This is a genomic window from Halomonas sp. KHS3 (assembly GCF_000830495.1).
Taxonomy (GTDB): domain Bacteria; phylum Pseudomonadota; class Gammaproteobacteria; order Pseudomonadales; family Halomonadaceae; genus Vreelandella; species Vreelandella titanicae.
The window spans coordinates 55,370-101,997 of sequence record NZ_JWHY01000016.1; the positions used below are offsets into that span (position 1 = coordinate 55,370).

Below are 46,628 nucleotides of genomic sequence, written 5' to 3' on the forward strand. Positions count from 1 at the left end.
ACGGGTGAAGACGCCTACCGTCGAAAAGCAGCAGACATTGGCCTTCAGTGGGTGCACATTCCTGTCACACCCGGTGACTATAGCCAAGCGGATATTTCCGCCTTTGCTGAGGCGTTACAGCAACTTCCCCGGCCTATTTTGGCTTTCTGCCGCACCGGTAAGCGGGCTACCCATCTATGGGCCTACGCTAAGCGTCAAACGGAGCAGTGCGACCTGGCTGAACTATTTGACGCTGCAAAAGCAGCAGGCTTCGATTTGGAAGAGCACCGACAAGGGCTCGAAGATCAACAAACCTAACAGTGCGACGACATTAGTCGTGATTACGCCATATCAGCAGGCGAGTACGTCACATGAGCATTGAGCGTTGGGTGCCACTGTTCGGCTGGCTACGCAGCTATAACCGGAAGCTACTCTCTCGGGATGCTCTGGCTGCGATAATTGTTACGCTAATGCTGGTGCCGCAGGCGCTGGCCTACGCTCTTTTGGCGGGGCTACCGCCGGAAATGGGCCTCTATGCCAGCATGCTGCCACTGGTTCTGTATGCCATTTTTGGTACCAGCGCTAGCTTAGCGGTGGGGCCTGTCGCCGTAGCGGCACTAATGACCGCTTCGGCGCTGAGTAATTTTGCTTCCCCTGGCAGCCCGGAATACATTGGGGCAGCGTTGGTGTTGGCGGCGCTTTCAGGTCTGATATTGATCGCCATGGGTGTGCTGCGGCTGGGTTTTTTAGTTAATTTCTTGAGCCATCCGGTAATTTCGGGATTTATAACGGCTTCGGGCATACTGATTGCGATTAGCCAGCTTAGACATATACTCGGCGTAGAAGCATCTGGCCATAACGTCATTGACCTTATAGGGGCGCTACTGAGCCAGTGGCAGCAGGTCAATATAACGACACTGCTGATCGGACTAGGAGTGTGGAGCTTTCTGCTAATGTGCCGCAAGCGGTTAAATACGTGGCTGACGGCTATCGGCGTTTCTGCCAGCATTGCCGGGCTCATCGTGAAAGCCGCTCCGATCTCGGCGGTGATTGTCACCACATTTCTGGCCTGGGGGCTAAACCTAGAGCAGCGTGGAGTAGCACTAGTTGGTGCGGTACCCAGCGGTCTACCTGCCCTTGCACTGCCCAACCTGGATCAATCGCTGTGGCTTAGCCTATTACCCGCAGCACTGCTGATTAGCCTGGTGGGCTTTGTGGAATCGGTATCGGTGGCGCAAACACTGGCTGCCAAGCGCCGCCAGCGTATAGATCCTAATCAAGAGTTAATGGCACTAGGCATGGCTAATCTGGGCGCTGGTATCAGCGGCGGCTCGCCGGTGTCTGGCGGTTTTTCCCGCTCGGTAGTCAACTTTGAAGCAGGCGCGGCAACACCGCTGGCCGGAGCATTCACGGCGCTGGGCATTATGCTTTCCACACTACTGCTAACCGACCTACTGGCATTCTTACCCACAGCGACCCTGGCAGCTACCATTATTGTGGCGGTCGGCACGCTGATTGACCTACCGGCGGTGAAACGTACTTGGCAATACTCCCGTAGCGATGGCTTGGCCATGGTGGCCACCCTACTGCTCACTCTGCTGCACAGCGTGGAGCTAGGCATTATAAGCGGCGTAGTGCTCTCGCTTGGGCTGCATCTATACCGTACCAGCCAGCCCCACAGCGCGGTGATTGGCCGCGTGCCGGGCACCGAGCACTTTCGTAACGTCAAGCGCCATCAGGTCGAAACCGATGAGAACGTTGCGATGCTGCGCATCGATGAAAGCCTATACTTCGCCAATGCCCGTTATTTGGAAGACACCGTCATGGCCTTGGCCGCCCGCTCACCCTCGCTTAAGCATATTGTGCTGACTTGCCAAGCAGTTAACGTGATTGATGCGTCTGCGCTCGAAAGCCTAGAGGCGATCAACGCGCGACTAAACGATTCAGGTGCCAAGCTGCACCTAGCGGAAGTAAAAGGGCCAGTGATGGATCGGTTACAACACACTGACTTCTGTCGCGAGCTAACCGGGCAGGTGTTTTTTACGACTTTTGATGCTTGGCAGGCACTGGCCCATCCCGCCGAAGCCAACTCACCACTCTTGCCAACACAACGAGAGGAGACAACGTCATGCAACAGCGACACGCCAAGATAGCCATTATTGGTGCAGGTAGCGCTGGCCTTAGCGCGTGGCACGCTGCACGCAAGCATACCGACGAGGTAGTACTAATAGAAGCAGGAACCTATGGCACGACCTGCGCCCGAGTGGGTTGCATGCCCTCTAAGCTACTCATCGCCGCTGCCAATGCAGCACACAATGCGCGCAAAGCGGAGATGTTTGGTGTCACTGCCAATCAGGTAGTGATCGATGGCGAAGCTGTTATGGCAAGAGTCAAACATGAGCGCGATCGCTTCGTCAGTAATGTACTGAAATCGATGAAAACGATTCCTGAATCCAACCTGCTGAGTGGCCACGCGCGTTTTATTGATCCACATACATTGGTCATAGATGAGCATACCCGGCTTACCGCCGAGGCCATCATCATTGCCACGGGTTCGCGGCCCACATGGCCAAAGCTGCTGGAAGGCGCTGGCGATCGGTTAATCATTAATGATGACGTGTTCAACTGGGAAACGTTGCCTGCATCAGTCGCTGTGATCGGTCCTGGCGTTATTGGCATGGAGCTTGGTCAAGCGCTTAGCCGATTAGGTGTGAGAACTCGTACGTTTGGCGTGGGGGGTGCGATTGGGCCTTTTCAATCTGAAAAACTCCGGCAACTGGCGGACGAGACATTCAATCGCGAGCTGTATCTGGATCCTGATGCCAATCTCGACAAGATTAAACATACCGATAACGCCGTTGCCATTACGTTTTTCGAACGTGACCGGGGGCAAAAACTCACCGAAACATTCGAGTATGTCCTGGCCGCAACAGGGCGTCGGCCCAACGTGGATCAGCTAGCCATCGAGCAGGCCGGACTCAAGCTGAATAAACACGGCGTACCTGAATTTAATCGCTTTACTTTGCAATGCCTAAGTACACAAAACACACCAAGCCATATTTTTATCGCAGGTGATGCAAATCAGTCGGTACCGCTACTGCACGAAGCCATCACAGAAGGCAAAATCGCAGGACGAAATGCCGCTCATTTGGATGATGTGCAAGTGGGTCAGCGTAACGTCCCCCTGGCGATTGTATTTACCGAACCCCAGATGGCAATTGTGGGTGAGAGTCGCGCTACGTTAGACACTCGTTATGGCGGCTGCGGCTGCATAGCTGAAGGCGGAGTTTCCTTTGCTGATCAAGGCCGTGCACTGGTCATGGGGGAACATAAAGGTTATTTCGAGCTATATGCGGAGCACGGCAGCGGACAGTTTTTAGGCGCGGAGCTATTCGGGCCCCAGGTTGAGCACATAGCCCATTTGCTTGCCTGGGCACTGGAGCAAAAGCTAACCGTCAGCCAGATGCTCGCTATGCCCTTTTACCATCCGGTACTTGAAGAGGGTTTAAGGTCAGGGTTGCGCGATTTACAGGCAAATCTCCAACAAGGGCCTGCCATTACTGAGCACTGTATGGAGTGTGGCCCAGGCGATTAAGGAAATGACTAAAATAACTAACCTCCCTCCCTAATCAGCCTCATTCATCTTGGCGGCCAAGTCCTGCATCTGCTTGCGGGGCTTTATTACACTAGGATAGCAATTTTAAGCGGCTAACCGCAGCGCAAAGCCAATAAGCAGCGTTCCAAACACCCATCGCTGAAATATTTGCCGTTTCTGCTGGCTGGCAAACCAGCGTTGCATCTGCGCTCCCAGGCAAGCATATAGCACATCATAGAGTAGCCCCACCCCCACTAGCACCGCCCCCAGTAAAGTGAACTGAAGTGCGACGGCACCTTGCTGGGTATGTATAAATTGGGGCAGTAACACCGAACAAAAAAGCAGCGATTTCGGGTTCAGCAAATTAGTTAGAAGCCCTCGACGCCAAGCTAGATAATAGCTGCCTTTGAGTGATGCTTGGTGATGATTACTATCAGAGCTATGCCGACTACGGATAAGTTGCACACCTACCCAAACCAGGTAAGCTGCGCCCAAGTAACGAACCACATCAAATAGCCACGGGGCGGCGGTAAATAGCGCCGCTAGACCCAACCCTGCTAATGCCACATGCAGCCCTCGGGCTATGCCTAGCCCTAGCGCTGTGGCTAGTCCATGACCACGCCCCTGAGAGCTACTGGTATGCAACACAAGCAACATATCGGGACCAGGAATTAGGTAAACAATGGCTAATGCACTAATAAAAAGACCAATTTCCATCGCTGCTTCCTTAAGGTCACAAATAGTGTCTTCGCAAGCGCTATGGTACCTTTAAAGAGATGAGCGTTTTCTTGCCATTTTGACTTTAAAAATGATATTTATTGGTATTTTGTGTCAATTTTTAACAGGAAAATAATCACTCATGCCAATTGGTCAGTTAGACGCTATCGACCGCCGCATTCTTGCATTGCTCCAAGGTGATGCCCGTTTAACGAATGTGGAGCTCGCGGAGAAAGTAAACTTGTCGCCATCTCCCTGTTTACGCCGAGTGCGACGCTTAGAAGCTAGCGGTATTATCCGTGGTTACCATGCTGAGCTTGATCGGCGAGGGGTCGGGCTTGAGCTAACGGTGTTTGTGGGTATCAAGGTTGAACGTCACCATGAAGAGCAGGCTAATGCCTTCCGTGAGGCAGTAGTCAATCTGCCAGAAGTCGTCACTGCGCACTTAGTCTCTGGGGAGTCTGATTTTTTACTGCAGGTGGTGGTACCTAGTTTGGCGGCTTATGAGGCGTTTCTAACGGGGACACTGCTTCGCCTACCTGGGGTGAGTGATATTCGCAGTAACTTTGCTATCCAGCCCGTGAAAGAGTATGGCACCTTACCATTAGCTAACAACAATAAGACCTAGTTGTGAAACTTATTGATAGTGGCGCGCTCGTTTGATGCAATTTAACGCTAAACCCACGAATACCCATATGAAAAGTGCTGAACCGGGTTAGTAGGCTTTGCTCGCAAACCGCTATACGACAGATGCTGTATGTGCTGCTAGTGACCTGTGCGCTAGCAGGCTTGATTGCGATTAGCTGGTTTTTGGATGGCGTGAATGCACACGTAGGCTCAGTTGCCGCCGCATTGGAATCCGTGAGCCATAGCGACTCGTGGCGCAATACCGCCCTATGGGGAGGGATTACTGGCTTAGCGCTATTTGCCGCCGTGTTGTTTTTACTGACTCGCCCTACCCTGCGCCAGAAGCACGCGCGCGTTGTCCTAACCTCTAGCCAGCCAGCACTGTTTGCCTGGGCATGGTTGCTAGGCCTCGTAGCCATACACATGGGCTGGATGTTCCGCTGGGTGGTGCTGATGGATGTTCAGCATGTGGCCCGCAACAGCGCAGGCTTTCATCACTACGGCATTCCCGCGGGCTCTTCCGGTATTTTAGGCATTGTTGGCACCTTCGGCCTCTGGCTCGCCGCTATTCTACTGATTGAACTGTTTATTCCCTGGCGGCAGGCCCAACAGGGCGGCCTTATAGCAACGCCCACTCACGCTACCCAAGATGCTTCTACTCATTCTCTCACCGCGAAAAAAGGAGCGTCTAGTCATGTCTAAGTCTACTCAAGATCCGTCACGCCGCCGTTTTCTAAAAGGCGCTGCCGCCGCTGGTGGTGCAGCCACCTTTGCCGTGGGCTATGCCGACCCATTGGCAAAAATGGCTAAGGGCATTACTGGTAGCGCGGGTGAAAAACCCAGGCACAATATTCATGGCAACTCGCTGACCCCAGAATACCGAGTCGATTTAGACACTGGCGAACTCACTTTGACCCCCGACCAGCGGGTCGCCTTCACTATTTGCTACGGTTGTACGACCCGATGCGGCGTGAGAGTAAGGATCGATGACACCCTTGGCGAAGTACTGCGGGTATCAGGCAATCCCTACCACCCGCTGTCCGCCGACGACCATTTACCCATGCGTACACCGGTGGCGGATGCACTGCGCAGTGTTAGCGCCTATGGCGAACAGGGCCAGATAAACCGCTCCACCGCCTGCGCCCGTGGCAATGCCATGATGAGCCAAATTACCAACCCTTTCCGTGTCGACCACTGTTTAAAACGAGTAGGCAAACGTGGCAGCCGTCAATGGCAGAAAATCTCCTTTGAGAAACTCATTGAAGAAATCTGCGAAGGCGGCGACCTGTTTAGCGAAGGCCACGTTGATGGACTGCGCGATATTCGCGATCACGACACACTGATCGACCCTGACAATCCTGAATATGGCCCCAAGGCCAACCAATTAATGGTGATGGAAGCCACTGACTACGGGCGCTCAGATCTACTCAAGCGCTTTACCCTCAATGCCTTTGCTACCCGCAATTATGGTCACCATGGCGCTTACTGCGGGTTGGCTTTCCGCATGGGATCTGGCGCGGTGATGAACAATATCGTCACCAACGCCCACGTTAAGCCAGATATCCAAAACGCACGTTTCATCATGTATATCGGCTGTGCGCCCAGCCAAGCGGGCAACCCGTTTAAGCGCCAAGGCCGCTTGATTGCCCAAGCCCGTGCAGCCGGTACATTGGATTACGTGGTGGTCGACCCAGCGCTCAATGCTGCCACCTCCCACGCAGCTGACAACAACCGCTGGGTGCCTATTCGTCCTGGGACAGACAGCGCTTTTGCCATGGCAATCATTCAGTGGCTACTTGACAACCAGGGCTATGCTAGCGACTTCCTAGCCCTGCCCGGCAAAGCCGCCGCCGATGCAGCGGGCGAAACCACCCACTCCAACGCCACTCATTTGGTAATTGACACTTATGAACACCCGCGCAGAGGTTATTTTCTTCGCGCCAGCGACCTGGGCCTAGCGGAAGCGGGTAGCGATGCTGACTCGCCGGTGGTAGTGGCCAATGGCGAACTCGCGCTAAGCGAAGAGGTGATGACCGCCGAGCTCTTAGCCGAACGTCCGGTTGAGCTTGCCGATGGCACCACCGTGACCGTCAAAAGCAGTCTGACGTTGCTAAGCGAATCTGCCCACGAGTACGACCTAGATACCTACGCAGAACATTGTGGCATTCCAAAGGCGACGATTATTGAATTGGCCAGCCGCTATGCCAGCCATGGCAGAAAAGCCGCTGTTAACTGTCACGGCGGCATGATGTCGGGTAACGGTTTCTACCGATTATTGAATTGGCCAGCCGCTATGCCAGCCATGGCAGAAAAGCCGCTGTTAACTGTCACGGCGGCATGATGTCGGGTAACGGTTTCTACGCCGCGTTTAGCGTGCAAATGCTGAACCTACTGGCGGGCAACTACAACATGAAGGGTGGCAGCGCCGTGGGCGGCGGCACTTACAGCGGTACCGGCGAGGGCCCACGCTACGATTTAGCCAACTTTCCTGGTAAGCGCGCGCCGCAGGGGGTATTTCTATCCCGCTCGCGCTTCCCCTACGAAAAGTCTTCCGAGTATCAGCGCAAAGTCGCCGCAGGCGAAAACCCTTACCCGGCTAGAGCGCCGTGGCGCTCGTTGGCGCCGCCGACGCTCACAGAGCACCTACCCTCGGCACTAGATGGCTATCCTTACCCCATCAAAGCGGTGATTGGCTGTATGGCTAACCCGATTTATGGTCAGGCTGGCCTAAAAGGCGTCATTGTCGATAAGCTGAAAGACCCCAAACGGCTGGGACTCTTTGTTGCCGTGGATGGCTTTATCAATGAAACCAACCGCTACGCCGACTACATCGTCCCTGATTCTGTGATGTATGAGGTGTGGGGCTTTACGGGCGCGTGGAAAGGCACCCTGGGCAAGCTGACCACCGCCTGCTGGCCCGTGGTGGAGCCGCGCCAGCAAAAAACCGCTGAGGGCGAACCGGTGTCTATGGACAGCTTTTTTATCGCTGTGGCCAAACGGCTTGGCCTGCCCGGCTTTGGCGACAACGCAATTCCCGATGCCCAGGGCAATCTGCACCCGCTCAATCGCGCAGAGGATTATTATCTGCGGGCCGCGGCCAATATCGCTTTTCAAGAAGAACCCTTGCCAGAAGCCGACGATGCTGATGTTGCCCATGGAGGCATTGCCCCACTGGTGCCTAAAATCGCACGAACGCTAAAAACTGATGAACGCGCTCGAGTAGCCTATCTGTATGCCCGGGGTGGACGCTTTGAAGATGCCAGCGAGCACTTCATAGGTGAAAAATTGAAATACCAGTGGAAGCAAACGCTATGTGTTTACAACGAATCAGTCGGCACCAGCATTGATACCACTAATGGCCTGCCCAATAGCGGCGTCCCCTGCCATAAGCTACCTCAGATGGCGAACATGCAACCCATGCGCGAGGTGTTTTCGGAGCAAGAGTGGCCGCTGTTGGCGTTCTCGTTCAAATCCAACCTGATGAACTCTTACGCTATCGGCAGTGAGCGGCTGCGTATGATCAAGCCTTACAACCCGATACAGATGCACCGCCAAGACGCAGAGCGCTTTGGTATCCAGCACGGCGATACCATTCGCATAGAAAGCCCTGGCGGAAGCGTGGTCGGGTTGGCGCTAGTCAGTGAAAGCGTAATACCTGGTGCCTTGGGCATTGAGCACGGCTATGGCCACCGGGATTTAGGCGCAACGCCACATATTATCGACGGTGAATCTCAACCGGATATGCCTTGGATGCGCGCGGGTATCAATATCAACGATCTAGGCTTTAAAGACCCCACGAGGAATGTGGATGGCACTTGGCTTGAGCCCATCAGCGGGGCCAGCGTGCGCCAGGGTTTGCCGGTAAGGGTTAGTCGAGTTTAGCTGATAATCGTTTTTCAGAGCTGATGGATCATTCGGTGGGAATTGCTGCAGAGCTTCCTACCGAATGAGTGATGAAGCTCATTGATACATTTTCAAAATCTACTTCTGACTGTTTATAAAGGGCATTTCTGTTAAGTAAGACAAAATGTTTATGGCTTTCTTACGCAAAAAGCACATAATTGAATAAGTATATTCCCAAAAGAAATATATCAGCACGCGTTGAAGGAGTCTGCCATGCAAAAATCACCGTTTGTGACCCCTCTGAAAACCAGTCTCAAAATGGTGTCATAAAATAGGGTTTGACTTATGAACCTATACTGCTATTATGACACCACGTTTTTGAAACCATCTTGGTAACAACCAGAAAGGGGCACGACATGGCACGCACTTTTTTATACAGCAGGGTCAGCACCAACGACCAAACCACCACAAACCAGATTCAAGAAGTTCAAGCTGCTGGTTTTGACATTCCAGAGTATCGGGTGATGGAAGAGACAGTTAGCGGCTCTACATGTGCCTCAGAGCGCAAGGGGTTCCAGAAGCTATTAGAGCGCATGGAGCAAGGGGATGTTCTGGTTGTCACTAAGCTGGATAGGCTGGGTCGTAATAGTATTGATGTTCAATCAACAGTAAAGATGCTTGAAACCAAGGGGATTAGAGTTCACTGCCTAGCTCTTGGTGGAGCTGACCTTACCTCTCCAGCCGGAAAGATGGTTATGTCTGTTCTATCCTCAGTGGCAGAGTTTGAGCGTGACTTACTGATAGAGCGCACTCAGGCAGGCTTGCAGCGTGCACAGAGTCAAGGCAAGGCCCTAGGGCGTCCTGTTGCCACCTCAGCTAAAGAGGTACAAGCCCTCAAAGCTGAAGGCCAGAGTCAGAGTCAGGTGGCTCAGAGCCTTGGTGTCAGTCTATCCACTGTGAAGCGCCTTTGGAGCAAAGCAGCCTAACCGGCTATTACCGGTTTGACACCAGCCCCTACCAACCCTCCGATACTGGTATTCCAGTAATGGGGGAAAGGCGGGAAATCCCGCTATTACCCAGATATAAGCAATAATAGACTGTAAACTGCGAAGACCGCGCTATTAGCTCTACAGGTTCGCAGAGTTAAAGGGACTGATTAGTCCCTTTTAAATGGACAGATTTGTCCATTTTAATAGCAGGATTTCCTGCTTCTATTTTCCAAACAAGGGCGCAACAGTGCCCCCACGCTGTAATGAAGCTTATACMCCCTGCTGAAAGGCCGTACAAGCCGCTCTAGCCCCTACCCAGTAGGGTAGCCTACCTAACACCCTTATCGTAGCCCCTACACGCTCACAGGAGCTTCTAGGGCTATGCTCGATATTTTAGGCAACTAGGCTGCTAGGTGGGGTGGTATATGGTGGTGGGCTTAGCACCGATGCTCACCCGCCAGATATTCCACTGGGTCAAAGCACCTATCTGTGCTTAGCCCATAGACATGAAGAGTAGTGAAAAAAGTGGTGAAATTGAGTAGTGAAATTGGCAAACAAAAAACCCCGCAATCTATTGATTTACGGGGCTTTTTTAATAGTGGCGGAGGGACAGGGATTCGAACCCTGGATAGGCTATTAACCTATGCCGGTTTTCAAGACCGGTGCATTCAACCGCTCTGCCATCCCTCCGGCTTATGGGTGCGTATACTAACAGCTTTTCCTTGGAAGTCAACGCCTTTTAGTACAAACGTAACCCGACGCGGGTAATCTTTCCGCCTTCCATATCGCTGACCACCCAATGAATGCCGTGCCAATCGACGTCGTCCCCGATAACCGGGTGGCCACCCACGCGCAGGGCGATAAATTCCGCCAGTGTCATGTCCTGCTCACCGGGGCTGAGCGTTAGGCCATAGGCTTGGGCGATATCATGCATTTGCGCGCTGCCATCCAGGGTAAAGGTACCGAAGAAGGCGCGCTCCTGCTTGAGCTTGGCATCGCCATTGAATAGTCGGTTAAGCGCGTACAAGTCCTCTGAGCGGCCGATCACACAAATCACATCACCCAGCTTCAAGCGTGTGCTGCCCTTGGGGTGCAACATGGCGTGGTCGCGGAACAGTGCAGAAATCAAAGCACCTGATGGAAAACGCAGCAGCCGAATAGGCACGTCCTCTAAATCCTGGTTCTCGACTCCGTACACAAACAGCTCAAAGTCGTTTTCCGGCAGGATGCCCAGCGGGCCGCGCCGGTTAGGCACGGTGCCTACCGGCACTTCCACCTTCAACCACTTGGCCATCAGCGTCAGTGAGCCGCCCTGAATCAGTAGCGACATCAATACCACGGCGAAGGCCACATTAAAGTAGAGCGAGGCGTTTTCTACCCCACCGATAACCGGGAAAATAGCCAGCACGATAGGCACCGCCCCTCTCAAGCCCACCCAGGCAATGAAGAAGGTTTCCCGCCAGCGGAATTTAAAGAACGGTTTGATGGTGATCAGCACCGCCAACGGGCGGGCAATAAAGATGAGCGCCAGTGCCACCAAACCCGCGGGCAGTGCCACGTCCCATAACTCACTGGGTGTAACCAGCAGGCCAAGTACCAGGAACAGGCCGATTTGGCTTAGCCACGCCAAGCCGTCGTGCACCGGCAGAATAAAGTTAAGGTGGCGCCCAGGCTGGTTACCAATCATCAAACCAGCAAGGTAGATGGCCAAAAATCCGCTACCGCCCAGCACACTGGTTAAACCGAATACGCTGAACCCCAGCGCCAGCGCCAGCATGGCATAAAGGCCTGGGGCTAAATCGAGCCAGCGAAGCAGCTTGGCACTCAGCCAACCGCCCCCTAGGCCGACAATCAAACCAATACCAAACTGGGAAAGGAAAAACAGCAGGGTTTCAACGGGGCCGCCAATATCACCAACAAGCAGCTCAACCAGCATCAGGGTCAGGAAAATTGCCATCGGGTCGTTGGTACCCGACTCGATCTCCAGCGTCGCCCCTACCCGTTCGTTGAGATTAACGCCGCGACCGCTAAGCATGGAGAAAACCGCAGCGGCATCGGTTGAACCTACGATGGCGCCAACCAGCAGGCCCTGTACTATCGTTAGGTCAAAAATCCACATCGCGATAACGCCAACAATGGCGCTGGTGATAAAGACGCCAAAGGTCGCGAGGGAAAGCGCGGGTTTAAAACCCACTCGGAAGGTTTTGAGGCGAGTACGTAAGCCACCGTCTAACAAAATCATGGCCAGCGCGAGGTGGCCGATGGCAAAGGCCATGGAGTAATCGTCAAACACTACGCCCAGTACGCCCTCTTCACCTGCTAGCATGCCTAGCCCAAGGAAGATCAGCAGCAGCGGCACACCCATCATCGACGATAAGCGGCTGGCCAAAATGCTGAGGGCCATAAGAGAACCGCCTACCAAAAAGAACGTATAAATTGTGTCCATGACTCTCCGTCTCTACATCAATACAGCGCTATTATTGCATGTAACCGTTGAATTTACTGTCTCTTCTCAGCGCCCCCTTATGCTCAAGGGGCTGGTCAGAAGCTTTCCCAGGCGGCTACACTTCGCCGTTACAACCCCTGGAGTTACTGACTATGTTGCGTTGCCTCTTACGCTGTTGGCACCCTATCCTGTTGAGTCTTATCGTCACCTTATTGTTTTCTAATTCAGTTATTTACGCAAATGAAGAGCGCGAAGAAAGCCCTTCAGAAACGGCCCCGCTGACGCTAGATACAGATGTTGAGGTGCCGGAAGCATTTTGGCGAAACATTGACAGCGAAAGCGTCGAGGAAGTGCCCACCACGGCGCAAACCCCGGCACCGCCGCTCGAACCACCGCCGGTTAAACACATCACGCTAATGCTGGATTGGTACTTGAGCCCGCAGCACGCAGCCTTGGTGATTGCTAAAGAGCGAGGGCTGTACGCTGCCCAAGGACTTGAAGTGGAGATTCAGTCACCGGCCGACCCCTCCATCGCTATCAAGCTGCTAACCGCAGGTGAAGTCGATTTGGCGCTGACCCGCCAGCCGCTGCTTCATATGCAGGCTCATAACGGCGCGCCAATCGTCCGCATCGCGACACTGATCGAAACCTCGCTGACGGCGGTCATTGTGGCGGGCGAGGAGCAGGCGGAAACCGAAAATACCTTGGCAGGGTTACACTATGGTTATACCACCGGAGAAGGTCGCGACCTGAGCATCCCGCGTTTACTCCCCCGCTCGGTACAGCAAACCGATGATTTCACCTCGCCCATCAACCTGCACTTCGACCCCATTCGAGCAATGCGGGAGGGTCAGATTGACGCGGTCGCCGATGGCTTTTACCACTACCTTCCTCAGCAGTTGGCGACTGAAGGCATTAACACCCACGTCATTCGCTTCGATGAGTTAGATATCCCCCGTAATGACGGCCTGGTGGTATTGGCCAATAGCGATACGCTTGCGCGCCGCGCTGATACCTGGTCTCGGTTTGTGCTTGCCGTTGAGCAAGCGAGCCACTGGATTATCGACAACCCTGACGCCGCCTGGGAGCTGCTGATTAGCGCGCACCCTGTGCTCGATAATGACATTAACGCCAACGCCTGGGAGGACATCCTGCGCCGCATGGCGCTGAGCCCCGCGGCGTTAGATAGCCGCCGTTACGCTGACTTTGAAACCTTTCTACACAAAATGGGCCTTACTGACGAGACGCTGCCCGTATCGCGTTTAGCAGTAGATCCACACACTTTATAACCAAGTATTAATAGCTCTCCATCCACTACCATGGCGGCCCATGAGCGAAACAGCTTTAATTTTTGCAAAAGGTAAGGGGCGTTGTTTTGCCAATCAGGTGGGCAAGTGCCGTGGCGCGTGCAATGGTCAGGAGTCGATAGCAGCGCATACCCAGGGGGCGCAGGAAGCGCTCACCCAGCTTCAGGTCAATGTTTGGCCGTGGCCGGGCAGCATTGCTATTGAGGGGCAGTCAGCGGGCGCTACAGCAGCGCCCGCAAGCTTTGATGTGGATAGCTACCGAATTTTGAATCGTTCCCTGCATTACCCAGAGCAGCACGGCTTAACGGTCACGCCACTCTGATAAAACAGCGCTTCTTAAGTATTTGAACACGCATCTACTGCGCGTCTAGAAACGCCGTCACTGCCTGCTGGAAGGCTTCCGGCTGGTCGGCGTGTAGCCAGTGGCCGGCATTTTTGAGCGTTACCACACGAGCGCGGGGTAACACTTCACGCAGCGCGGGGATCATATCGTCAGCCACATAGTGAGAATCGCCGCCGCGTAGCACCAACGCCGGGCCTTCAAAAGGCTGCTCGCCATCGGGCACGCCGATAATGTCGCTATAACCGCGCTTGATCTGATCTAAGCCCACCCGTATCGCCATCACGTTATCGTCATTGCGCACCAGATTAGTGGCCAAGAACAGCCGTGTGGGTCGCGACTCAACATGCTCGCCCAGCAGATCATCGGCTTCACGACGACTTTTGGGTTGACCTTCCCGCACATTATCGAGCGCGGCAAACACATCATCGTGGCCATGCTCATAAGCCACCGGGGCAATATCCGCCACAATCAACGACGCCACCCGCTCAGGCGCCAAGCGCGCCAAACTGATCGCCACTTTGCCACCCATGGAGTGGCCCAGCACATGAGCGCGCTCGATCGAGAGCTTGTCCAATAGCGCTATCACGTCATCCGCCATGGTGGCGTAACGCATTCCCTCTGCATGGGGTGAGCGGCCATGGTTACGCAGATCCAGCGCAATCACCCGGCGGCTGCCCTGCCACACTTTTAAGTGCGAACGCCAATTATCGGCACTCCCCAGCAAACCATGAATCACCACCAGCGGAGGTGTATCTGCGGCGGCTTCGTCGGCGGGCATATCGATAAAGTGGAGATCAACGGTGGCAACGTCAGTCATGCTAGCTCCTCAGCCTTGCGGACTCTGTGTGTTTACGCGATTACGCCGTACGGGGCTCGGCATCCACCTGGCCTGTCCAAACCACCAAGCGGCGCGTTAGCCAGGCAAGCAGCAAGCCATACAGCGGAAGGAAAAACAGCAGGCTGATAGCGAGCTTAATGGCATAGTCAACGGCGGCGATTTCTATCCAATTGGCGGCCATAAAGGGGTCTGGGCTGTTATAGAACGCCGCCGAGAAGAATGCAAAGGTGTCAGCCAGGTTACCCAACACCGTTGAGCAAACGGGTGCTACCCACCATGCCCACTGGCGCAAGCGGTCAAACACTTGTACATCCAGCAACTGGCCAATCACATAGGCCAGGAAGCTGGCGAGGGCGATACGGGCGACAAACAGGTTCCACTCCGAAAGTGCCTCAATCCCGGCAAAGCTGCCGCGGGGAAATACCACGGATACCACATAGGAGACCAGCAGTGCGGGAAGCATAACGCGCAGAATAATCGATCGCGCCGGCCCTTTGCCAAACAGACGTACCGTTAGGTCGGTGGCTAGAAAAATAAACGGGAAGCTAAACGCGCCCCAGGTGGTATGAAAGCCAAACAGCGTAAACGGCAACTGAACGAGATAGTTACTGGCGGCAATAATGCCGATATGGAAAGCCACCATCACCATTAGGCAACGGCGGTGTTGAGTCTCACTCAATGCAAACATGCGGGTAGACCTTTTTTTAATAGATAAGAGGGGTTAGGGAACCCTCGGGGTAGTATGCGCATCGCCAAATCAACGTTGATAAAACTGGCGCTGTTCTGGGGAGCGCATTATACGGCTTATACATGATATTAAAAGCCAAGGGATGGAAGCCGCCACCCCTTGGCAATCTGCATGCCCTCGCACTTGGCTAATAAAAAGTAGCCGCATCAATCCAGCGGTGTGGCTTTATCAGCGGCACCTACCGAGCGTTCACGCATGGCGGCGTGAACATCGGTCAGGCTGGTGGGGTCATCAATGGTGGAGGGAATACCAAACTCTTTGCCATCGGCAATCGTGCGCAGTAGCTTGCGCAGAATTTTACCCGAACGGGTTTTGGGTAAGCGGTCGACCACTAACACCTGCTTGAAGCAGGCAATTGGGCCAATATGCTCGCGAACCCGCGCAATGAGCTCGGCCTCCAGTGTCGCTTCATCGCCATTAAAACCATCTTTAGGAATCACCAAGCCAATCGGCAATTGCCCTTTAAGATCGTCATGAATCCCAATCACCGCGCACTCGGCCACCGCGGGATGGGCGCCAACCACCTCTTCCATTTCACCGGTCGAGAGTCTGTGCCCTGCCACGTTAATAACGTCATCGGTACGGCCCATAATGAACAGATAACCCTGCTCATCAAAATAACCGCCATCGCCGGTCAAATAATAACCGGGGAACGCCGCCATATAAGCGCTATGAAAACGCTTCTCGTCGCGCCAAACGCCGGTCAAACAACCTGGCGGCATGGGCTGTTTGATCACTACACTGCCCTGCTCCATGGGTTTGGCCTGTTCACCATCACGGTTGAGCACCTGCACATTGAAGCCAGGAACGGGGAACGTTGCGGATCCCGCTTTGGTGGGCACGGCCTCTATGCCGGGCAAGTTGGCGGCGATGGGCCAGCCGGTTTCAGTTTGCCACCAGTGATCAATCACCGGCACGTCCAAAAGGTCATCCAGCCAGTGAAACGTGGGTGGATCGAGGCGTTCTCCGGCCACATAGAGGTGCTTTAGGCTGCTGATATCGTAGTTCAGTAACAGTTTAGCATCAGGATCCTCTTTCTTAATCGCACGGAAGGCCGTGGGCGCAGTGAAGAAACTCTTCACCCGGTACTCCTCGATCAAGCGCCAGAAGCTGCCCGCATCGGGGGTTTTTACCGGCTTCCCTTCGTATACCACCGTGGTGCAACCAAGTAGCAAGGGGGCGTAAACAATGTAGGAATGCCCAACGACCCAGCCCACATCCGAGGCGGTAAAGAACACTTCACCGGGCTCCATGGCGTAGATCGCCTGCATCGAATAGGCCAGCGCTACCGCGTAGCCACCCGTATCGCGCATAACACCTTTGGGTTTTCCGGTGGTGCCTGAGGTATACAGGATATACAGCGGGTCGGTTCCCTTCACCGGCACGCATTCAGCAAACGGCGCCTTCGCAACCAACTCTTCCCAGTCGTAATCGCCCTCCTCCAGTTCAGCCCGGTGCGCTTCACGCTGATAAACGACGCAGGCATCCGGCTTATGGGCGCTTAATTCAACGGCTTGGTCTACCATTGGCTTATAGGGCAACACCTTGCCCAGCTCGATACCGCAGGAAGCGGCAACCACCACTTTAGGCTCGGCGTCTTCAATCCGCGCCGCCAGCTCATGGGGGGCGAAGCCACCAAATACCACCGAGTGAATAGCGCCAAGCCGCGCGCAGGCGTACATGGCCACCAGCGCTTCGGGGATCATTGGCATATAAATCACCACACGATCCCCCTTAGTGACGCCTAGTTGCGTTAGCGCCCCCGCAAAATACGCCACTTTATCGCGCATTTCTCGGTAGCTAAGGGTGAGTTTGGCTTGTGCGGCAGGTGAATCCCAGAAAATCGCCGCCTGATCACCGCGCCCATTTTCGACATGATAATCCAGTGCAGCGTAGCTAAGATTCATTTCACCGTCGCTGAACCAACGAGCATGCTCTTTCCCAGGGCTCTGCTTATCGTAGCTGAGAATGGTTTTAGGCGGCGTATACCAGGGAATACGTTTGGCCTGCTCGGCCCAGAACGATTCAGGGTGTTCGATGGAGCGTTGGAAGGTGTGTTGGTAGCGGCTCATGGTGTCCCTATCTTTTTTGTAGTAGCGATCAAAAAGGATTGTTGACACTTTATAAAGGAAACCGATATTTCGCCCTCATACTATGGGCTAAATAGCGACCAAAGCGGTAGACAGGCACCAGCATTGTCGACAAGGTGTCGAATGACTACCATTGATTAACCGTTAAACAGAAGTTTGGACAAAACTCGCTAAATTACTGATCATTAAAGAACATGGTCCTCGCGACGCGACGATGCCTCGACAACGTACAGCAATGCCTTTAAAACGACGCCTTTAAAACAATGCTTATAAAACGCTGATGTAACAGTGTAGGCAAGGAGATCATTATGTCTGCTTCTACAAGCGCCGCTACACGCCTGCTTGAACATAACTGTCGCGCTATTGAGGCGGGAACCAACCTGCTAAAAGCGTTGGCCAATGAAAAACGGCTGCAAATCCTCTGCCTTCTTGCCGAGAAAGAGCTGTCAGTGACGCAAATTAATCAACAGCTTGCGTTAAGTCAGTCGGCACTTTCGCAACATCTGGCTATTTTGCGGCGTGATGAGCTCGTCGATACCCGACGGGAGTCACAAACCATCTATTATTCGTTAAGCAGCGAAAGCGCCAAGGCCGTGATTGACACCTTGGCACACCATTACGCTGCATAACGCTTCAGGGTTTAATCTCAGCGCCGCTGCCACCCAGCGGCGTCGATTAGACCAAGCGCTTTCAGCGCTGCTTTTTCAACACCTTCTGAAATGGCCAACCCCAGTTTACGACTGACGGTTTTAGGGGCTTCTAGCTTCACTGTGAATACTTGCGCCTCGGTCATACGTTCTACCAGATAGGCTTCGCTAGTCCCTACGCTGTCGACAAGCTGTAAAGATAGCGCCTCGCTACCGTACCAAATCTCGCCTGTGGCGAGGGTGTCAATATCCATGCTGGGACGCCGTTCTGCCACGTAGCCTTTAAACAAGCGGTGCGTATTCTCTAAATCCTCCAAGAACTTCGCTTTACCCTCTTCGGTATTTTCACCCAGCACGGTTAAGGTACGTTTGTATTTACCGGCGGTAAGCAGTTCGACGTCAACATCATGGCGCTTAAGCAGGCGATGAATATTGGGAACTTGTGCCACCACGCCGATGGAACCAATCACTGCGAAAGGCGCGGCCTTGATGTGCTGTGCAGTACAGGCCATCAGGTAACCACCGCTTGCCGCCACCTTGTCGATACAGACGGTTGTGTTTAACCCCGCCGTACGCAGCCGGTCTAACTGCGCCGCTGCCAACCCATAGGCATGCACCAGGCCACCCGCGGACTCAAGACGCACCACTACCTCGTCTTCCTTAGCGGCGACACCGATGATGGCCGATACCTCTTGAGCAAAATGCTCGGTTTGCGAGGCTTTCAGATCGCCATGGAAGTCGAGCACCCAAACCCTTGGCGCTGAGGCGCCGTCTTGCTCCGTTTTGTGCTCCTTGTGACGCTTTTTATCTTCACTGCGAAATAGTTTCAGCAGTTTTTTGCGCGCACCAGGGAGCGTGGCAGCCAGCCGCAAACGCCGGACACGGCGGCGTCGTTGATCGTTAAGTGGCTCGATCGTGAGTTTCAGCTCGCTCTCTTTGTCCTGCTTGGTTCGTGCAATCAGCAGCAGGCCAAAGCCTATCAGCGCCATCACGATGGTGGTTTGCACAACAAAGGTGCCTATCTCTGCTACCCATTCACTCATTGACGTTCTCCATTAGAGGATTAATTCCTTTATAGCTCGTACGTTGTATATGCGTATGCTGATAGTGACTAGCGCGCTTGATTGGAACGCCCGTATGAAATAACCTCGCTTGCCTTTACGATTGTTTCTTTTGGCTCTGGTCGCTAGCCTTAGCCTGATCTACTTAACCGAGAGATATGTTATGTCAAACAACACCCTTGAGAAGTTAAAAGCGCGTTTTAATCCGGAAGCGGCAAAGGGCATGGATGAAGTTTTCCAGTTTCACTTTACCGATGCGGGCAGCTACTACTTAAATATCCAGGATGGCACGCTGGACGTACAAGAAGGTGAGCACGACGATCCTTCTGTCAGCTTAAGCCTAACCACTGACACGCTAAAAGGCATTATGAGCGGTGAGATCAATGGTATGACGGCCTTTATGACCGGTAAGCTAAAAGCGACTGGTAATGTCATGCTGGCCACTAAGCTGACTAGCTTATTCCCTAGCGAGTAATCGTCATATCGGCACGCGGCGCCGCTTACTCTTCGCGCCAGCGTGCCAAATGGGTTTCGATTAGTTCGCGGGATATCGAGTAAGGCGGCGGCAGAGAGGGCAACTGACGAGGTGAAAACCACGCCGCATCGCTAATTTCCACCCCATCGATGCGAATGCGCCGGGTGGTGGCTTCGGCGAAGTAACCAAACATCAACGAGTGCGGGAATGGCCACGCCTGACTTTGGTGATAACGCAGTTGATCGATATGCACGCCCACTTCCTCAAACACTTCACGATGCACCGCCTCTTCCGCTGACTCCCCAGGCTCGATAAAACCCGCCAAGGTGGAGTAGCGCCCGGGTGGAAAGCGCGGACTGCGGGCAAGCAGCATCGCCTCCCCGCTGGTCACCAGCGTGATAATACACGGTGAGATACGCGGATAGTTGCGGTGCCCACAGGCGTGGCAGTGCATAGCAAATTCCGCAGTTAGCTTGGTGGCCGGTGCACCACAGCGACCGCAGAAACGGTGATTCTCTAACCAAGCACCTACCTGCAGCGCCGTGGAAAGCAGGCTAAACCAAACGGTTGAAAGCTCGCTCATCCATTGACGACCATCAATCCAATCGTTTCCAGCTTGGGATTCCACAAGCAGCGCCACCGGCTCATCATCCCAGTAACACAGCGGCTGCATCTGCTCTGTCCAGGGTTGATAGGGCTGCAGCGGGGTCAACTCTTCACTACCGTTTAACGGTGCGGGCGCCAATAGGCTACGCGACAGCCGAATAACCCGACCAGCTTGTTCGTGATGGGGGATTTCTCGCCTAAGCATCGCTGGCCGCACCCTCAAACCAGTTCAATTGATGCGCCTCGCACTTGGCCTGATGGGCCGCTCGCTCTTCATCGGTTGGCCGCACCACGCGCAACTGGCCCGGCGTTAAAGAAAGCCGCTGAATCGACATCCCCTCATTGGAGGTATCCGCCTGTTCCTGTTCCGCTGCGGAGGCCGCGTCTAAGGTCAGCGCGGTCTGCCCACCGGTCATCGCCAGGTAGACTTCGGCGAGGATTTCAGAGTCTAACAGTGCGCCGTGCAGTACCCGGTGGCCATTGTCGATATCGTAGCGTTTGCACAATGCATCAAGACTGTTGCGCTGACCGGGGTGCATCTTCCGCGCCATGGTCAGCGTATCTAATACGCCGCAATGATCGCTTACCGGCCCCAACACAGGGGATTTACGCTGCCGATTCAACATGCCCAGCTCGTGGTCAATAAAGCCCACATCGAAGGGGGCGTTATGAATCACCAGCTCCGCGCCTTCGATAAATGCCCAAAACTCATCGGCAATTGCCGCGAATACCGGCTCGTTAGCGACTCTGGCATCATCAATCCCGTGAACGGCGACTACTTCAGCATCGATATGCCGCTCAGGATTGATGTATTGGTGATAAGTGCGACCAGTGAAGCGTCGATTGACCATCTCAATAGCACCAATTTCGACTAGGCGATGGCCATCTTTGGGGTCAATACCCGTGGTTTCAGTATCCAAGATCACCTGACGCATCATGCTCTCCTCTTTTGGTGCTCATCAATCGCTTCATTGGCCAGCGCATCGGCGCGCTCGTTGCCAGGGTGGCCGCTATGCCCTTTTACCCAGTGCCACTCGACTTGGTGGCGCTGGGTCTCTTCGTGCAGGGTCTTCCACAGTTCGGCATTTTTGACCGGCTGCTTGGCAGCGGTTTTCCAGCCGCGCTTGATCCAGTTATGAATCCACTGGGTAATCCCCTGGCGTACATATTGGGAGTCAGTCCAAAGCGCCACTTCACAAGGGGTATTGAGGGTGCGTAGCGCCATAATCGCAGCCATTAACTCCATGCGATTATTAGTGGTATCTGCTTCATAGCCTTTCAAGGTTTTCTCATGCTCGCCACTCGCCAGTACAACACCCCATCCGCCGGGCCCTGGGTTACCCCTACAAGCCCCATCGGTATACACCGTTACCCGAGGTAGATCTCCCGCCGCCTCTTTAGTCAATCTCCTGATCCCCCGGTCTATGTAGAACAGATTTATGTAAAACAGGCTTCTGTGGATCAACTTTATTTGAATCAGCTGTGTGCCTATCCGTTTGCCGTGTTTTGGCTTGCGATGTTCTAGCGGGAGGCGTTTGATAGTGGGCGGATGAGCCTGAGCGGGTAACACCCAACGACGCCGGGGACACTGGCGCCTTCAAACCAAATTTCAAACGCTGCACTGGCGCTTGGCGCTGCTGTCGGCGTGCTTGAATCATATAACTTTCGCCCAGCGGCAGGTTATGCCGCCGCCCTAACGACTCCCAATACTCACCGCACTTGGCGTTCATCCGCCCCCTGAAACAGCAATAGTCTACCCGCTCCACCTCAAAGTCGACAAACGCCAACCAGTCCCGCAGGCGGCTAGCCGAGCGCCAGGTACCGCTCAAGGGAAACGTCTGTTGGCGCTTTCGCAACTGCCGGGTAAGACCACTCACACCGACAGGGTTAAAACCAAACAGCACCATAATGCCGTTGTCAGCAGTGACACGCGCAGCCTCCTGAAGCGTAAAGTGGGCATCGGTTAAGTGCTCAAGCCAGTGGTGGATGACCATCACATCTAAACAGCGATCCGGCAGCGCAAGCTGATCCGGTGGGCATACCAAGGTGCTATCGTTTTCGGCTAACTGACGCGTAGGCAACCAGCGTATGGGGTGCGCAATGGCCGACATGGTCATCAGTGCCGGCCCCATGCTCATTTCCAAGCTGTGGCCGCCCACACGCGATTCCACCACGGGCCCTAAGCAGGCACGCTGTGTTTCCCACAGCGAACGCCCCGCCTCTGTTTGCCAATAAGGCTGGCTACTTTGTAAGCGCTTAGCCAGTGTCGTGGCCATCGTCGAATTTGACATGAACAGCGCTTCCCTCCACAGTAACGGCTTTTTAACGCCTTTTACGCACCGATTTAGCGCTAATAAGCGCAATGTTTGATGTGTTTTTTCGTAACTTAAAGGATCTCGCCGATGATGAGCGTGACACCGATCCCCGCCCTTAGCGACAACTATATTTGGCTATTAAGACAAGATACCAGTCAAAGCGTTTGTGTGGTGGATCCCGGTGAAGCTGCCCCGGTGATCGAGTTTCTTGAGCGTGAGTCGCTCACCCTAAGCTGCATTCTGATTACTCACCATCATCATGATCATACCGGTGGTTTAGCAGAATTAATTAAACGCTACTCTCCGCACGTTATCGGCCCCGACAATCCCAAGATTGAAGGCATCGATGAAACCGTGGGTGATGGCGACGAAGTCCGCATTATGGGTCGCTTGTTTGACGTCATGGCGACCCCCGGCCATACGCTGGATCATATCAGCTACTTCACAGCGGGTATCCCTGCACTACTGTTCTGCGGTGATACCCTTTTTTGCGCGGGTTGCGGTCGTTTATTCGAGGGTACCCCGGAGCAAATGTACACCGCGCTGAAAAAATTTGCGGAACTCCCTGAAGATACACTGGTCTTTGCAGCCCATGAGTACACTCAGGCAAACCTAACGTTTGCCCGTGCTGCGGATCCTGAAAACGAAGACGTCAAACACGCCTTGCAGGAGTGTGAAAAGGCGCGGGCATTGGATCGCCCCACCTTACCCAGCACGATAGGACGCGAGCTGAAAATTAATCCCTACCTCCGTGTGGGCACTGATAGCGTGCGCCAAGCGGCAGGCACCCAGGGTGTTAATAATGATGATCTCGCTACGTTCACCACTCTACGCGAGTGGAAGAACCGTTTTTAAGAACGCTATCGAAACCAAACGAATGCAACTATGACCTATCGAACGATTCGCCAGCGCTTGATGCTGAGCGCTGGCAGTACCGTAATAATGGGCCTAATGTTAGCCGCTGCGGCAAGCTCACAAGCCTCTGCGACAGCCTATGAAGGATCTACGGCATCAACCAGTAAATCAGTAGACGCTACAAAACCACGCCCCACGCCGTTCCGAATCCATTTTTGGGAGGCGCTGGAGCTGGAACCTCAGGACGCTTGGACAACGCTGCGTAAAAGCTTTCAGTGGCAAGAGAAGTCACTGCCAGACGAGGCCCAAGCACGGGTAGACGAATGGATTGAGCACTACCGTTCCAGCCCCGAAAACATTGCTACTATCACCGAACGCGCCTCTCCCTGGCTTGCCTGGATTACCCAGCAAGTTAGCGAGCGTGGCCTGCCTGGTGAAGTCGCGTTAATCCCCTTCGTCGAGAGCTCCTTTGACCCAGGCGCGCGAAGTCATCGCGGCGCTGCTGGGCTATGGCAGTTTATGCCCGGCACTGGTGATGCATTGGGTTTGGTACGCAACGGAAACTACGATGGCCGGTTAGACGTTTTAACCTCCACCGAAGCGGCGCTGGACTACTTGGAAATGCAGGCCGATCAGTGGTATGAAGGCGATCTGATGCTTTCATTAGCGGCTTATAACGCCGGCGCAGGCACCGTTAACCGCGCTCGACGCCAGGCCCAAAGCCAAGGCCTAAACGGTGATTACTGGGATCTCTCGCTGCCCTATGAAACCATGCAGTATGTGCCCAAACTGAAAGCCATCGTGACCATCATTAACGACCCTGAGCAGTACGGTGTCAGCTTGCCGGAAATACATGTTGATCCGGCCTTCGCTAAAGTTAAGTTGGCCCAAGCAGTGACGCTTTCAGAAGCCTCTCAACTGCTGGGTGTCAGCCAAACCGCGTTAGCCGAATTAAACCCTGGCTTGCTCAATGGCAGCATTGACCCCCGTAGTGCTCAGACACTGCTGGTACCTGAAGAAGTGGATACCCAGATGCTAGCGCAGCTTTCTCAAGGCGGCAGTCAAACACAAGACAGCAACCAAGCGCTTGCGCAAAACAGCCGTGGCAATACCCACCGCGTTGAAAGAGGCGACAGTCTCTCTGCGATTGCGGCCCGGTATAATATTGACCAGCAAGACCTTATACGCTGGAATGCGATTGACCGCCCCAGCACTCTGCAACCAGGCCAACTGCTGACACTTTCAGGGCGTTAAACCGGGTTAACTAGTTGGCTTTGTTCACATGGGATGTCTCAAATGCCGCGTGGTTTGTTTTTTGCGAAAACGCTTCTACTCATCAGTGGCCTGCTGTCCAACGTTTCAATACTGGCTTCAGACGCCGAAACAATAGCGTCAGAGTCGACGTCTATCACCGCCACCAACACTAATGTGGTGGGTGATTTGAACACCGACGCAAACAACGTGGTTCCTATTGAAACAGTTCATGGGTTATCGCTTTACGATAGCCCCGAGCTGCCAGCCGACTTCCCCTACTTCCCTCACGTAAACCCACAGGCCCCCAAAGGCGGCACCATTACCCATACCGCCGTGGGGAGCAGCTTTGACTCGACCAATCCGTTTATTATTCGCGGCACGCCAGTTACCGGCATTTCACAAATTTATGACACCCTTATGGTCAGCAACCCCAATGAGCCCTTTAGCCTCTACGGCTTGCTGGCCGAAGGCGTGCGCCTTGACCCTGACAGGGAGTGGATTGAGTTCGACCTGCGCCCTGAAGCGCGTTTTCAAGATGGGGAACCTGTCACGGCCTACGATGTGGTGTTCTCGCTTAACCTGCTCCGCGAAGAGGGAAATCCGTTTTACGCCAGTTACTACGCGGGAGTGGAAGAAGCCATCGCCCTCAATGAGCATCAGGTACGGTTCACCTTCAACGACACTCAATCCCGAGAGCTGCCGTTAATAGTCGCCCAGTTACCCATACTCCCCCGCCACTACTGGGAGCCCCGCGAATTCACCTCCCCCACCCTTGCGGCACACCCAGGCTCCGGGCCCTATCGCATTAGCGAAGTAGACCCAGGTAGGCGAATTGTTTATCAGCGCGATGAAGATTATTGGGGTAAAGATTTGCCGGTCAACGTTGGCCGATACAATATTGATCGCATCATTTACGACTACTACCGTGATCGGGATATTGCCTGGGAAGCTTTTAAAGCGGGACTGACGGACTTCCGTACCGATGCACGCGCCGCCACCTGGGCGATTGGCTATAATTTTCCAGCCTATGAAGAGGGCTTGGTTAAGCGGCTAACGGTACCGGACGTTAACCCTTCGATGATGCAGGCGTTTGTTTTCAACCTGCGTAAAGAGAAGTTCCAAGACCCCAGGGTGCGGGAAGCGTTGAGCCTGACCTTCGACTTCCCGTGGCTCAACACCAATATTTTTTACGGTACCTATCAGCGCACCGAGAGCTTTTTCCAAAATTCAGAGATGGAAGCCACCGGCTTACCCTCTGAGGAGGAACTGGCGCTGTTGGAGCCCTTTCGGGAGGAGTTGATTGCCTCTCATGGTTCTGACCGTTTGTTCACTCAGCCCCTGCCTATCGATCAGCCCATCGAGCTGCGTGAGCGGCTTCGTAAAGCGCTCGATCTCCTCCGCGAGGCAGGTTATAGCGTTGAAGACGGCATACTGGTTAACCAACAAACCGGGCGGCCTTTAAGCCTGGAAGTGCTGCTCTACGACTCAGGGCTTGAACGGGTGGTGCAGCCAATGCTCCGCAACATGGCCCGTTTAGGGGTACAGACGTCGCTGCGTATCGTTGATATTAATCAGTATTTAAACCGACAGCGTAATTATGACTATGACATAGTGATCAGTCATTTCCCTCAGTCGAACAACCCGGGCAATGAACAGCGCGACTTCTGGACCAGCGCCGCCGCCGAAGCACCGCAAAGCCGTAACCGGATGGCGCTGGCACATCCGGCGGTCGATGCACTGGTGGAGGAGATCATTAGTGCTGAGGGCCGTGAAGAGTTGGATACCGCCACGCGCGCGTTGGATCGGGTGCTGCGCTGGGGGTTCTATGTGATTCCCCACTACCACTCTGGGGAGACCCGCATCGCCATTTGGGATAAGTTTGGTTACCCCGAACCCTTCCCCAAATACGCCATGGATCTGGATGCGTGGTGGGTAGACACTGACCGTGAAGCAGAACTGCAGCGCCGCCAGCGCGGCCGTTAACTTTGGCCCGATTACAACTTCTTAAGTGCAACGGCTTGTCCTCAACGGTTTCATCGTCATAAACCTCGGAGTGCTCTGTGGCCCGTTATACCCTACGCCGACTGCTGCTAATGATTCCGACCCTTTTCGGGATCATGCTACTCAATTTTATTATTGTTCAGGCGGCGCCGGGTGGGCCAATTGATCAGATGCTGGCGCGTTTTGAAGGCGCCGACGCCATGGCCAGCACTCGCTTGGATATGGGGGGCGCCGATGTCCAGGTCAGCGATGACTCCCGAGGTGCCCGGGGCATTGATCCGCGCTTTATCGAGCAGCTGGAGCAGCAGTTTGGTTTTGACAAACCCGCCCACGAACGCTTTATCGGCATGATGGCGGATTACCTCACCCTCGATTTTGGCACCAGTTTCTTCCGTGACCGCCCGGTCACAGAGCTGATGATTGAGCGGCTGCCGGTTTCCATATCACTGGGGCTCTGGACGACACTGCTGGTCTATTTAATCTCTATCCCGTTAGGCATTAAAAAGGCGCTACGCCACGGCTCCCGGTTTGACGTCTGGTCGTCGGGGTTAGTGATTGTCGGCTATGCCATTCCGGGCTTCCTGTTTGCCATCCTGCTCATTGTCCTGTTTGCCGGGGGCACCTACTGGGACTTATTCCCTTTACGCGGTTTGACCTCACCCGACTTCGACCAGCTTTCAGCCTGGGGCAAGGTCAAAGACTACTTCTGGCATATCACACTGCCGGTTATCGCCGCCTCGATTGGCAGCTTTGCCACGCTGACGATGCTAACCAAAAACAGCTTTCTCGATGAGATTCACAAGCAGTATGTCATTACCGCCCGCGCCAAGGGGGCCGACGAGCGGCGCGTGCTTTACGGCCATGTGTTTCGCAATGCCATGCTGATTATTATCGCGGGTCTACCCGCCGCCATGATCGGTATTTTCTTCACCGGGGCGCTGCTTATCGAAGTGATCTTCTCCCTGGATGGGCTGGGCCTGCTCGGTTTCGAAGCGGTCATGCAGCGGGATTACCCGGTGATTTTCGGCACCCTATTCCTGTATACCGTGATCGGCTTAATCCTCAAGCTGATTTCCGATTTGACCTACGTGTGGGTAGACCCGCGTATCGATTTTTCGACTCGGGAGTCGTGATAATGGCCTCTTTATCATCACGTTTATCGCCTATCACTCGCCGTCGACTGTCCGCTTTTAAAGCCAATCGCCGTGCCCGGGTGTCACTTTGGTTATTTGCCACGCTGTTTATTCTTAGCCTGTTTGCCGAGCTAATTGCCAACGACAAACCGATCATCATGCAGTACGACGGCCAGTGGTACTTTCCCATGCTGGTGGACTACCCAGAAACCGAGTTTGACGGCTTTCTACCGACCCGAACGGACTATCTGGATCCCTTTGTTCAGCAACAAATTGATGATCATGGCTGGGCGCTATGGCCCATTATTCCGTTTTCATATCAGACCCTGGACATGAATATGACCCGCCCTTCTCCGGCCCCGCCGGATAGCCGCCACTGGCTAGGCACCGATGACCAGGGCCGGGATGTGACCGCACGGGTGATTTATGGCTTTCGACTCTCGGTAGCCTTTGCGCTGGTACTCACCGCAGGATCGCTAGTCGTCGGTGTCGTAGTCGGCGGAGTACAGGGCTACTTTGGCGGCAAAATTGATTTGATCGGTCAGCGAGTCACTGAAATTTGGTCCGGCTTACCGGTGCTCTTCCTGCTGATTATTTTAGCCAGCTTTGTTCAGCCGGGATTTTGGTGGCTGCTGGGGATTATGCTGCTCTTTTCGTGGCTGGGCCTGGTCGATATCGTGCGTGCCGAGTTCCTGCGTGCACGCAATTTGGAGTATGTGCGCGCGGCCAAAGCCATGGGCTTGCCGTCACGTTTGATCATGTGGCGTCACGTGCTACCCAATGCCATGGTCGCCACGCTGACGTTTATTCCGTTTCTGTTTACCGGCGCCATTGGCACCTTGACCGCTCTGGATTTTCTCGGCTTCGGCCTGCCGCCGGGTGCTCCCTCGCTGGGTGAGCTTGCTGCCCAAGGAAAAAATAATCTACACGCCCCTTGGCTGGGCATCACGGCGTTTATGACACTGGCCATCATGCTGTCACTGCTGGTATTTATCGGCGAGGGCTTGCGCGACGCCTTTGATCCCCGCCACGTACAACAGCGCCAAGCAGGCCCAGCCCAGGAGTCCCAGCATGCCTAATCCCCTGCTGCGCATTGAACACCTTGATGTCACTTTTGATAACACCCCAGTAGTGCATGCACTCTCGCTAACCCTCCATGCGGGTGAAACCCTGGCCATTGTCGGTGAGTCCGGCTCGGGTAAATCGGTATCGGCGCTGGGCATGGTGAATTTGCTGCCCAGTAATGCCAGCGTTCAAGGCGAACGCTGGCTAGGTGATACCAATCTGGCCACTTTAACGGAAACTGAGTGGAACACGGTGCGTGGCAATCGCGTCGGTTTTATCTTCCAGGAGCCGATGACCTCGCTCAACCCCCTGCATCGGGTGGGCAAGCAGATTGGTGAGGCCTTGCGACTGCATCAAGGACTGCGGGGCCAGGCGGCCCGGGAACGCTGCAAAGAACTGTTGGAACAAGTGAAACTACCGCGCCCGGACGAATTGTTGGATGCCTGGCCCCACCAGCTCTCGGGTGGGCAGCGCCAGCGGGTGATGATTGCCATGGCGATTGCCAACAATCCCTCACTGCTGATTGCCGATGAGCCCACCACCGCGCTGGACGTCACGGTACAGCAGGAGATTCTCGCCCTGCTGCGTGAACTACGCGATCATCATGGCATGGGCATGCTGTTTATCAGCCACGACTTAAACCTGGTGCGCCGCCATGCCGATCGCATTTGCGTGATGTACCAGGGACGTATTCAAGAAATCGGCCCGGTGGAGCAGGTCTTTCAGCACCCTCAAAGCGATTACACTAAAGCGCTACTGGCCGCTGAGCCGGAAGGTAGGCCCCAAGCTATAGAGCATACAGCGCCGCTACTGACCGCTCGTCAATTAAGCGTGAGCTTTAAGCGCCCTAAGACCGGCTTATTTAAGCGCCAGCCCCCTGCTTTTGTGGCGGTGCATCCAATAGATTTCCAAATCGCGCCAGGGGAAACCCTGGGCATTGTCGGTGAATCCGGCTCAGGTAAAACCACGCTGGCGTCAGCGGTCATGCGGCTGGTCACTAGCCAAGGCGATGTTACCCTTGGCAAGGATAAACTAAGCGCCCTAACCGGCGATGCGTTACGCCGCCACCGCCATCGCCTGCAAATGGTGTTTCAAGACCCCTATGGCGCGCTTTCACCGCGTATGCCAGTGTTTGATATCGTCAGCGAGGGGCTGCGCTTTCACTACCCCCATCTCACCACTGAAGAAGTCACCCAGCGGGTTAATCAAACGCTGCACGAGGTAGGTTTGCCCGAGAGCTGTGCCGCGCGCTACCCCCACGAGTTCTCCGGCGGTCAGCGCCAGCGCATTGCCGTGGCAAGAGCGATTATCTTAGAACCGGAACTATTGGTGCTGGATGAGCCAACCTCGGCGTTAGACCGTACCGTGCAGAAGCAGCTAGTCGCCCTGTTGCGCGATTTGCAGGCACGCCGTCAGCTAAGTTATTTATTCATAAGCCATGACTTAGCCGTTGTGCGTGCCATGGCACACCGTATTATGGTGCTCAAGGATGGCGAAGTGGTCGAACAAGGCCCCTGCCTAGAGGTGCTTTCAGCGCCACAGCACGCTTATACTCAAGCGTTGATTGCCGCTGCGCATCTGACTCACTAGTTCTGACTTACTAACTTTATCGAGTCACGATACTTGCTATTGTTGGTGGCAGAACTAAGATAACGGTATAAATATCCAGATAAAATAAAGCCGCTTACCCTTTTGGGAAGCGGCTAATAGAGACCTTAAGCAAGGACTCAGAAAAGCGCGATTTCGTCGGCGGTTAATTCTCGCCACTCGCCGGGCGCCAGGTTGGCATCCAAAGCCAAATCACCGATAGAGCTGCGGTGCAGTGAATTCACGTGATTGCCCAAGGCGGCAAACATACGCTTCACCTGGTGATAGCGCCCTTCGGTAATGGTGAGTTCTGCCTGGGTGGGCGAAAGCAGCCTAAGTGTTGCGGGCTGCGTCGGGGTCTCCTCTCCATCCAGCATCAGGCCATCGGTGACTTGACCAATCGCCCACTCCGCCGTCGCGCCTTCCATCGGTTCCGCTAGCTCGGCGATATACACCTTGGCGCAGCGATGGCGCGGTGACGTGACACGGTGCGACCACTGGCCATCATCGGTTAATAGCAGCAGTCCCGTGGTATCCACATCCAACCGCCCTACCGGCTGTAATCGATCAGCTTTGGGTAGATCAATCAGGTCGATTGCTCTTTGATAGAGCCCGCGACGGGCGTTACACTCAACGTCAACGGGCTTGTGCAGCATAATGTAGCGCAACCCTACCAGCGCCAACCGCTCGCCGTTGAGCACCACCACATCGTTATCGGTATCGATCTGGGTCGCCGACTGCTTGATCGGCTCGCCGTTGAGGGTTACCTCACCATTTTTGAGTGCCCGCTTAGCCAGGCTACGGGTTAATGGCGTGGTTTCACTCAAAAAGCGATCAAGGCGCATCATTAACCCACTCCTGGCAGCAGTTGAAAGTGGTCGGCATCTTGCCAGGCAGGAAATTTTTCACGAAAAGCATCAAGGGCAGTTTTATCCAGCGTGCCCGTCTCTATAAACGGGGTATGGGCAGGTTTATCAATTAACGCTTCACCTTTGAAGTCGACCAACAGGGAGTCGCCGCTGTAGGCAAGCCCTTTGGCATCTTCTCCAACGCGATTAACGCCAATCACATAGCTTAAGTTCTCTACCGCACGGGCTTGTAGCAGCGTACGCCATGGATGACGACGCGGTGCTGGCCAGTTGGCGATACACAGCAGCGCATCATACTCGAAATGCTTCCCTTCTGCTGGCTGCTGACGCATCCACACCGGAAAACGCAGGTCGTAGCAAACGCTCAGCAGCAGCTTAAAGCCATTGAGCTCTACCACTTTACGCTCACTGCCCATACCGTAGCGCTCATGCTCACCGGCCATACGGAATAGGTGACGCTTATCGTAGTGGGTTAACACCCCCTCCGGCGTTGCCCAAATCAAGCGGTTATAAAACTCACCGTCCTCTTCGATCGCCACGCTGCCGGTCATCACGCAGTTGCGCGCCTTCGCCTGGGCCTGTAGCCAGGCAACGCTTTGACTTTCCGCCATCGGCTGGGCCATTTCGCGGGAATTCATGGTAAAGCCAGTGGCAAACATCTCAGGCAATACAATAAGATCCGTGTCGCGGCTATCCAGCTCGCCCAGCAACTTCTCAAGATGAGCGTGGTTGGCCTGGGGATCTTCCCAGCGCAGATCACACTGCACTAGCGTGTTCCTAAGTTGACTCACTTAACACCTCCAATTCGTCAGTCTCAAGACAACGTTTATGCTAGATTAGCATCTTTAAATAATGAGGCTGCTATGCTTCCTACTCCAACACGCGACCCAGATGCCGTCAAAGGCGTTATGTATGGGCTAACCGCCTACACCATGTGGGGCTGCTTTCCGCTATTTTTTGCCCTGTTTGACGGCATTCCCGCCTTTGAAATATTGATTCACCGTATCATTTGGGCGTGTCTATTTCTGGTCGGCTTGATTACCCTTCTGCGCCGCTGGCCGCCCGTTGTCACCGCATTGGGGGAACCCAAGCGGCTTGGTCGGGTGTTGGCCTGTGCGCTATTGATTGCGTTTAACTGGGGTATCTATATTTATGCAGTGGAGTCGAAGCAGGTATTGCAGGCGAGCCTGGGCTACTTCTTAACGCCATTAGTGAACGTCGCGCTAGGCATGCTGGTACTTCGGGAAGTGATGGCCAAGCTGCAGCTGGTCGCCTTGGGCTTGGCCAGCGTGGCCATTGCCACGCAATTTGTGATGCTGGGTGAACTGCCCTGGCTTAGTCTACTACTGGCGTTAAGCTTCGGCAGTTACGGCCTGTTTCGTAAGCAGGTGCCACTGGACGGATTATCGGGACTGTTTGTGGAAACCCTGTTGCTATTCCCCCTCGCCCTGATCGCCTTGACCTGGTTAAGCTGGAACGGCAGCTCGCATTTTCTTCAAGATACGTCATCGACTGGCCTGCTGATCGCCAGTGGGGCTTTGACCGCGCTGCCGTTAATGGCCTTTGCCGGCGCGGCACGCCGGTTGCGTTTGGCAACCCTGGGCTTTTTGATGTACATCAACCCCAGCATTCAGTTTCTGATTGCCTTAACCGTGTTCGGCGAGCCCCTGGGCCTTATTCAGTTGGCAACGTTTGTGCTTATTTGGATCGGGCTCGCGCTCTACTCCTGGTCGGCATGGCAATCACGCCCGCGCTACGCTACGGCTGGTTAGTGCAAGCGGTGGTACTGGGGCGGCCTCTGACTGCAACGCAGGGGGAGTCGCTATATCACGCTCAGGCTGGTAGCCAACCCGGAATCCGCCCCAGTGCTTACCCTGCACATACACCGGCACAGAGAGGTCGTGCATGATTTCGCCGGTATCGCGCTTGTAAGTTTGCAGTAGCAGCGGCTTTTCATGAGCCCCACATCGGCTGCCCGTCGGGTCATCGAAAATGCGTTTGTTGCGGCAGAACTTTAAATCGTGCGCGTAGTCACCGGTTGGTGCAAGACTGACCGCTTTGTTATGGGTCGGCACATAGCCTTTACGGTCACAGGCAATGGCATAGCTTAAGCTTAGCTGCGTGAGCAAAGGCTCTTGCAAATCGGGCAGGTACCTATCAGTGAAACTATCAAAGCCGGTTTTATATTGCGGCGGCTGCGTACCCGGAATCTGTTCATAATGGGGCTGGAATAGGTGGGTGTCTGAAAGCTCCCCGCGGGCAATCGCTTTTTCCAGCAGCTTACCCAACTTATCGGCGGTTAATCGTGCAGCGTGGAATACCTGCTGGTGGCGACCCTCCAAATGCTGTTGAGCCAGTTCACCATCGACCCCTTCGGCAGCCTCCATCAATGCCCGGGCCTGCTCGGCCAAATCATGCATATTACGATTGCCTTCATCGACATCATCTTCCAACTGGCTCAGGCTGTCCGCCACGGTTTGACTATGTTGGCGAGTGTTTTCCATGGCATCGGCAACACGGGTAATTTCCCTCTGCACTTGGTCGAATTCTTGAGTCATCGTACCCAGACTGTTGCCGACCACTTGTAGCCCCTTGGAGCGCTTGCTGATACGGGTCATTAACTGGCCCATAGTGGCGACGACCGACTGGCCGCTCTGATGCATATCCTTAACCAGCTCATCGACACTTTGCGTTGCGGTAGAGGTCTTGAGTGCCAGGTTGCGCACTTCGCCGGCGACGACTGCAAACCCTCGCCCGTGTTCACCCGCTCGGGCCGCTTCAATTGACGCATTGAGCGACAGCAGATGGGTTTGTTCGGCGATATCCTCAATCATGGAAGTAACGTTACGTACACGCTCAATTTTATCGTTCAGCGCGGTCAGCATTTCCAGCGCTTGGTTTGAGCGGTCGGCAACATCGCTCATGTCCTGAATAATATCGTCCAGTTCAGCATGGTTGTGATGACTGGCCTCCCGGGCGCTCTCTGCCAGCGCTGCCACTTGGCTGGCGCTGGCACTCACCTGCATAATGGCTGCATTAATGGCCGTCATGCTCGATGAAGCTTCACGAGCCATGGTTTCTTGCTTTGAGAGGCGCTGATCCATCAGATCGGCATAGTGCGACACTTCTGCCGAGGCAATCGCTGTGCTGCTAGCGCGGTTCATTAACCTGTAGGCCATGGCGCGAAGCGAACGGTAATCACGCAGCGGCTTAAAGCCAAGCCGATGCTGTTCCAGGCGACGTTGGTCGGCTCGGTAGACGCCTTCCAGTACGCTGAGTAGCATAGCGCCACCGCCTAGCGCGGCGAATAGAAGTGCCAGATAACGCCAGAGCCCTCCTTGTATGGCAAGCCCTATCGACAGCACTACAAACAGCACCGGAACACACAATCGCAGTAAGCGCATGAGCTGTACTCTTTTATTGATGTTATTGAGTATCGAAAATACTACTTCTGAGGGGTTCAACCCCCTTTGCGACTAAGCTTAGCGTGTAACGCTTATGAAAGAAGTAGCACTTTGGGGGAAGGAAGTAGCACTTTTGGAGAAGACACAAATCCTATAAGCGCTTGGTCATCATTGGGTTACCGCAGTAAAAATGAATATAAGCACTGCAATGAAATGGAATATCCCTTACTCTCTTGGTTCTGCCACTTCTACAACACCAGGACCCCATGCTAAAGCGCTACTTGCCGATCCTGACATGGCTCCCCCACTACCATAAACGCCTATTGGGGGCAGACCTTTTGGCGGGCTTGATCGTCACCGTGATGGTCATTCCCCAATCGCTGGCCTATGCGCTGCTAGCCGGGCTACCCGCGGTAGTGGGGCTCTACGCCAGCATCCTGCCTCAACTGATCTATACCCTGTTTGGCACCAGTAAGACCCTCGCGGTCGGGCCGGTGGCAATCATCGCGCTGATGACCGGTGCCGCGCTCTCCTCAGTAGCAGCCGCGGGTACGGAGACCTACTTACAGGCAGCGCTGATCCTGTCACTGCTTTCCGGTGGCATGCTGGTCGTGATGGGGCTGCTGAAAATGGGCTTTTTCAGCAACTTTTTAAGCCACCCGGTTATCTCCGGCTTCTTAACGGCGTCGGGTATTTTGATTGCGGCCAGCCAGCTTGGCAGCCTACTGGGGGTTGAGAGCAGTGGCTTTACCCTGGTGGAACGTCTTATCACCCTGGTACCAAACTTAACCACCTTTAACTTACCCACCCTACTGATTGGCAGTGGAACCCTGCTGTTTTTGATTGCCATGCGGCGCCACGGTAAAGCCGCCCTGCTCACGCTGGGCCTGCCACGCACTCTGGCGGACTTGATCGCCAAAGCGGGGCCAGTCTTTGCGGTCGTGATTACCACCCTGGTGACCTGGCATTGGCAGTTGGCCGATAAAGGCGTCTCCGTAGTAGGGCAAATTCCCGGTGGTTTACCCTCGTTAAGCTTTCCTTGGGCGGACTACTCGCTATGGCGGGCACTGCTAATCCCAGCGCTGCTGATTAGCCTGGTCGGCTTTGTGGAGTCGGTCTCCATGGGCCAGATGTTGGCCGCTAAACGGCGCCAGCGCATCTCTCCCAATCAGGAACTAGTGGGCCTGGGCGCCAGCAATTTAGCCGCCGGGTTTTCCAGTGGTATGCCGGTAACCGGTGGTCTGTCCCGCACCGTTATTAACTACGATGCGGGTGCGCAAACACCTGCCGCCGGTGCCTTTGCGGCGCTAGGTATTGCGCTGGTCACCATGTCGTTTACCGGTTGGCTCTACTATCTGCCCATCGCGACCCTGGCCGCAACAATCACCGTCTCGATTTTGACACTGGTAGACATCCCCATGCTGCGCCAAACCTGGCGCTACTCCCGCAGCGACTTTGCCGCCATGGCGGTGACGATTCTACTCACGCTGTGCGAAGGCGTTGAAGCCGGCATCATTAGCGGTGTGACACTTTCTATTGCGCTATTTTTGTACCGCACCAGCCGCCCCCATAGCGCCTTGGTAGGTCGTGTGCCCGGTACCGAACATTTTAGAAACACTACCCGCCACGATGTCGAAACGGTCAATACCGTTGCCCTCTTGCGCATCGATGAGAGCCTCTACTTTGCCAACGCACGCTATTTGGAGGACACCGTTTATAACCTGGTGGCGAGCCAACCCGAGCTTGAGCACGTTGTGCTGATCTGTTCGGCGGTCAACCTGATCGATGCCTCGGCCCTAGAGAGCCTGGATGCTATCAATGCGCGCTTAAAAGACTCCGATGTAAAACTGCATTTATCCGAGGTAAAAGGCCCGGTGATGGATCAGTTGAAGAAAAGTGACTTCCTAGAGGCGCTTACCGGACGGGTATTTCTAAGCACCTACGCCGCTTGGCGAGAATTCTCGTAGCTGGATAGCACTCACCATTACTCTGAAAACCAGGCAATTGCCTGGTTTTTTTATGCCGGTTGTTTACTAACGGACGCCGCTGCTAACAACGGCATTGACAGCCACCCAGCGGCTTCTCTACTATCACTCGACCATTTAGCAAAATACAATACCGCATAGCAAAACACTCTAAGTTAAATAGCAACCAGCCATAACCATCAACGTCACTACAACCACAATAAAGGAGCATCCCAATGCGCCCCTTCGCTCACCGCCTACTTGTTGCCGCCTTACCTCTATCGTTACTCGGCGCAGCAGTCAGCCACGCTAGTGAAATTGAACTGCCCGGCACCATGGCCTGGACAGCCTATGGCACCAACTCAAGTGGCTATGCTCAGGCCGTCGCCATCGGCAATATGCTGCAGAACAAATACGATTCGTCTGTACGTATTCTGCCGGGTGATAACGATGTATCACGCATGACGCCGCTCAAGCAGGGCCGCGTTGACCTTTGTGCCTGCGGGATCGCCAGCTACTACGGCGCGGAAGGTGTAATGATGTTTGCCGACCGTGACTGGGGCCCTCAGCCGCTACGCGTGATTACCACTTCCACCGCCTCTTTTGGCCTCTCTCTTGCGGTCGCGGGCGACCTGGACGTTGAAACGCCCGCTGACCTGGCGGGCAAACGCATCGCCTATATCCGTGGCGACGATGCGCTCAATAAAGGCACAGAGGCGTACCTCGCCTTTGGCGGTTTAACCTGGGATGACGTAGAGCGGGTTGATTACCCCGGCTACGGCCGCTCGTTCGACGGCATTATCGCTGGCGATGTGGATGCCTCCTTTACCACAACGGTCACCCCGCCCGCCCAGCAGTTGGCCAGTAGCCCTCGCGGCATTAGCTGGCCGGTGCTAGACCCCAACGACGACGAAGGCTGGGAGCGTATGGCTGCGGTGGCGCCCTACTTCCGCCCTCACGAAGTCACTTCCGGGGCAGGCGGCATCAGCGCCGAAAACCCGGTGCCTAGCGCTAGCTACCCTTACCCTATTGTTGTCGCCAACCAAGACCTGGACGACAACGTGGCTTATGGCCTGATCAAGGCCATGCAGGAAAACTTTGATGACTATAAAGACAACGCTCCAGGCGCACTTGGCTATGCACTAGAGCAACAAGATCTTCAATGGGTAGTGCCGTTCCACGATGCGGTCGTGGAGTACTACAAAGAAATCGATGTATGGACTGATGAAATGCAGGCTCATCAGGACAAGCTCGTTGAGCGTCAGAACGTGCTTTTAACCGCCTGGGAAAGCTTTATGCAGGACGCACCCAGTGAGGACGAGGCATTTACTACCGGCTGGATGGAAGCCCGTGCCACCGCGCTGAGCGATGCCGGTTTCGAACCGATCTTCGAGTGATACACCACGGGGCGGCACTTGCCGCCCCCTGCTGATTGACGGATGTCCCCCATGACCACAGATACCTCGCCTGCCAATAATCAGCAGGTTAAAGAAAAGATCAGCCAAATTCGTCAGCTTCCTCCTGCGCTACGCTGGATTCCCGCCACGGTCACCGTCATTTTGATGGCGATGACCCTGGATTATCTGTTTAACGTTGGCTTACTGACTTTCGTTACGGGTCTGGAGACGCAGTTCTACTACGCCGTTGTGGCGCTGCTGCTACCGCTGGTGTTTTTGCTTTGGCCCATGCGCAGTCGCCAACAAGAGCAGCCCATTCCCTGGTATGACTACACGCTGAGCGCCATCACGCTTATCGTTGGCGGCTATTTTGTTTACAACGCAGTGCCCATTTTGGAGCGCGGCTGGGCCTTTTCTGCACCCGAAATCGCCATTTATGCCAGCTACGCCTACTGGCTGCTGATTATCGAAGCAGCACGCCGGGCGGGTGGTTTACCCATTGCGATTATTGCCGGGGTATTCTCGCTCTATCCGCTGGTGGCCGATATCGTCCCCGGCCCTATCCAGGCGTTTCCTTCCACCCTTGAACAAACCGCCATGTACCACACCATGAGTACCGAAAGCATCATGGGGGTGCCGCTGCAGGCATTCGCGGGCCTGGTGATTGGCTTTTTGGTGTTTGGTGTCGTGCTGCAGAAAAGCGGCGGCGGTAAGTTTTTTATTAATCTGGCCTTTGCGCTGCTGGGTCATGTACGCGGCGGCCCTGCTAAGGTGTCGATTTTCTCCAGTGGCCTGATGGGCTCCATGAGCGGCAGCGTGATCAGTAACGTACTCACCACCGGCGTGCTGTCGATTCCCGCCATGCGTCGTATCGGTATGAGCCGCTCCTTTGCGGGCGGTGTAGAAGCCTGCGCCTCAACCGGCGGCGTATTGATGCCCCCTGTTATGGGCGCCACCGCCTTTGTCATGGCGATGTTTCTGGACATCCCCTACTCCGCTGTGGCGCTGGCCGCCGTGATTCCATCAATTCTGTATTTCCTGGGTCTGTTTATTCAGATTGATGCCTACGCTGCCCGCCACGACATTAAAGGCTTACCCGCCGTTGAGCTGCCTTCGCTTTGGCAAACTCTCAAAGAGGGGTGGTACTTTATTTTTGTCTTTGCGTTATTAGTCTGGATGCTGCTGATTATGCAGCGCGAAGCCGTAGCGCCTTTTTACGCCACCGCGCTGCTGTTAGTGCTGAACCAGCTTTCCAAACATAACCGCTGGGGCTGGAAGGATGTAGCCGATACGCTGTCGTCTGCGGCCAAGCTGTTTGCCGAGTTAATCGCTATTTTGGCTGGCGTGGGCATGCTGGTGGGTGCACTTTCGATGACCGGCCTTTCCGGCACCATCGCTAACGACTTTATCAATATTGCCGGTGGCAGCGTGCCGCTGCTACTGATTATGGGCGCCGTGACCAGTTTCGTACTCGGCATTGGCATGACCGTGACTGCCGCCTATATTTTCCTTGCCGTTGCGCTAGCCCCCGCGCTGATTCAAGGCGGAGGGCTGGATCCCATGGCCGTACATATGTTCATCCTTTACTGGGGCATGCTGAGTTTTATTACTCCGCCGGTCGCACTCGGTGCCTTTGCCGCCGCCACCGTGGCCGGTGCCCGGCCCATGGAAACGGGCCTGCAGGCCATGCGCCTGGGTAGCGTGATCTATTTTATCCCCTTCCTCTTTGTGCTTAATCCGGCGTTGATTATGCAGGGCGCACCGCTGGTGATCGTGGCCGTGTTTATCCAGGCCGTGCTCGGCATCATTCTGTTTGCCTCCGCCATGCAAGGCTACCTGATGGGGGTTGGTCGACTGGGCTATGGCGCGCTGCAAGAGATCGTGATTCGTGCCCTGATACTGATCGCTGGCCTGCTCCTGGCGCTACCGGGTGGTGGGATGGTGCCGCTTAGCCAGTGGGAATTGATCGGTCTGGCCGCAGCCGCGCTGGTACCCGGTGTTTTGATGGCACGCTTAAGCCAGCGCCACAATCGGCGTTCGCAAAGCGCCTCTGCTGCGTAACAGATGGGGCGCCAAGCGTACTCTTTTCAATTCACTATCATGCGAAATACGAGAGCCTAACTATGTCCGTTCATTATCAGCGTCACGGCGATATAGGCGTTATTCAAATAGCCAACCCGCCGGTCAATGCCTTAAGTCACGCGGTACGCAGTGGCTTAGTCGATGCGCTTAAAGAGGGTGTTGCTGACGCAGATGCTAAAGCGCTGGTCGTGCTCGCCGATGGCCGCACCTTTATTGCCGGGGCAGATATTCGTGAGTTTGGTAAGCCGCCTCAAGCCCCTCTGCTGCCCGATGTGATTAACCAACTGGAAGCCTGCCCAAAACCGCTGATTGCCGCCCTGCACGGCACAGCCCTGGGCGGTGGATTGGAAGTGGCTTTGGGCTGCCACTATCGAGTGGCACTGGCGGGAACCCGGGTGGGTCTTCCGGAGGTTAAGCTGGGTCTACTGCCTGGCGCTGGTGGCACCCAGCGTTTGCCGCGTTTAGTAGGCGTTGAGCGCGCCTTAGAGATGATCACCAGCGGGCGTTTTGTGGAAGCAGAAGAAGCACTTGAGGCAGGCATTATCGACGCCATTAGCAGTGCTGAAACACCGCTTGAAGCGGGTTTAGCTGTGGCCCAAGCAGTGCTTGCAGACAACCCAATGGCACGTGTTACGGGCCAACTGCCAGCGCCAGCGGCTAATCCCCAGGCAATCTCCGCTATGTTGGAACGGCTGAATCAAGACGCTGCCGAACTCTTCTCACCGTTTCGCATTGTGGAAGCTGTGGAGGCCTCTGTGACGGCTGAATCACTCCAAGACGGCCTGCGCCGTGAGCGGGAGCTGTTTTTGGCCTGTATGGACTCCCCTCAACGCGCCGGACTTATTCATCTCTTTTTCGCTGCGCGTAGCCCCCATGTGGTGCCTGAGGTTGAGAAAGCCGACGCGTTTAAACACGTTGCGCTAATCGGCGAAGATCCACTGTTTGAGCGCCTGCAAAAAGCCGCACAAAAGGCGGGTATTACCCTAACCAGTGCACCAGACAACGCTACTGAGCTTTACCTGTTGGCGCCAAATGCAGCGAGGGAATCAGGCACAGCGCTCCCTACCATCGCACTAGAAAACATTGGCATCAGCCGCGGCAGCGATAGCGCGCTAAGCCTTATCGTTGCTGAAAACGGCAGCATGGTAGAGCTGGTCAACTTAAGCGCAGAGCCACTTACCCAACAGCGAGCGGCACTCACTCTTAAAGCATTGCGGTTAAACGTTGTGGTCAGCCGACAGCAAAGCCTTCTGAATACGCTGCAACTTGCTAGCCAGCAGGCTACAGCGAGCGACAAACAAACTGCCCTTGAACAGGCGAGCGTCGGCATCGCAAAGAACGGCTTCTGCTACCGCGAGAGCGATATCGATTTGTTGGCGGTGGAAGTACTGGGATACCCGCGTCACTTAGGTGGGCCTCACCGTCAATCAACCCTTAAGGACACCCCCCTATGAACCTCACCTTTAGCCCCGAAGAGCAGGCATTTCGCGAACAGGTTCGCCGTTTTCTAGCCGATGCACTGCCCAGCGATATCAGCCAGCGCGTGCGCTTGGGCCGCCATCTGCGCGCTGATGACTACCTGCGCTGGCAGAATATTCTTAGCGAACAGGGTTGGTTGGCGTCTAACTGGCCAAAAGAGTTCGGCGGCCCAGGCTGGGGGCCGGTACAGCGGCATATTTTCGACGAAGAGTGTGCTGCTGCCCATGCACCTACAGTCGTACCCTTCGGCGTTAACATGGTGGCTCCCGTCATCATGAAATTCGGCACTGTCGAGCAGCAACAGCACTACCTGCCGCGCATTTTGAGCAATCAGGATTGGTGGTGCCAAGGCTACTCAGAGCCCGGCGCTGGCTCTGATTTAGCGGGCCTAAATACCCGCGCCGTGCGTGATGGCGACCACTATATCGTCAATGGTCAGAAGACCTGGACCACCCTGGGCCAGCACGCCAACATGCTGTTCTGCCTGGTACGCACCGACCCAGACGCCAAGAAGCAGGCGGGCATCAGCTTTCTGTTGATTGATATGCAGACACCGGGTATCACCGTGCGGCCAATTATTACCCTTGATGGTGCCCACGAAGTTAACGAAATCTTTTTAGATAACGTGCGCGTACCCGTCGACAACCGCGTCGGTGAAGAGGGCCAGGGCTGGACCTGCGCTAAGTTCCTGCTCACCCACGAACGTACGGGGATTGCGGGGCTTGGTCACGCCAAGCAGGCGCTGCGCCACTTGAAGTCGCTGGCGAGCCGGATTCAGCATCGCGACAAACCGCTGCTGGAGCTACCCAGCTTCCGTCAGCGGGTGGTGAAAGCGGAACTCGAACTAATGGCGCTGGAAGTGACCAACCTGCGCGTGATTGCCGCTGCCCAAGATGGCGGTGTGCCCGGCGCAGAGAGCTCGCTGCTAAAAGTGCGCGGCTCCGAGCTTCGCCAGGAGCTAAGTGAGCTTACCCGGCGCGCCCTGGGCCCTGCTGCGCTGCCATTCTTCCCCGACTTCCTGCATGGCGAAGGCAGCCTGGATGACGAGCGCGCCCAAAGCGCGGCCGCCAGCGCCCAGTACTTCAATCGTCGCAAGCTGTCGATTTATGGCGGCGCCAATGAAATACAAAAAAGTATCGTCGCCAAAACCATTTTAAACATGTGAGGTCACCATGGATTTTGCTTTAACCGACGAGCAGCGCATGCTTGAAGAGACGCTCACCCGCTTGGTGGCCGACCAGATTTCTCCCGAGCAGCGCCGCACTATGCTGGCCGCTGCCCCAAACGGCTCTTCTGCACTATGGCGCACCTTTGCCGAGCTGGGACTGCTGCATATGCCCTTCAGCGAAGACGTTGGCGGGCTAGGGGGCGATGGCACCGACCTGATGATTATTATGCAGGCACTGGGACGAGGCTTAGTGCCCGAACCCTATCTGGCTGGCCTAGTGCTGCCCGGACAATTACTGGCGCTTACCGCCAACAGCGAACAGCAAACCCGGTGGCTAGCCCCACTGCTTGAAGGTGAGCATCAGTTGGCGCTTGCTTGGCAGGAGATTGGCGCCCGCTACGACGCCTTTACGGTAGCTACCCAAGCTACCCAGCAAGGCGACCAATGGCAGTTAAATGGTAAAAAACACGTGGTACTTAACCTTGAAGCCGCTGCGGCTACGCTGGTCAGCGCTCAATTAGCCAGCGGCAAGCTAGGGTTATTTATTGTGCCAGCGGATGCACCGGGCACATCTACGCACCTATATCGCACTATCGACGACCAGCCCGCCGGCGATCTGACCCTGGACAGCGTCACGCTGCCGTTAACCAACTGCCTGAGTGAAGATGTTAGCGATGTGCTAGCGGAGGTACTGGCTGTTGGTCGCGCAGCGCTCTGCGCCCAAGCCATCGGCGCAATGGAGGAGGCCTGCGACCAAACGCTCGCTTATTTAAAAGAGCGCAAGCAGTTTGGCGTACCGCTTTCGACCTTTCAGGCCCTGCAGCACCGCATGGTGGATATGCACTTGCACCTGGAGCAGTCCCGCTCCATGGCGATTTTAGCCGCCACTAGCCTCGCGCTCCCTGCAAGCGAACGGGATTACAAAATTGCCGCGGCCAAAGCCTACTGTGGTGAATCAGCTCGCTTTATTGCCGAACAGGCGATCCAGCTGCATGGGGCGATGGGTATGACCGAAGAGTGCTATGTCGCTAGCTACGCCAAGCATCTGGTGATGTTCGATCACTACCTGGGCGACAGCGACTACCATCTCGAAACGGTCAGCGAGCTGTTAAAGGTTGCCTGAGAACGTTGCCAGAAAAGTTAATTAGGGAGCGATACATGTCAGATTACGTCGGCAAGTTAGTGACTGTCAGCGCTATTGAAAACGGTATCGTCGAAGTCGCCATTGCACGTCCAGAAGTACGCAACGCTCTGAATGAAGCCACCGCTCTGGCACTCAATGAAGCGCTGGCGGCGGTGGCGGACAATGAGCAAGTTCGCTGTGTGATTCTACGCGGTGAAGGTAGTGCATTTTGCGCCGGCGCTGACCTGGCAGAGTTTGAGAAGGCAACGTCTCAGCCTGCGAGCGAACGGCTGGAAACGCTCTTTCTGCCTGCCCTGCGTAGCCTAATGGCAATGAATAAGCCGGTGATTGCAGCGGTTAGCGGTGCGGCTGCGGGCATCGGTGTTTCCTATGTGCTCGCCAGCGATATGGTGGTGATGGGCCACTCCGCCTACCTGAAGCTTGCCTTTATCAATATTGGGCTCATCCCTGACGGCGGTGCCTGCTGGCATCTGGTGCGCCAGCTTGGCCATGCTCAGGCGTTTGAAATGGCCGCCTTGGCAACCCCCATTTCGGGTGAGCGCTGCGTCGAACTCGGATTGGCTAACCGCGTCGTCGAAGATAACCAAGTGCTAGACGAAGCTTGGTCGTTGGCGCAAGCACTGGTGAGTCAATCGTCCCAGGCGTTAAGCGCTACCAAACGCGCCTTACGGGAAGCTGCCCAGCGCCAGCTAAATAACACGATGCAATTAGAGGGCGAGCTTCAAGATCAGTGCAAGGCGTCGGAAGATTTTCACACCCGGGTGGCGGCGTTTCGTCAAAGCCGCCGTAAATGATCTAACGCTTTCTGGTAATCCTGGCGCAGCGTGGCCACTTCTTCGGCCACGCTGTGCATAGAGGCAATAGCGCCTACGCCCTGCCCCGCGCCCCAGATATCCCGCCACGCTTTTGCCTTACTGCTCCCCCCTGAGCCATAACGCATAGCGGTTTTATCACCTTCAGGCAGCGCATCAGGATCCAATCCCGCCTGCTCGATACTTTGCCGCAGATAGTTACCGTGCACGCCGGTAAACAGGTTGGTATAGACAATGTCGCCTGCCGCTGCGTCCAGCACCATCCGTTTATAGGCCGCTTGAGCGTTTGCCTCTTGGGTGGCGATAAAGCGCGTGCCCATATACACCAAGTCCACGCCTAGCGCCTGGGCGGCAACGATCTGTTCACCTTTGCTAATCGCCCCCGCCAGCACTAACGGGCCATCGTAAAAGCGGCGCACCTCCGCCACAAACGCAAAGGGGTTTAACCGCCCGGCATGGCCGCCCGCGCCGTGGCAGACCAGTATCAGCCCATCAACTCCCGCATCGATCGCTTTCTTGGCGTGCCTCAACGTGGTCACATCGTGAAACACCAGCCCGCCATAGGCATGCACCTTTTCCACCACTTGATTAGGCGCGTGCAGACTAGTGATGACCAGCGGCACCTTGAACTCGGCGCATAACGCGACATCGTGCTCTAGACGATCATTGGTGGGGTGCACAATTTGGTTCACCGCAAAGGGCGCTGAGGGTTGTTCGGGGTGCTGCGCGTCATAGTCGGCCAGGGTTTGAGTGATCTGCTGTAACCACTCACGTAATACGTCAGCAGGTCGGGCGTTGAGCGCGGGGAAAGCACCCAGAATGCCCGCTTGGCACTGGGCAATCACCAGTTCTGGCCCGGAGACGATAAACATGGGTGAACCGATCACCGGCAGGTTTAATGAAGCGGTTAGACGCGTTAGCATGGGAAACTCGCTGGTTGTTATTGTGAGGCAATACTGCAAAAGGCTCCACTGAGCCTTTCAAGAAGATGTCACACTACAATGGCATGGTCGGAACAACCCTACGCGGGGGCGCTGTGAACCCATCCATGGGCGCTACTTTCGCCATCTGACCGCCATGGATGGCGGAAATGCCAGAAACGTCGGGAACTTTTTCCGGCCATGGCGAAAGACCCCCGCTACGGGTTGTTCCGACCAATACGTGGATGCCAGAAGCATTTACAGCTTGCTCTCAAGCTCGGGCAGGATCTCAAACAGATCCCCCACCAGGCCGTAATCCGCCACCTGGAAAATCGGTGCTTCGTCGTCTTTATTGATCACGGCGATATACAGATCTGGGGCAACGATCTTGCCGGTCTGGCCAACCTGCATATCGTTGGGCACAAAGCCTGCGTCTACCGCGGCCCGGGAAGCACCAATGGCGGCACCCAGCTTGTCGGCAATGCCGTCGAGCAGCTTGAAGTTTTCGCCGTTGCCCATGCCGCGGCCGCCGGAGATCACCACCTTGGCTCCGCCCAATTCGGGGCGATCTGACTGCGCCAGCTCCTCTTTGACAAAGCTGGACTGGCTGTTGTCCACCACTACGTCGACGGCTTCCACCGTCGCGCTGCCGCTGGTGCCAACCGCATCAAAACCGGTGGAGCGCACGGTGATGACCTTGAGGGCATCGTCACTTTTCACCGTCGCAATGGCGTTACCGGCGTAGATCGGACGCTTAAAGGTATCGGCGCTGTCCACGGCGATAACGTCCGACAGCTGGCTGACGTCTTTTAGCGCGGCTAAACGCGGCAGCACGTTTTTGCCGGTGGTGGAGGCGCTGGCCAGTACG

General features: G+C 55.1%; 41 protein-coding genes and 1 tRNA gene (1 of these 42 cut by a window edge). 26 read left to right on the top strand and 16 right to left on the bottom strand.

Annotated features, from left to right (window positions below; genetic code table 11):
• The 3 genes in view from RO22_RS23035 to RO22_RS23045 are tightly spaced (at most 53 nt apart) and all read left to right on the top strand, a layout consistent with a single transcriptional unit that may run on beyond the window.
• Positions 1-297 carry the 3' portion of a TIGR01244 family sulfur transferase gene (locus RO22_RS23035; RefSeq protein ID WP_022523404.1) on the top strand. The gene continues 132 nt to the left of window position 1, outside the view, so the window shows 297 of its 429 coding nt (coding positions 133-429); the start codon falls outside the window, past its left edge; it ends in the stop codon at positions 295-297.
• A gap of 53 nt (positions 298-350) precedes the next feature.
• The gene (locus RO22_RS23040; protein WP_022523403.1) at positions 351-2,132 is read left to right on the top strand and encodes a SulP family inorganic anion transporter; all 1,782 of its coding nucleotides are present in this window, start codon (positions 351-353) and stop codon (positions 2,130-2,132) included.
• Positions 2,108-3,574, top strand: a complete 1,467-nt coding sequence (locus RO22_RS23045) for a dihydrolipoyl dehydrogenase (protein WP_022523402.1) — start codon at positions 2,108-2,110, stop codon at positions 3,572-3,574. Before RO22_RS23040 ends, RO22_RS23045 begins: the two co-directional genes overlap by 25 nt.
• A 105-nt stretch (positions 3,575-3,679) precedes the next feature.
• Here the strand turns inward: RO22_RS23045 and RO22_RS23050 are convergent, their stop codons facing one another.
• Positions 3,680-4,291, bottom strand: coding sequence for a LysE family translocator (locus RO22_RS23050; RefSeq protein WP_022523401.1), 612 nt, complete (start codon positions 4,289-4,291; stop codon positions 3,680-3,682).
• A gap of 142 nt (positions 4,292-4,433) precedes the next feature.
• Here RO22_RS23050 and RO22_RS23055 point away from each other — a divergent pair, with 142 nt between their 5' ends.
• From RO22_RS23055 to RO22_RS23070, 5 genes are all read left to right on the top strand, one after another.
• On the top strand, positions 4,434-4,919 hold the full coding sequence (locus RO22_RS23055; RefSeq protein WP_022523400.1) for an Lrp/AsnC family transcriptional regulator: 486 nt from the start codon (positions 4,434-4,436) through the stop codon (positions 4,917-4,919).
• Between the two features lie 131 nt (positions 4,920-5,050).
• On the top strand, positions 5,051-5,620 hold the full coding sequence (locus RO22_RS23060) for a hypothetical protein (RefSeq protein ID WP_235270546.1): 570 nt from the start codon (positions 5,051-5,053) through the stop codon (positions 5,618-5,620).
• Positions 5,613-7,259, top strand: a complete 1,647-nt coding sequence (locus RO22_RS25120) for a molybdopterin-dependent oxidoreductase (protein ID WP_235270547.1) — start codon at positions 5,613-5,615, stop codon at positions 7,257-7,259. Before RO22_RS23060 ends, RO22_RS25120 begins: the two co-directional genes overlap by 8 nt.
• Entirely contained in the window at positions 7,199-8,800 is a 1,602-nt protein-coding gene (locus tag RO22_RS25125; protein ID WP_235270548.1) for a molybdopterin dinucleotide binding domain-containing protein, read from the top strand. Before RO22_RS25120 ends, RO22_RS25125 begins: the two co-directional genes overlap by 61 nt.
• 377 nt (positions 8,801-9,177) lie before the next feature.
• Positions 9,178-9,747, top strand: coding sequence for a recombinase family protein (locus tag RO22_RS23070; RefSeq protein WP_022523397.1), 570 nt, complete (start codon positions 9,178-9,180; stop codon positions 9,745-9,747).
• A 602-nt stretch (positions 9,748-10,349) separates the two neighbouring features.
• Here RO22_RS23070 and RO22_RS23075 read toward each other — a convergent pair.
• Positions 10,350-10,440 (bottom strand) — tRNA-Ser (locus tag RO22_RS23075).
• A 49-nt stretch (positions 10,441-10,489) separates the two neighbouring features.
• Positions 10,490-12,196, bottom strand: coding sequence for a potassium/proton antiporter (locus tag RO22_RS23080; RefSeq protein WP_022523359.1), 1,707 nt, complete (start codon positions 12,194-12,196; stop codon positions 10,490-10,492).
• A gap of 152 nt (positions 12,197-12,348) precedes the next feature.
• On the opposite strand from RO22_RS23080, the gene RO22_RS23085 reads away from it, so the two are divergent.
• Together RO22_RS23085 and RO22_RS23090 are read left to right on the top strand one after the other, a co-directional pair.
• Positions 12,349-13,485, top strand: a complete 1,137-nt coding sequence (locus tag RO22_RS23085; RefSeq protein WP_022523358.1) for an ABC transporter substrate-binding protein — start codon at positions 12,349-12,351, stop codon at positions 13,483-13,485.
• A 40-nt stretch (positions 13,486-13,525) separates the two neighbouring features.
• Positions 13,526-13,825, top strand: a complete 300-nt coding sequence (locus RO22_RS23090; RefSeq protein ID WP_022523357.1) for a hypothetical protein — start codon at positions 13,526-13,528, stop codon at positions 13,823-13,825.
• 34 nt (positions 13,826-13,859) lie between these two features.
• Here RO22_RS23090 and RO22_RS23095 read toward each other — a convergent pair whose 3' ends face one another.
• The 3 genes from RO22_RS23095 to RO22_RS23105 all read right to left on the bottom strand — a co-directional run bounded on the left by RO22_RS23095 (position 13,860) and on the right by RO22_RS23105 (position 17,552).
• The gene (locus RO22_RS23095; RefSeq protein ID WP_022523356.1) at positions 13,860-14,663 is read right to left on the bottom strand and encodes an alpha/beta fold hydrolase; all 804 of its coding nucleotides are present in this window, start codon (positions 14,661-14,663) and stop codon (positions 13,860-13,862) included.
• A gap of 40 nt (positions 14,664-14,703) precedes the next feature.
• Positions 14,704-15,372, bottom strand: coding sequence for a 7-cyano-7-deazaguanine/7-aminomethyl-7-deazaguanine transporter (locus RO22_RS23100; RefSeq protein WP_009287831.1), 669 nt, complete (start codon positions 15,370-15,372; stop codon positions 14,704-14,706).
• Between the two features lie 206 nt (positions 15,373-15,578).
• Positions 15,579-17,552 (bottom strand): propionyl-CoA synthetase, encoded by a 1,974-nt coding sequence (locus RO22_RS23105; protein ID WP_258955954.1) that lies wholly within the window; start codon positions 17,550-17,552, stop codon positions 15,579-15,581.
• Positions 17,553-17,830: 278 nt separating this feature from the next.
• On the opposite strand from RO22_RS23105, the gene RO22_RS23110 reads away from it, so the two are divergent.
• On the top strand, positions 17,831-18,151 hold the full coding sequence (locus RO22_RS23110; protein ID WP_022523354.1) for an ArsR/SmtB family transcription factor: 321 nt from the start codon (positions 17,831-17,833) through the stop codon (positions 18,149-18,151).
• Positions 18,152-18,168: 17 nt separating this feature from the next.
• Here RO22_RS23110 and sohB read toward each other — a convergent pair whose 3' ends face one another.
• Complete coding sequence (gene sohB / locus RO22_RS23115; protein WP_022523353.1) at positions 18,169-19,212, bottom strand: protease SohB; 1,044 nt, start codon at positions 19,210-19,212, stop codon at positions 18,169-18,171.
• Between the two features lie 181 nt (positions 19,213-19,393).
• On the opposite strand from sohB, the gene RO22_RS23120 reads away from it, so the two are divergent.
• The gene (locus tag RO22_RS23120; RefSeq protein WP_022523352.1) at positions 19,394-19,705 is read left to right on the top strand and encodes an SCP2 sterol-binding domain-containing protein; all 312 of its coding nucleotides are present in this window, start codon (positions 19,394-19,396) and stop codon (positions 19,703-19,705) included.
• A 25-nt stretch (positions 19,706-19,730) separates the two neighbouring features.
• Here RO22_RS23120 and nudC read toward each other — a convergent pair whose 3' ends face one another.
• Genes nudC through RO22_RS23140 form a run of 4 tightly spaced genes read right to left on the bottom strand, consistent with a single transcriptional unit; the run spans position 19,731 to position 22,602 of the window.
• A complete protein-coding gene (nudC, locus tag RO22_RS23125; protein WP_022523351.1) occupies positions 19,731-20,516 on the bottom strand; it encodes an NAD(+) diphosphatase in 786 nt (261 codons plus the stop codon).
• Positions 20,509-21,246 (bottom strand): DNA polymerase III subunit epsilon, encoded by a 738-nt coding sequence (gene dnaQ, locus RO22_RS23130; RefSeq protein ID WP_041159509.1) that lies wholly within the window; start codon positions 21,244-21,246, stop codon positions 20,509-20,511. The genes nudC and dnaQ overlap by 8 nt, the downstream gene beginning before the upstream one ends.
• Positions 21,246-21,716 (bottom strand): ribonuclease HI, encoded by a 471-nt coding sequence (gene rnhA, locus RO22_RS23135; protein WP_022523349.1) that lies wholly within the window; start codon positions 21,714-21,716, stop codon positions 21,246-21,248. Before rnhA ends, dnaQ begins: the two co-directional genes overlap by 1 nt.
• On the bottom strand, positions 21,709-22,602 hold the full coding sequence (locus RO22_RS23140) for a class I SAM-dependent methyltransferase (RefSeq protein WP_022523347.1): 894 nt from the start codon (positions 22,600-22,602) through the stop codon (positions 21,709-21,711). Before RO22_RS23140 ends, rnhA begins: the two co-directional genes overlap by 8 nt.
• Before the next feature lie 111 nt (positions 22,603-22,713).
• Between RO22_RS23140 and gloB the strand changes: the two genes are divergently transcribed.
• The 6 genes from gloB to RO22_RS23170 all read left to right on the top strand — a co-directional run bounded on the left by gloB (position 22,714) and on the right by RO22_RS23170 (position 30,524).
• Positions 22,714-23,481 (top strand): hydroxyacylglutathione hydrolase, encoded by a 768-nt coding sequence (gene gloB / locus RO22_RS23145; protein WP_009287828.1) that lies wholly within the window; start codon positions 22,714-22,716, stop codon positions 23,479-23,481.
• 30 nt (positions 23,482-23,511) lie between these two features.
• A complete protein-coding gene (locus RO22_RS23150) occupies positions 23,512-24,735 on the top strand; it encodes a transglycosylase SLT domain-containing protein (protein ID WP_022523346.1) in 1,224 nt (407 codons plus the stop codon).
• A gap of 42 nt (positions 24,736-24,777) precedes the next feature.
• Positions 24,778-26,718: an extracellular solute-binding protein gene (locus RO22_RS23155; RefSeq protein ID WP_022523345.1), complete on the top strand. Its 1,941-nt coding sequence runs from the start codon at positions 24,778-24,780 to the stop codon at positions 26,716-26,718.
• Positions 26,719-26,795: 77 nt separating this feature from the next.
• Entirely contained in the window at positions 26,796-27,869 is a 1,074-nt protein-coding gene (locus RO22_RS23160; RefSeq protein WP_007114307.1) for a microcin C ABC transporter permease YejB, read from the top strand.
• A gap of 2 nt (positions 27,870-27,871) precedes the next feature.
• Entirely contained in the window at positions 27,872-28,948 is a 1,077-nt protein-coding gene (locus RO22_RS23165) for an ABC transporter permease (RefSeq protein ID WP_022523344.1), read from the top strand.
• The gene (locus RO22_RS23170; RefSeq protein WP_022523343.1) at positions 28,941-30,524 is read left to right on the top strand and encodes an ABC transporter ATP-binding protein; all 1,584 of its coding nucleotides are present in this window, start codon (positions 28,941-28,943) and stop codon (positions 30,522-30,524) included. The genes RO22_RS23165 and RO22_RS23170 overlap by 8 nt, the downstream gene beginning before the upstream one ends.
• 137 nt (positions 30,525-30,661) lie before the next feature.
• Here RO22_RS23170 and RO22_RS23175 read toward each other — a convergent pair whose 3' ends face one another.
• On the bottom strand, positions 30,662-31,366 hold the full coding sequence (locus tag RO22_RS23175) for a pseudouridine synthase (protein ID WP_041159510.1): 705 nt from the start codon (positions 31,364-31,366) through the stop codon (positions 30,662-30,664).
• Between the two features lie 2 nt (positions 31,367-31,368).
• Positions 31,369-32,181: an amidohydrolase gene (locus tag RO22_RS23180; protein WP_041159503.1), complete on the bottom strand. Its 813-nt coding sequence runs from the start codon at positions 32,179-32,181 to the stop codon at positions 31,369-31,371.
• Positions 32,182-32,253: 72 nt separating this feature from the next.
• Here RO22_RS23180 and rarD point away from each other — a divergent pair, with 72 nt between their 5' ends.
• A complete protein-coding gene (gene rarD / locus RO22_RS23185) occupies positions 32,254-33,162 on the top strand; it encodes an EamA family transporter RarD (protein ID WP_022523340.1) in 909 nt (302 codons plus the stop codon).
• On the opposite strand, the gene RO22_RS23190 is transcribed toward rarD, so the two are convergent.
• Positions 33,133-34,794, bottom strand: coding sequence for a methyl-accepting chemotaxis protein (locus tag RO22_RS23190; RefSeq protein ID WP_022523339.1), 1,662 nt, complete (start codon positions 34,792-34,794; stop codon positions 33,133-33,135). The two genes, rarD and RO22_RS23190, sit on opposite strands and share 30 nt — an antisense overlap.
• A 266-nt stretch (positions 34,795-35,060) precedes the next feature.
• Between RO22_RS23190 and RO22_RS23195 the strand changes: the two genes are divergently transcribed.
• The 7 genes from RO22_RS23195 to RO22_RS23225 all read left to right on the top strand — a co-directional run bounded on the left by RO22_RS23195 (position 35,061) and on the right by RO22_RS23225 (position 44,822).
• Positions 35,061-36,761 carry a SulP family inorganic anion transporter gene (locus RO22_RS23195; protein ID WP_022523338.1) on the top strand — a complete coding sequence of 567 codons (1,701 nt, stop codon included), beginning with the start codon at positions 35,061-35,063 and terminating at the stop codon, positions 36,759-36,761.
• Positions 36,762-36,994: 233 nt separating this feature from the next.
• The gene (locus RO22_RS23200) at positions 36,995-38,155 is read left to right on the top strand and encodes a TAXI family TRAP transporter solute-binding subunit (protein WP_022523337.1); all 1,161 of its coding nucleotides are present in this window, start codon (positions 36,995-36,997) and stop codon (positions 38,153-38,155) included.
• Positions 38,156-38,206: 51 nt separating this feature from the next.
• Complete coding sequence (locus tag RO22_RS23205) at positions 38,207-40,216, top strand: TRAP transporter permease (RefSeq protein WP_022523336.1); 2,010 nt, start codon at positions 38,207-38,209, stop codon at positions 40,214-40,216.
• 62 nt (positions 40,217-40,278) lie between these two features.
• The gene (locus RO22_RS23210; protein WP_022523335.1) at positions 40,279-41,691 is read left to right on the top strand and encodes an enoyl-CoA hydratase/isomerase family protein; all 1,413 of its coding nucleotides are present in this window, start codon (positions 40,279-40,281) and stop codon (positions 41,689-41,691) included.
• On the top strand, positions 41,688-42,881 hold the full coding sequence (locus RO22_RS23215; RefSeq protein ID WP_022523334.1) for an acyl-CoA dehydrogenase family protein: 1,194 nt from the start codon (positions 41,688-41,690) through the stop codon (positions 42,879-42,881). Before RO22_RS23210 ends, RO22_RS23215 begins: the two co-directional genes overlap by 4 nt.
• A gap of 7 nt (positions 42,882-42,888) precedes the next feature.
• Entirely contained in the window at positions 42,889-44,007 is a 1,119-nt protein-coding gene (locus RO22_RS23220) for an acyl-CoA dehydrogenase family protein (protein ID WP_022523333.1), read from the top strand.
• 35 nt (positions 44,008-44,042) lie between these two features.
• Positions 44,043-44,822 carry an enoyl-CoA hydratase/isomerase family protein gene (locus RO22_RS23225; protein ID WP_022523332.1) on the top strand — a complete coding sequence of 260 codons (780 nt, stop codon included), beginning with the start codon at positions 44,043-44,045 and terminating at the stop codon, positions 44,820-44,822.
• Here the strand turns inward: RO22_RS23225 and RO22_RS23230 are convergent.
• Entirely contained in the window at positions 44,804-45,763 is a 960-nt protein-coding gene (locus RO22_RS23230) for an NAD(P)H-dependent flavin oxidoreductase (RefSeq protein ID WP_022523331.1), read from the bottom strand. The genes RO22_RS23225 and RO22_RS23230 overlap by 19 nt on opposite strands.
• Before the next feature lie 255 nt (positions 45,764-46,018).
• Positions 46,019-46,628: electron transfer flavoprotein subunit alpha/FixB family protein (locus tag RO22_RS23235; protein WP_041159504.1), on the bottom strand; the 610-nt coding region annotated here is incomplete at its 5' end.

Excerpts from the sequence above, each read along its gene's own strand:
- RO22_RS23040 (WP_022523403.1), top strand. The coding sequence starts at position 351 with ATGAGCATTGAGCGTTGGGTGCCACTGTTCGGCTGGCTACGCAGCTAT.
- RO22_RS23045 (WP_022523402.1), top strand. The coding sequence starts at position 2,108 with ATGCAACAGCGACACGCCAAGATAGCCATTATTGGTGCAGGTAGCGCT.
- RO22_RS23050 (WP_022523401.1), bottom strand. The coding sequence starts at position 4,291 with ATGGAAATTGGTCTTTTTATTAGTGCATTAGCCATTGTTTACCTAATT.
- RO22_RS23055 (WP_022523400.1), top strand. The coding sequence starts at position 4,434 with ATGCCAATTGGTCAGTTAGACGCTATCGACCGCCGCATTCTTGCATTG.
- RO22_RS25120 (WP_235270547.1), top strand. The coding sequence starts at position 5,613 with ATGTCTAAGTCTACTCAAGATCCGTCACGCCGCCGTTTTCTAAAAGGC.
- RO22_RS23070 (WP_022523397.1), top strand. The coding sequence starts at position 9,178 with ATGGCACGCACTTTTTTATACAGCAGGGTCAGCACCAACGACCAAACC.
- RO22_RS23080 (WP_022523359.1), bottom strand. The coding sequence starts at position 12,196 with ATGGACACAATTTATACGTTCTTTTTGGTAGGCGGTTCTCTTATGGCC.
- RO22_RS23085 (WP_022523358.1), top strand. The coding sequence starts at position 12,349 with ATGTTGCGTTGCCTCTTACGCTGTTGGCACCCTATCCTGTTGAGTCTT.
- RO22_RS23090 (WP_022523357.1), top strand. The coding sequence starts at position 13,526 with ATGAGCGAAACAGCTTTAATTTTTGCAAAAGGTAAGGGGCGTTGTTTT.
- RO22_RS23095 (WP_022523356.1), bottom strand. The coding sequence starts at position 14,663 with ATGACTGACGTTGCCACCGTTGATCTCCACTTTATCGATATGCCCGCC.
- RO22_RS23100 (WP_009287831.1), bottom strand. The coding sequence starts at position 15,372 with ATGTTTGCATTGAGTGAGACTCAACACCGCCGTTGCCTAATGGTGATG.
- RO22_RS23110 (WP_022523354.1), top strand. The coding sequence starts at position 17,831 with ATGTCTGCTTCTACAAGCGCCGCTACACGCCTGCTTGAACATAACTGT.
- sohB (WP_022523353.1), bottom strand. The coding sequence starts at position 19,212 with ATGAGTGAATGGGTAGCAGAGATAGGCACCTTTGTTGTGCAAACCACC.
- RO22_RS23120 (WP_022523352.1), top strand. The coding sequence starts at position 19,394 with ATGTCAAACAACACCCTTGAGAAGTTAAAAGCGCGTTTTAATCCGGAA.
- nudC (WP_022523351.1), bottom strand. The coding sequence starts at position 20,516 with ATGCTTAGGCGAGAAATCCCCCATCACGAACAAGCTGGTCGGGTTATT.
- dnaQ (WP_041159509.1), bottom strand. The coding sequence starts at position 21,246 with ATGCGTCAGGTGATCTTGGATACTGAAACCACGGGTATTGACCCCAAA.
- RO22_RS23140 (WP_022523347.1), bottom strand. The coding sequence starts at position 22,602 with ATGTCAAATTCGACGATGGCCACGACACTGGCTAAGCGCTTACAAAGT.
- gloB (WP_009287828.1), top strand. The coding sequence starts at position 22,714 with ATGATGAGCGTGACACCGATCCCCGCCCTTAGCGACAACTATATTTGG.
- RO22_RS23150 (WP_022523346.1), top strand. The coding sequence starts at position 23,512 with ATGACCTATCGAACGATTCGCCAGCGCTTGATGCTGAGCGCTGGCAGT.
- RO22_RS23155 (WP_022523345.1), top strand. The coding sequence starts at position 24,778 with ATGCCGCGTGGTTTGTTTTTTGCGAAAACGCTTCTACTCATCAGTGGC.
- RO22_RS23165 (WP_022523344.1), top strand. The coding sequence starts at position 27,872 with ATGGCCTCTTTATCATCACGTTTATCGCCTATCACTCGCCGTCGACTG.
- RO22_RS23170 (WP_022523343.1), top strand. The coding sequence starts at position 28,941 with ATGCCTAATCCCCTGCTGCGCATTGAACACCTTGATGTCACTTTTGAT.
- RO22_RS23175 (WP_041159510.1), bottom strand. The coding sequence starts at position 31,366 with ATGCGCCTTGATCGCTTTTTGAGTGAAACCACGCCATTAACCCGTAGC.
- rarD (WP_022523340.1), top strand. The coding sequence starts at position 32,254 with ATGCTTCCTACTCCAACACGCGACCCAGATGCCGTCAAAGGCGTTATG.
- RO22_RS23190 (WP_022523339.1), bottom strand. The coding sequence starts at position 34,794 with ATGCGCTTACTGCGATTGTGTGTTCCGGTGCTGTTTGTAGTGCTGTCG.
- RO22_RS23195 (WP_022523338.1), top strand. The coding sequence starts at position 35,061 with ATGCTAAAGCGCTACTTGCCGATCCTGACATGGCTCCCCCACTACCAT.
- RO22_RS23200 (WP_022523337.1), top strand. The coding sequence starts at position 36,995 with ATGCGCCCCTTCGCTCACCGCCTACTTGTTGCCGCCTTACCTCTATCG.
- RO22_RS23205 (WP_022523336.1), top strand. The coding sequence starts at position 38,207 with ATGACCACAGATACCTCGCCTGCCAATAATCAGCAGGTTAAAGAAAAG.
- RO22_RS23210 (WP_022523335.1), top strand. The coding sequence starts at position 40,279 with ATGTCCGTTCATTATCAGCGTCACGGCGATATAGGCGTTATTCAAATA.
- RO22_RS23215 (WP_022523334.1), top strand. The coding sequence starts at position 41,688 with ATGAACCTCACCTTTAGCCCCGAAGAGCAGGCATTTCGCGAACAGGTT.
- RO22_RS23220 (WP_022523333.1), top strand. The coding sequence starts at position 42,889 with ATGGATTTTGCTTTAACCGACGAGCAGCGCATGCTTGAAGAGACGCTC.
- RO22_RS23225 (WP_022523332.1), top strand. The coding sequence starts at position 44,043 with ATGTCAGATTACGTCGGCAAGTTAGTGACTGTCAGCGCTATTGAAAAC.
- RO22_RS23230 (WP_022523331.1), bottom strand. The coding sequence starts at position 45,763 with ATGCTAACGCGTCTAACCGCTTCATTAAACCTGCCGGTGATCGGTTCA.